Genomic DNA, 57,671 nt, shown 5'->3' with positions numbered 1-57,671 from the left:
CAGCTCTGGGGATTGCAATTCGGCCAAACCCAGATAGGCCGTCTGCGCCATTTCGACATTCAACTGCCGGGCATTCAGGCTGCCCTGCATCGGCGCTTGTAACAGCAGATCGCGCACCCTGAAGCCGGCCTGCTGCAACTGCGGCGCACGGAGTTGCAGCAGCAACTCCGTCCAGTCCAGTTGCCATTCAGGCGCCGTCTGCAGACTGGCGCGACCGGTCAGATTGAATGCCACAGGACCCGTTGCCGCAAGCTCCAGGCGAGCAGACAACTGGTTGTGCCAGTCCAGCAGGCTGCCGGAGTCAGGACTCACCAGCAGCGTCAGTTGCTGCGGCCGCAGGTCGACCGGGAGTGCCTCCGGCCAGGGTAGCTGCAAGTCGCTCAAGGCCAGATCAGCAAGACCATTGCGCAGCAGCCACTGTCCATTGTCACCTTCCAGCTCAAGATCGACACGCCCCTGTAACTGGCCCAGATCCGGCAAGCGCCAGGGCTCAGGCAGGTTCAGTGCAGCTGTCAGTTTGACCTTGCCGGACAGCCATTCCGGCAGGCTGCTCAAGGATTGCGGATTGCTCACATGCCAGTTCAGGCTGGCCTGCGCCCCCTCCGGCAGCTCCAGCAGATCACCACCCGGGAGCAATACCCACAAGCCAAGAAAGTCCTTCAGCCAGGGGGCCTGTGGCCAGTCATCAACCCGCACTTCACCTTGTGACTGGCCGCTCTCGTGCCAGTCGGCTGCAAGCACCAGAGCCGTCTGATCATCCAGTTCCAGCAGGGCACTGAGGTCCCAATCGGTGCCGAGGCGCTGCAATCTGGCGGCCAGATCGAGCTGACCCTGGTCGGATCTGAGGCTCGTGTTAAGGCTCGACAGACCTGCGGCATCGCGCTCCAGATTAAAGGCCAGATCGAGTTTGCAACGGTTGCCCTGACAGGGCATCTCCAGACTCACGTTCGGCAGCCGGATCTGTTCTGGCAACTTGGCCAGCCAGTCCGCTGGCGAGCGATCAGGCTCACTGGCCGACTCGACCGGCTCCGGTTGCACCTGTGAAAGCGCCGAGTTGGCAGCGTCCGAGTCCCAGTTCAGCAGTACCTGCCGAACCTCAACGCGCTGCAACCCATAGGCCGAGCTCAGACCAGGCTTGAGGTTCAAGCCATGGATCTGGAAATCCAGCAGGCCGGTTGCATGCTGGTATTGGCCAGAGATAGATTCCAGCTCTAAGCCGCCGCGCGTCCAGCTGACGCCTTGCACGCTCTGCAGCTTTACGCCCTGATCCAGCAGCATCAGGTTGCCTCGCTGCAACAGACTGGCGGCCAGCGCCAGCAGGGCCAACCCAAGCAGCAGAAAAAGAACGATCAGGCGAAGCGTCCTACGCATCAGACAGCCCTCGGTAAACACTGTGACGAGGGTAGCACGCTCAGCAGGCAATGGTGTTTACTGCCAGAGCCAACCTATAATCGAGCGCTAACCGGCACAGGGAGCCTCCGGCATGTCTCTAAATGCAAGTACATCTGTACACCCGCTCTCATGGGCGCTGCTGCTGGTTCTGCTGAGCTGGTTGGTGCTGTCGGTATACAGCGCCTTCAAGCCGCTGCCAGACGGACTCAACATGCATGCGCCACTACGCCCGGTGACCGAGGTAGCACTGCTGATTGATCACAGTTTTGTGGATGCTGAAGGTCAGCAACAACACCAGCAACAGATAGCCGATGCCATCCTGGCGCTGATCCGCCAGGCCAGACAACTGATCGTGGTCGACGTGTTTCTGTTCAATGATTTCGCTGGAAAAGACAGCCTGCGCAACCTGTCCGCAGAACTGACCGAGGCACTATTGGCGGCCCGTGCAGCCAATCCGGACATGCCCATCGTGCTGATTACCGATCCCTTCAACACCCTGTATGGTGGTATCCGGGCTGACCATCTGGAACGACTGGAGCAGGCCGGCATCAATCTGGTGATGACTGAGCTCGGGGCGCTACCGGCCTCCAATCCGCTCTGGACCGGCCTCTGGCAAGGCTGTTGTCGCTATCTTGGCAATCAGACCGAGGGCGGCTGGCTCCCCAACCCGGTTGCCCCAGGCAAGATTACTTTACGCAGCTATCTGCACCTGCTGAACTTCCGCGCCAATCATCGCAAGACCCTGTTTGTTGATCAGGGCGAGGACTGGACCGCGCTGGTCACCTCCGCCAATCCGCATGATGCCAGCAGTCGGCACAGCAACCAGGCCGTGGTTTTCAGCGGTGCCGCCGCCCTCGATTTGCTGCGCAGCGAAATTGCAGTGATGGGCTTCTCGGCGCCGGTGAATATCTACGGCTGGCCCAGCACTGAGGCCACGGAGCTGGCCGAAGGGCCGCAAGGCATTCAGGTCCTCACCGAGGGGGCGATTCGCGACAGCCTGCTGCAGATGATCAACAGCAGCCAGGCCGGGGACAAGCTGGATCTGGAAGTCTTCTACTTGTCACACCGCCCGTTGGTTGAAGCCTTGATCAGGGCGCAAGCGCGCGGGGTGGCGATCAGAGTACTACTGGACCCCAATCGCGATGCCTTTGGCCGGGAAAAGAACGGCGTGCCGAACCGTCAGGCTGCCTGGGACCTGCACGATGCCGGTATTGACGTGCGCTGGTGCGCCACCCAAGGCGAGCAATGCCATCGCAAATGGTTGCGTCTGGATCGCGCAGACGGACGCAGCGAGCTGCTCAGCGGCTCCGCCAACTTCACCCGACGCAACCTCGACAACCTTAACCTGGAAACCAACGTGCGCCTGGTTCTAGCCTCCGACCACAGCCTGATGCAGGCCGCCCGCAGCCAGTTTCAACGTAGCTGGAGCAATCCTGATGGCCAGCAGCACAGCCTCGATTACAGCGCCTTTGCTGATCACTCGACGTGGCGCTACGGGCTGTATCGGTTTATGGAGTTGTCCGGGATATCGACCTTTTAGGCGCCAGCGGGGCTGGCGCAGCGGCAAGCCTTAAGCGACAAGCTTCAAGCTTCAAGCTTCAAGCTTCAAGCGAAGAGTCTGACCCAGAGCCAGGTGCAGGTTTTAGCTTGTGGCTTCTGGCTTGTGGCTTGCCGCTTGAGGCTTGCCGCTGGCTGACGGGCAGCGTCCGTCAGCCCCTGAGCTCGGCAAAACACGCCGCAATAATATCCATCCCCGCCTGCACTTCCGGATCGGTAGCCGTCAATGGCACCAGAATACGGATGACGTTGCCATACTGACCGCAGGACAGCAGGATCAGGCCTTTTTCACGGGCCTTGGCGACGATTTTGGCAGTCAGATCGGCATCCGGCTTGCAGTGGTCGTCGAACAATTCGCAGGCGACCATGGCACCCAGTCCGCGGACGTCACCAATACGCTTGTCAGTCTCGGCAATCGCTCGCAGGCGCTCGCGAATCATTTCACCCAGGCGCAGGCTGCGGGTCAGCAGTTGCTCTTCCTCGAACACCTCCATGACCGCCAGGGCTGCTGCGCAGGCCAGCGGGCTACCGGCATAGGTGCCGCCCAGACCACCGGGTGCCAGAGTATCCATGATCTCGGCACGGCCACACACGCCAGCGACCGGGAAACCACCGGCAATCGACTTGGCAAAGGTGGTCAGGTCCGGCGCCACGCCCATCTGCTCCATGGCAAAGAAGGTGCCGGTACGGCCAGCGCCGGTTTGCACCTCGTCGGCCACCAGCAAAATCCCGTGCTGATCACACAGCGCGCGCAGGCGTTGCATAAAGGCCGGGCTGGCAACATAAAAGCCGCCCTCGCCTTGTACCGGCTCAATGACTATTGCGGCGATATCACTCGGCTCTGCATCATTCTTGAACACCCGCTCGATACTGGCAATGGCGTCGTCGTCACTGACCCCGTGCAAGGGGCAGGGGAACTGGGCGCGATAGACACCTCCGGGCATAAGGCCCATGCCCGCCGAGTAGGGCGCGACCTTGCCAGTCATCGCCAGGGTCATCATGGTGCGGCCGTGATAACCGCCGGTAAAGGCAATCACACCGGCACGACCGGTCGCTGCCCGGGCAATCTTCACAGCGTTTTCCAGGGCTTCGGAACCGGTCGTGACCAGCAGGGTTTTCTTGGCAAAGTCGCCGGGCACCCGAGCGTTGATTTTCTCGCACAACTCGACGTACGGCTCATAGGCTACAACCTGAAAACAGGTATGGGTATACAGATCCAACTGGCGCTTGACCGCATCAATCACCTTGGGGTGTCGATGGCCGGTATTGAGCACCGCGATACCGCCGGCAAAGTCGATAAACTGACGGCCTTCCACATCCCAGATGCTGGCATTTTCCGCACGCTGGACAAAAATCGGATGAATCTGGCTGACACCCCGGGGCACGGCATTCTGCCGGCGCTGCATCAGACTTTCATTGGTCTTGCTCATATCTGACCTCGTGAACAGGAAGACGGATAAAAAATTCGCTAACAGGGAGGTGATTACCGAGCCAAGCGGCTCAGATACCACCCAGGCACAGGTATTTGATTTCCAGATACTCGTCGATGCCGTACTTGGAGCCTTCGCGGCCCAGGCCCGACGACTTCATACCACCAAAGGGCGCGACTTCTGTGGAGATCAACCCGGTGTTGACGCCAACCATGCCGTACTCCAACGCTTCGGCGACGCGGAATACCCGACTCAGATCGCGGGCATAGAAATATGCCGCCAGACCAAATTCGGTGTCATTGGCCTGACGAACCACATCGGCCTCGTCCTTGAAGCGGAACAGCGGCGCCAGCGGGCCAAAGGTTTCCTCCCGGGCCACACGCATGCGGCTATCCACATCAGCCAGTACCGTCGGCTCGAAGAAGAAACCACCCAGGGCATGCGCCTTGCCGCCGACCAGCACCTTGGCGCCCAGGTCGGTCGCATCCTTGAGATGCTGTTGCACCTTGTCCACTGCAGCGGCATTGATCAGCGGACCGGTGGTCACACCAGCCTCACTGCCATCACCGACCTTGAGGCCCTTGACCGCCTCAACCAGCTTGGCGGCAAAGGCATCGTAAACACTGTCCTGTACATAGATCCGGTTGGCACAAACACAGGTCTGGCCGGCGTTGCGGTACTTGGAGATCATCGCCCCTTCGACTGCGGCATCCAGATCGGCATCGTCAAATACGATAAAGGGCGCATTGCCGCCCAGCTCCAGCGACAATTTCTTGAGGCTTGGCGCGCACTGCTGCATCAGCTTGATACCGACTGCAGTGGAGCCGGTAAAGGACAGCTTGCGCACCACCGGGTTGGCACACAGCTCATTGCCCACGGCAATTGACTGGTCAACATCGGCGGTGATGACACTGAACAAACCGGCCGGCAAGCCGGCCTGTTCGGCCAATGCCGCCAGCGCCAAGGCAGAGAAAGGTGTCTGTGGTGCAGGCTTGAGCACCATGGCACAACCGGCAGCCAGCGCGGGACCGACCTTGCGGGTGATCATCGCCGCAGGGAAGTTCCACGGCGTAATAGCGGCCGTGACGCCCACCGGCTCCTTCTGCACCAGAATCCGTTTGTCGGCCTGATGGCCCGGAATAACATCGCCGTAGACCCGCTTGGCCTCTTCGGCAAACCATTCGATAAAGGAGGCGGCATAGGCCACTTCGCCCCGCGCTTCAGCCAGCGGCTTGCCCTGCTCGGCAGTCATGATCCGCGCCAGATCTTCCTGGTGCTGCATCATCAACTCGAACCATTTGCGCAGTACCGCACCGCGTTCCTTAGCGGTCTTGCGACGCCAGGCCGGCTGGGCTGCCTGGGCCGCCAGAATGGCCCGGCGGGTTTCATCGGCAGCCATATTGGGCACGCTGCCCAGCGACTGCCCGCTGGCAGGATTAAGGATCGCCGTGCGACTGCCTTTATCGGCCTCGCACCAATGGCCATCTATATAAGCCTGTTGACGAAACAGATCGGGGCAGTGCAGTTCCATGGGGGTGTCCTCGCATGATTCGGGTGTAGCATCCGCGCAACAGGCGTAATGCATTTACAACATAGATGTTTGATATTTCAAACATGCTAAGCCGCAAGTCCGTATCAGGCAAGGGGGGCAAAGGAGAAAAATCTGTAACCCTGGGTAGCGCAGCACAATCAGGCCGCGCTTTCACTCTCGAACAGTTCAGCGGGACCGTGCTGATCAGCCTCGAGCAAACCGGCAACGCGCTGCAGACTGGCCAACAGCATCAATTGCTCCCAGTCCGGCAGATTACCGAAACGCTCAAGAAACTCGGCCGGCAACAAGGCTGGTTCAGCCTGAATGGCGGCCAGACCCTTGGCGCTGAGCGCCAGATGCACCTTGCGCTTGTCACTTTTGCTGCGAATACGCTGCAGCAGTTCACGGTTTTCCAGTCGGTCGATAATGGTGCTCAGGGTGGCCTGGGACACACTGACTTTCTTCGCCAGGTCGCCGAGGGTACCTTCACCCATAGCTTGAATACTGTGCATGATCAGCAACTGGATAGGCGTCAGGCCGCTGTGTCGACCCAGGCGCTTGGCATGGATTTCACTGGCGCGTTGCAGGCGCCGCAGGGCAAGGTAAAGGTCGTGCATCATGTACATCATGGTCGTCTCCCGGAAACACCTGTTGCCAAGCAGGTATTTTGCCACAAAGCCTAAATTTTACAGCAGTAATTTTAGCCAGCCGTTTAACACCACTATGACCTCAACAGATACGTCATACATGAGCCAACCAGGCTGTCAATAATGATAAATAGTAGTGCAATTTTATTTACATATCAAACTAACTACCCATGCATACTCCCTGTCATCAGCCGTAGCATTTCCAGCATCAATGGCACTTTCAGCCCGGCCTGTCAGCCTCTACACTCGGCTGCATATTCATAACAGGGTCACACCAATGACCGTACGCCTGATCCCGCTCACTGCCCTTGCCTGCCTGATCCCAGGCCTTGTGCAGGCCAGCGAAACACCCCTGAGCCTGCCTGCCCAGGTGATTCTTGGCAGCCAGTCCGAGGCCGACGACCTGCCGCTGGCCCTGAGCAAAACTCGCCTACAGGACGAACAACTGACACCACAAAGTCTGGGCGCCAACCTGTCGGAATCGCTGCAGCGGGTGCCCGGCATACTGGCCCTGAATCGTCAGAACTACGCCCAGGACCTGCAGATATCCTCCCGCGGTTTCGGCGCACGTGCGGCCTTCGGGGTACGCGGCGTTCGGCTGGTTCAGGACGGTATTCCGCTGACCATGCCTGATGGCCAGGGGCAGCCGGCACTCTTCGATCTGGACAGCCTGGAGCGCATCGAGGTGCTGCGCGGACCGCTGACCACGCTGTACGGCAATGCCTCCGGAGGTATCATCCAGGGCTTTACCGGCGAAGGTGACTTTTACCCGACGCTGGAAAACCGCACGACCTTAGGACCAGACGGGTTGCGCCGTTCGCGCCTGCGCTACGGCGGCCAATATGACGGTCTGAATATCAGCGCCAATCTTGCCCGCCTGGAGACCGACGGTTACCGCGACCATAGCCAGACCCGCCGTGATACTGCAAATCTGCGCCTGGGCTGGGATATTGACGACGCCTCCAGCCTAACCCTGCTGATCAACAGCCTGGATCAACCCGACACCCAGGACCCGCTGGGACTGACCGCCGAGCAGGTACGTCAGGATCGACGCCAGGCCATAGCCGCCAGCCAGACCTTCAACACGCGCAAGACAGTCCGGCACAATCAGGCCGGGATCAACTACACGCGACGGTTGAACAATGATGATCAGCTCACCGTCATGCTTTATGGCGGTGAGCGATATGTGCAGCAATACCTGGCCTTTCCCGGTGGCGGCGCCTTTGCCGGCGGCGGCGTGATCGAACTGGATCGAGCCTTTGGCGGCGGCGAACTGGGCTGGCAACGCAGCACGGAACTCCTGGGCCTGCCGGTTGATCTGGCCGCCGGGCTGACCTACGACTATCAGGGCGAACAACGCCAGGGTTTCGTCAACAACGCCGGACGCAAGGGCAACCAGCAACGCGACGAATTCAACGCCGTCGATAGCCAGGACCTGTATCTGATCAGCACCTGGCAACTGGATCCACGCTGGAATCTGACCGCCGGGGTGCGCCACAGCCGGGTCGAGTTTGACTCCGATGATGACTACCTGATCGACGGTCAAGACGACAGTGGCAGCGTGCGTTACAGCCAGACCAACCCGGCACTCGGGCTGAGCTACCAATGGACCCCCAACCTGCGCCTGCATGCGGCGCTTGGCCAGGGCTTTGAGACACCGACCTTTCAGGAATTGGCCTATCAGCCCGAGACCAGCGGTTTGAATTTTGACCTGAAACCCAGCCAATCGCGCAACGCCGAAATCGGCATGGCCTTTCAGCGCGAGCGCACACGGATTGACCTGGCGCTGTTCGAGAGCCGAGTAAAGGATGAGATCGTCGCCGGGCCCGCGCAGCAGTTGACCGGACGCGGCACCTTTGCCAACGCAGGGCGCTCGACCCGACGCGGGATTGAACTGACACTGGAGCAGGGCTTTGATCACGGCATCAGCGCTTACCTGGCCTACACTCTGCTGGATGCCCGTTTTGACCGCTATCAGCGCAGTGACGGCAGCGACCTCTCGGGCAGCACCTTGCCCGGCGTGCCGCGCCACAGCCTGTTTGCCGAACTCAGCTGGCAGCCGCTCGGCAGCGGCTTCAGTAGCGCGCTTGAGGCGCAGGGTCTGAGCCAGCGCTATGCCACCGATGACAACAGCGCTGCCGCCTCAGGTTATGCGGTATTCAACTGGCGGGCGGCCTATACCCATGAGTTGGGCAACTGGCAGATCGAACCCTTTGCCCGCATCGACAATTTGACAGACCGCGAGTACATCGGCTCCCTGATCGTCAACGCTGACGTAAATCGTCGCTATTACGAACCAGCCCCGGACCGCCAATGGCTGCTGGGGATCGCCGTGCAGCATCAGTGGCGCTGAACAACGCGTAAAGACTGAGCTTTATCTCGGTCAGCAGAGTCATACGCACCACGCATAGTCAGAGTGGAAATAGATAACGCCGGAACACCGCTACCTGGGAAAGGCCGAGTTCCACCTCGGCCATCGCGCTCACCGCCAACGCCCCGGTCGAGATGGAACTCGACCCTCCCAGGAAAACCTAGCCTGGCTTTTGATCTTGCGCAGGCATCTCCTCGATGGCCACGGCGGTAAAGGCGCCACGCTGCCAGGCCAGCCAGATAAACACCAGCGCACCCAGCGCCATCAACAGCGGCAGGGCATGGCTGCTCAACCACTGGCTGGCGGCACCGGTGGACAGCGGTCCGATCAGACAACCCAAACCCCAGAGCAAGGCAATATGCGCATTGGCACGCACCAGCGCGTCGTCGCGATAGCGCTGCCCAATCAGAATCAGCGACAGGGTATAGAGCCCGCCAGCACTGGCACCAAACAATACCAGCACCGGCCAGATAAACGGCGTCTGCAGCAACGGCGGAATCGCCAGACTACTGCTCAGCAAGACCACGCCACACAGACGATAGACCGTGGTGCGCGACAGCCTGTCAGCCAACCAGCCGATCGGCACCTGCAGCAGGGCATCCCCTATGACCACGGCACTGACCATCATCAGCGCCAGTTGCTGGGCAAAACCCTCACGCACCAGATACACCGGCAGCAAAGTCAGGGTCATGGCCTCGAAGGCGGCAAACAGCATCACCGCCCAGGCCACCGCCGGCAAGGTCCGGACAAAGGTCATAAAACCGCGGCCGGAGGCATTGGCGGCATCCACCACTGGCGCCCCGGACACCCGCATCAGCAAGCCAAGACCACAGAGCAGCAGGCCGGTCGCCAGCCAGAAACCCAGATCCGAGCCTGTCCCGATCAAACCGAGCAACAGCGGCCCGCACAACTGACTCAGGGCAAAGCCGGTGCCGTACAGGGCCACCAGACGACCACGCAAACGATCCTCGATCAATTGATTGATCCAGCTTTCACCCAGCACAAAGGTCACGGTCAGCGATACGCCCAGCACCAGCCGCAACAACAGCCACAGGGCATAACTTGGAAACAGCGCCAGCAGCGCGACCGACAGGGCACTGCAGAACATCACCAGACGCAGCAGTACCTCGGTACCCAGCAGCCCGGCCAACCGACCGGTGATGCGCGCACCGAGCAGCACGCCAATCGCCGGCATACCTGCCATCACACCGATGGCAAAAGCATCATAGCCCCACTCATCCAGCCGCAACGAGACCAAGGGCAGCGTCACACCCAGCGACAAGCCGACAATGACCACCGCAGCAGTAACGATGCTATACGTCTTCCAATCCATACCGACCACCCCAAACCCAGTCCCGATACCCGGCACGGCCTACTTGCCGCTTGTAGCTTGTAGCTTGTAGCTTGTAGCTTGTAGCTTGTAGCTAGATCTTGATCCAGGTGGCCTTCAGCTCGGTGTACTTGTCAAAGGCGTGCAGCGACTTGTCGCGACCATTGCCGGACTGCTTGAAGCCACCAAAGGGGGCGGTCATATCGCCACCGTCATACTGGTTGACCCAGACGCTACCGGCGCGCAGCGCTTTCGCTGCTCGATGCGCACGGGACAAATCACGGGTCCAGACAGCGGCAGCCAGGCCGTAAATACTGTCATTGGCGATGGCGATGGCCTGATCGAAATCCTCGAAGGCAATGACCGACAGCACCGGACCAAAGATCTCTTCCCGGGCGATGCGCATGTTGTTGGTCACGCCATCGAACAGGGTCGGCTCGACAAACAGCCCGCCGGACGCCTGCATAACCTGCTGACCACCGGTCACCAGAGTGGCGCCTTCGGCCTGCCCGGCTTCGATATAGCTCAACACGGTGTCGATCTGGGTCTTGTCCACCAGCGCACCCACGGTCGTGGCCGGGTCAAGTGGGTGGCCGGGCTTCCAGTGCGCCTGCAGCGCAGCGGCTACCTTGTGCACGAAGATATCCTTGATCGACGCCTCGACCAACAGCCGCGAACCGGCCGTGCAGACCTCACCCTGATTGAAGGCAATGGCTCCAGCCGCCGCCTCGGCCGCCGCATCCAGATCCGGCGCATCGGCAAAAACGATGTTCGGGCTCTTGCCACCTGCCTCGAGCCAGACCCGTTTCATATTCGACTCGCCGGCGTAGATCATCAACTGCTTGGCAATTCGGGTCGAACCGGTGAACACCAGAGTATCGACATCCATGTGCAGGGCCAGCGCCTTGCCCACGGTATGCCCATTGCCCGGCAGCACATTCAGCACCCCGGCCGGAATACCGGCATCAATCGCCAGCTGGGCCAGACGAATGGCCGTCAGCGGCGACTTCTCCGAGGGCTTGAGCACCACCGAGTTGCCGGTCGCCAGGGCCGGTCCGAGTTTCCAGCAGGCCATCAGCAGGGGGAAATTCCAGGGCACAATGGCGGCGACAACACCCACAGGTTCGCGGGTCACCAGACCGAGTTCATCATGGGCCGTAGCGGCCACCTCGTCATAGATCTTGTCGATTGCCTCGCCGCTCCAGCGGATAGCCCGCGCCGCGCCGGGAATATCCACCGCCAGCGAGTCACTGATCGGCTTGCCCATATCCAGGGTTTCCAGCAGCGCCAATTCCTCGCCATGCTGCTCGATCAACGCGGCAAAGCGGATCATCACCGCCTTGCGCTCGACCGGCGCCAGCCTTGACCAAACGCCACTGGCAAACACCGCGCGGGCATTGCTGACGGCCAGGTCAGCATCGGCCTGATCACAACTGGCGACCTGTGCCAGCACTCGACCATCAATCGGACTGATGCAGTCAAAGGTGGCAGCATCCAGCGCCGGTTGATAGGCGCCCGCAACAAAGGCCTGAGACTGAATCGACAGGGCAGCGGCGCGCTGCTCCCAGGTCTGACGACTGATGACTGCAGACATACTGATACCTCACGCATGTACCCGGGTAACCGGCGGGAAAGGGATAAAACCAACTGGACAGCGCCAACAGTAATCAGGCGACAGCCAAAATTCAATATATTTGACACCGACCAACTAATTTGCCTTGGAAATTCTGTATTACCCCCTTTTTCGTTTGTTATTTTTGACATAAACTCGATCCATTCTTTAATTAGCCCTACGTTTCGGCCACCCCAGGACGACCCACATGAACAGCATGCATCAACCTGCCGGCGCTCAGCAGGACATCAGCCTTGACGAATTCTGGATGCCCTTTACCGCCAACCGGCAGTTCAAGAGCCGTCCGCGCCTGCTGGAAAGCGCTGAAGGGATGTTCTATACCGATGTCGAAGGCCGTCAGGTGCTGGATGGCACGGCCGGACTCTGGTGCTGCAATGCCGGTCACGGTCGACGGGAAATTGCCGAGGCGGTCAGCAAGCAGATCAGCAAGATGGATTTTGCACCGACCTTCCAGATGGGCCATCCGCTGCCCTTCCAGCTCGCCGAGCGTCTGGTGGAGATCGCGCCGACAGGCCTGGACCGGGTGTTCTTTACCAACTCCGGTTCCGAATCCGTAGATACCGCACTGAAAATTGCCCTGGCCTACCAGCGCGCCCGCGGTGAAGGCACCCGCACCCGGCTGATCGGCCGCGAGCTGGGTTACCACGGTGTCGGCTTCGGCGGCATTTCCGTTGGCGGAATGGTCAACAATCGTAAGGCCTTTGGCGTGCAACTGCCCGGCGTTGACCACCTGCCGCACACCCTGGATCTCGAACGCAACGCCTTCAGTCGCGGGCTGCCCAAGCATGGCGTGGAACTGGCTGACCAGCTGGAAAAGCTGGTGACGCTGCACGGCGCGGAAAACATTGCTGCAGTGATTGTCGAGCCGATGTCCGGTTCCGCTGGCGTCATACTGCCGCCGGTGGGCTATCTCAAGCGCCTGCGCGAAATCACCGCCAAGCATGGCATTCTGCTGATCTTCGATGAGGTCATTACCGGTTACGGCCGCCTGGGCGAGCCCTTTGCCGCACAGCGCTGGGAAGTCACCCCGGACATCATGACCACTGCCAAGGGTCTGACCAACGGCGCCATTCCCATGGGCGCGGTGTTTGTCAGCAGCCAGATCCAGGATGCCTTTATGCACGGCCCGCAGGGGCTGATCGAACTGTTCCACGGCTACACCTACTCCGGTCATCCGGTGGCCGCTGCCGCTGGCCTGGCGACCCTGGATATCTATGCCCGCGACGGCCTGCTGACCCGCGCCCGCGAGCTGGAAATCTACTGGCAGGAGGCGCTGCACAGCCTCAAGGATCTGCATCATGTGATCGACATTCGCAACACCGGCCTGGTCGGTGCCGTGCATCTGGCCAGCCGCGATGGTGCGCCCGGCACCCGCGCCTATGATGTATTCGAGGCCTGTTACTGGGAGGGCCTGATGGTGCGCTGCACCGGCGATATCATCGCCATGTCGCCACCGCTGATTGTCGAGAAGAGCCATATCGATCAGATGATCAATATATTGGGCGACGTGATTCGCCGAACGCCATAAGCGCTTTATTAACAGTATTTTAAAATCAGGATCCCGCTCCCGGCTGTGTTAGGCGCGGTGGCGGACAGCCTGGCCAGGACACGCAGCAAGTACTTCCCTGTAGCTCGACGATGGCATCCCGACCGCCAAGGAAGGCGGAAGTGTCGAAAATGCAGGAGCAATTTTCGACCTGCCATCGAAGGTCCTGACCAGGCTATCCGCCACAGCGCCTGCATTGCACCGTGCGAAGCGGCAAAAAACCCATATAGAAGTTAATTTGAAACTGGTGACCCCATGACCCTGCAACTGACCCACTTTATCAACGGCAAGCGCACCGCAGCGAGCACCCGCACCCAGCCGGTCTTCGAACCCGCCACTGGCGAACAGCGCGGCCAGGTATCGCTGGCCAGCGTCAATGAAGTGGAGCAGGCCATTGCTGTGGCCAAGACCGCTCAGCCAGCCTGGGCGAAGACCACGCCGCTGAACCGCGCGCGCATCCTGTTCAAGTACAAGGCACTGGTCGAAGCCCATGCCGACGAACTGGCCGAACTGATCACCCGCGAACACGGCAAGGTCTTCGAAGATGCCAAGGGCGAACTGACCCGTGGCCTGGAAGTGGTCGAATTCGCCTGCGGCATCCCGCACCTGCTCAAGGGCGAGCATACCGAGCAGGTCGGCGGCGGCGTCGATGCCTGGTCGGTGAACCAGCCGCTGGGCGTCTGCGCCGGTATTGCACCGTTCAACTTCCCGGCCATGGTACCCATGTGGATGTTCCCGATCGCCATCGCCTGCGGCAACACCTTTATCATGAAGCCGTCCGAAAAGGACCCGAGCACACCCCTGCGCCTGGCCGAGCTGCTGACCGAAGCGGGCCTGCCCGATGGCGTGTTCAACGTGGTCAACGGCGACAAGGAAGCGGTGGACGTGCTGCTGACCCACCCGGATATTCAAGCCGTTAGCTTTGTCGGCTCCACGCCCATTGCCGAATACATCTACTCGACCGGTTGCGCCCACGGCAAGCGCGTGCAGGCGCTCGGTGGCGCCAAGAACCATATGCTGGTGATGCCCGATGCCGATATCGATCAAACCGTCAATGCCCTGATGGGCGCCGCCTACGGTAGCGCCGGTGAGCGCTGCATGGCCATCTCGGTGGCTGTTGCCGTGGGTGATGCCGTCGCCGACAAGCTGATCGCCGCCCTGACGCCGCAAGTCAAGGCGCTGAAGATTGGCAACGGCATGAACGGCGGCATGGAAATGGGCCCGCTGGTGTCGGCTGCGCACCTGGCCAAGGTCAAAGGTTATGTTGATCAGGGCGTGAAGGAAGGTGCCGAGCTGGTGGTGGACGGCCGAGAGGTCAGCGTGCCCGGACTGGAAGGCGGCTTCTTCATGGGCGGCTGTCTGTTCGACAAGGTCAGTGCCGAGATGACTATTTATCAGGAAGAGATCTTTGGCCCGGTACTGTGCATCGTCCGCGTGCCCGACTACGCCACCGGCGTGAAGCTGATCAACGCCCACGAATACGGTAACGGCACCGCCATCTTCACCCGTGACGGTGACGCGGCGCGGCAGTTCTGCAACGAGATCCAGGTTGGCATGGTCGGCGTCAATGTGCCGATTCCGGTGCCTATGGCTTTCCATAGCTTTGGTGGCTGGAAGCGCTCCCTGTTTGGCCCGCTGCACATGCACGGCCCGGATGGCGTGCGCTTCTACACCAAGCGCAAGGCCATTACCTCGCGCTGGCCGACCGGCATCCGCGCGGGTGCCGAGTTCAGCATGCCGACCATGAAATAGTTTTTTATCTTGTTCGCGGCGAGGCCGCCGCTCCCACTAGGACTCCACCGCGATCCTGGTGGAGCGGCGGCCTCTGTGGGAGCGGCGGCCTCGCCGCGAAAGCCATTCAAAGGAACTCCAGCATGCCGATCACCGACATCATCGACTTCGCCAGCGCCAGCACCCCGGCGGAACACTACCGCCCCGACCAAGCCAAGGTGCTGGCTGGCGATCCGGCGCAGAATGTGCGCAACCATTACAGCAGCCCCTGTGGCCAGTTCTGCAGCGGCGTCTGGGAGGCCGAGCCGGGTCACTGGACCATCAGCTACAGCGAACATGAATACTGCGAAATCCTTGAGGGCGAATCGATTCTGCATGATCAGCAGGGCGGCAGCCGTCGGCTGGTCAGCGGTGACCGCTTCGTGATTCCCGCCGGCTTTGTCGGCAGTTGGGAAGTCCTGCAGCGCACGCGCAAGGTTTACGTGATTTTCGAGCCTGCCGGACACTAAAGGCAGCCCCCGACAACCGCAGCAATGCGGAAATCCTATGGTCTAAACGTGACCAGACAGTTACAGTTCTCGTCAGCATAAGCATTCGAAGAACATAACCCGGTCAGCCGCGACCTGCTCGCATCCGCTGACCCGGACCCTGTCAGGAGTCATGCGTGATGTCGCGTTTGCCGTTCATCGTCGGCTTTGGTGGTTACAACGCCGCCGGTCGCAGTTCATTTCACCACGGTTTTCGTCGAACCGTCATCGAGTCACTGCCTGTGGCAGAACGGCAGGAAACCCTTGCCGGTCTGGCCGTGTTGATGAAGCTGGTCAAGGCCGAAGACGGCCGCTATCTGGACGCTGACGACCAGATACTGCAACCAGCCGAGATTGAAGCGCGCTTTGGCCAGCAGATCCTCGACGGCACCCTGGTGCGCCGCATCGAAAAGAGCCACCTGGATGTGGATGCGGCCCACTGGCAGAAAAACCTCACCGTTACCGGTGAAGCCGGCAAGCCCTTCTCCTTCATTACCCTGGCCAAGCAGTTGCCCGAACCCCTGCCCAGCGATTGGGTAGTCGAGCGCCTGAGCGACACCGAGGTCATGGTTACCGTATATGACGGCTGCGACCTGAAGGTCGACAGCTACCGCGCCCTGGCGGTCAAGTCGGCTGGCCAGTTGCCCAGTGGCTTTGAGCCCGGCGAGCACTATGCCTCGCGCTTCCATCCACGCGGACTGCAGCTGACCATGCTCGCCGCCACCGACGCCCTGCGCTCTACCGGCATTGACTGGGCCGAGATTGTCAGCCGCGTGCAGCCCGACGAAATTGCGGTATTTGCCAGCAGCGCCATGAGCCAGCTCGACGAAAACAGCTTTGCCGGCGTCATGCAGTCGCGCCTCAAGGGCAACCGGGTCAGCGCCAAGCAGCTGCCGCTGGGGCTCAACAGCATGCCGGCGGACTTTATCAACGCCTATATTCTCGGCAGCGTCGGCACCACGGGCGCCATCACCGGGGCCTGCGCCAGCTTCCTTTACAACCTGCAGAAAGCCATCGACATGATCAGCAGCGGCAAGGCCCGCGTGGTGCTGGTCGGCAATGCCGAAGCGCCGATCACCCAGGAATGCATCGAGGGTTACGGCGCCATGAGCGCGCTGGCCACCGAAGAAGGGCTGCGCAATATCGAAGGCCGTCCGGACGTGGACTTCCGCCGTGCCAGCCGGCCCTTTGGCCAGAACTGCGGCTTTACCCTCGCTGAATCAGGGCAGTTCTTCGTGCTGATGGACGATACCCTGGCCATGGAGCTGGGCGCCGATATTCACGGCGCCGCTACCGACGTCTTCATCAACGCCGACGGCTTCAAGAAATCCATTTCCGCACCGGGTCCGGGTAACTATCTGACCATGGCCAAGGCGGTGAATGCGGCGATGCAGATTGTCGGCAGCGAATCGGTACGCGCCCGCAGCTTTGTCCATGCCCACGGCTCCAGTACCCCGGCCAACCGCATTACCGAATCCGAACTGCTCGACCGGGTAGCCGGGGCCTTCGGCATTGCCGACTGGCCGGTGGCCGCCGCCAAGGGTTATGTCGGTCACTCGCTGGCCAGCGCCAGCGCCGACCAGTTGGCCTTTGCCCTGGGCAGTTTCAAGTACCAGATTCTGCCGGGCATCAAGACCATTGATGCCGTCGCCGATGACGTGCACCAACAACATCTGCGCTTCAATACCCAGGATCAGGCGCGCTCGGATGATCCTCTGGAGGTCTGTTTTATCAACTCCAAGGGCTTTGGCGGCAACAATGCCAGCGCCGTGATTCTCGCCCCCAGCGTAGTGGAACGCATGCTGCGCAAGCGCTATGGCGAACAGGCCTTTGCCGACTACAGTACCCGCCGCGAACAGGTCCGCGTCAAGGCCCAGGCCTATGACCAGCGTGCGCTGGTTGGACAACTGGATGTGATTTACCACTTTGGTGAGAACATGATCGACGATGCGCAATTGAGCATAAGCGAGCAGGGCATCAAAGTGCCGGGCTTTGCCCAGGAACTGCGGTTTGGGGTCGATGAGCGTTATAAGGACATGCTCTAGGGCGCCCTGGATAGCCATCTGGGTTGCCACAACCGGTCACGCCTGCAGACCGGTTGTGGCGATCAGTTCAGTCTGATCAGGAACGTGCCTTGGCCGCGGCAATAAAGGCGGCCATTTCGGCTTTCTTGTCCGCTTCAATCTGCTGTACGTGGGGATTCTGTGCCATCAGCTCGAACAGCGGCTTGGCGCCCGGCAGCTCCGCCATCAGATCCAGACCAAACAGCTTGCCCGCCACCGCACAGGCCAGATCGAAGCTGTACAGGAACATCAGATCGGCAATGGTCATCTCGCTGCCCGCCACATAGGGGGCAAACTGGGCGTGGCGCTTGAGCGCGGCAACACCCAGCAGCAGGTCGGCCTTGGCCTTGTCCTTGATCGCCTGATCAACCTTGCCACCGAAGAACACTTCGGCATAACAGCTGCGCGCCGGCAACTCGATGTACAGCTCGATTTCCTTGGTCAGGGCGCGAACGCGGGCACGCTCAAAGGCATCCTTGGGCAGCAGTGCCTTGCCACTTTGGGTCTCTTCAAGGTACTCCAGAATCACATTGGTTTCGCTGACAAACCCCTGCTCAGTCTCCAGGCAAGGCACCTTGCCGCGCGGACTGATCTTCAGGAAGCTCTCATCCTGACTGGGATGAACCACGACGGTCTCATAAGCCAGACCTTTCTCCAGCAGCGCGAGTTTGACCATATTGAAATAGTTACTGACAGCAAAACCATGAAGCTTGAGCATTGTGCGTCTCCGCGTGGGTGCCATTGAAAGTAACGCTAGTTGTAGCCGTCTAAGGAAAAAATCGCCAGCCTCATCAGTCGCCTGAATGCCTGCGCCTGTTGATAAATCCCTGTCCTTTTTACGGTCATTTAAGGCTAGACTGCATCTACACACCCTGAAAGGTACCGCCCATGTCGCTGACCCCGGATGAAATCACTGAAATCAACCTGCTGTGCCAGTTCAATCTGGCCAACACTCTGGAAGGCTTGAAGATTCATCAACATGAAGCCACCGCTGAGGTGGTTAGAAGTGCTGAGCGCCTGCATGCACGCGGTCTGACCTCTCAAGCCGACGGCGGGTATCTGACCAGTCTCGGGCTGGATGCGGCGGAACACGCCCAGGCCCTGCTGACCATCCTGCGCGCTGACTGAGCAACGCTATGGCCCTGCGCGGAGAAATCCACCTGCAGATAGACGAGGGCATTGATCGCAAGGCCCTCTTCATTCTGCGCAAGCGCTTCATGGCCATCAACCAGCAGCGCCTGCAACGGGTTATGCATGCGCTGCCGCTTCGCCAGCTGAATGTGCTGCAACTCATTCCGCTGCTCTTTGATGTCAACCACCCGCTGCTGCCGGGCTACGTATCCAGACAGACGCCGCACGGACTGCCCGGCTATGTACCCGACTCGCAGGTGCTGCTTGGCGCCCAGGCGCTGACGCGCAGCTTCAGTTACCGCAAACATCCGGCCGGCTTTATCCCGGACATTCAGGCCCTTTACCTGATGGGCAGTGGCGGCACCATCGCCCAGTCCGATCAGAGTGACCTGGATATCTGGGTCTGCCATGCCTCCAGTCTGCCACCCCAGGCGGTGGTCGAGCTGGCCAGCAAATGTCAGGCGATTACCGACTGGGCCGAGACCCTGGGCTGCGAAGCCCACTTCCACCTGGTCAACCCGGCCACCTTCAGCCTGGGCGATCGGGATAACGCCCTGAGCATTGAAGATTGTGGCAGCACCCAGCACTACCTGTTGCTTGATGAGTTTTATCGCACCGCTATCCTGCTCGGCGGACGTTACCCACTCTGGTGGCTGGTACCCAACAGTGAAGAATCCAACTACCGTGACTACACCCGACAGCTGATCGGCAAGCGCTTTATCCGCCAGACGGACAGCCTGGACCTCGGGCATATGGCCCGCATTCCTGCCGGCGAATATGTTGGCGCTGGCCTCTGGCAACTGTTCAAGGGCATTGAGTCTCCCTACAAGTCGGTGCTCAAGCTGCTGTTGACCGAAGTCTATGCCAGCGAGCACCCCGACGTGCGCTGCCTGAGTCTGGACTTCAAGCAAGCCGTGTATGCCAACCAACTCGAGCTGGATGAACTTGATCCCTATGTGATGCTCTACCGTCGAATTGAAGCCTACCTGCTGGCCCGCGGCGAACAGGAACGCCTGGAACTGGTTCGCCGCTGTCTGTATATCAAGGCCGATGTGCGGCTCAGTCGCCGCAGCGGCACCTTAGGCTGGAAGCGCAGCCTGATGGAGCGACTGGTCAAGGAGTGGCAATGGACGCCACAGCAGCTGCAACAGCTCGATAATCGCCAACTCTGGCGGGTGCTTGAAGTCGAGCATGAACGTCGCCTGCTGGTTGGCGAACTGACCCACAGCTACCGTCTGCTATCGCAGTTTGGCCGCAGTCACAACGTCATCAACCAGGTCAACAGTCGCGACCTGTCCTTGCTGGGTCGACGCCTGTATGCCGCCTTTGAGCGCAAGGCCGGCAAGGTCGAACTGGTCAACCCGGGCATCTCCCCGGACCTCAGTGAACCTTTGCTGAGTCTGGCACTGCGCCCCGGCGGTGACGATACCCAGGCACACTGGAGCCTGTATCGCGGCGTGCTAAACCATAATGAACTGTCCGATCACAGCTCGCTCAAGCGCACCCGCCACCTGATCGAGCTGCTGGCCTGGGCCTACCGCAATGGTTTGATTGATGCGTCCTCGCGGATTGCCGTGCACCCCGGCGACAGCGCCCTGAGTGAGTTCGAGCTGAGCAACCTGCTGACGGTCATTCAATTGCACTTCCCGCTGCCTCTGCCGTTGTTGACTGAAGCCGCCCTGTCCCGTGCCAGCCAGCCTTGCCAGACGCTACTGCTGATCAATGTCGGGCTCGACCCACTGCCGGCCAGCAGTCAGAAAAACCTGCACCTGATCAGCAGCCATACCGATGCGCTGGGATATTCCGGGTTGCGCGACAACCTGATTCTGAGCATCGACCAGATTACCCTGAACAGCTGGAACGAGATGCTGGTCACCCGCTTCGAGGGAGAGCAATCCTGCGTGCAGGCGCTCTGCGACTATCTGAACAAGGCCCATGAGTATCAGCGCCAGCCGGACCTGCAGGTCGCCTGCTATTGCCGCAACCGCTCTAGCTCGATTGCCGAACGCGTTCTTGGCCTGTTTCGCGATGCCAGTCGGCAACTGCTGGCGGATCCGCCGGCACGTTTTCTGCTGCAGGTGCAGAACGGCTTTCAGGTGCTGGAGCGCAAGGATGGCAAGATTCAGGTCACCGACATTGCCGACCGTGAACGCCTTGGTCGCTATCTGGGCAGCAGCCGGCCCAGCTACAGCCCGCTGGTCCTCGACCGTTTTGCCCTGCAGGGCCACGATCTGTCCTTGATCCTGCAGCAGGATCTGGCAGAACGCATTCAACTGTTTTATCGGTTGCTACCCAGCCGCCAGGCAGAAATCACCGTCCTCGACGAGCTGGGGTCGGTTTGGCGTACCCGTCAGGATTGCCCGGACGAACATACCCTGTTGCTACCGCTGCTGCGCTTTCTGCACAGCATTCGGCTGCGGCGGCAATTGAACCAGAGCCTGGAAAGCAGCCTGCGCCAGGAACCGATCCTGCTCTACGCGATACTCCCTGCCAGTGACGGCCTACCGGCCCGGGTCGAGCCGAGAAACCTGCCGATCGATGGGATTGAAGCGGATTACTATGCCGTACAGGCCATTGCCGAGCCGGCTGAGACCCAGCAACTACAGGTCAGCATTTTCTGTGAGCAACGGGAGTTTTCCGAGCTGGATCATGGCTCTCGTCTGTATACCGAGGTGGCCAGCCATATTCTGCAGCAACGTCATAGCCTGGAAGACTACCCCTGCTACATCACTGACCTTGATCTGACCGCGATAGACCCGAGTGGCAGCATGCAGACCGTACACTACCTGCGTTATCGCCAGCAGCTGGAAGAGGCGCTGAACAGTGCCATGCGAGCGCTGCGGCAGTAATCACTGACGATTGCGCCGCTCCACCAGGCGCCGCTGAGCCGCTACTGTAATGTCCAGCTGACGCTGGTGTGAGGCGTTGGCCCATTCGAGAATTTCCGCCATCAAGCGGCCACAGCCCAGACATTGCTCACCATCCAGGCAACATTTGCGCACACAGGGTGACGGTGGTCCGGCAATGGTCATGTCAGTCGGCCTCGAGATCCAGATCCAGCTCTTCGCCGGTCAGGTCCTCAAGCAGTTGCCCGAGCACCTCGGACAGCGGCTCTTCATCACTGTCATGCAGCCAGCCACGTTGCGGGCAGAAACCAAAGTGCAGGGTGCCACTGGGCGCCGCCAGCCATATTTCCCGGGAGGCCGGCTGCCGACCAATCACCAGCCGGGGACCCTCGGCCAGCATCAGTACCAGCGAGCCATCAACCTGTTCCATATCCAGATCCAGGCCGCTGTCATCCATGGCCTGCTCGATCCTGTCCTGCAGGACATCGGCTTGGGTGTGGAATTGATCTTCTGTCAGTTCGTGCATGCAGACATCTCTTTCATTTGATTCCGTCACCGGTTCGGGTGCGTGAAACCGGGTGGCTGGGTATACTGCCGCATATTGCCCGATTTACAACAAGGATTTCACCATGAAGCGTTCCGTCGCTGCACTCTTTGCACTGCTGATCCTCGCTGGCTGCGGCCAGAAAGGCCCGCTGTATCTGCCCGAGCAGCCAGCCGGCCAACCGGTTGACCCGGCCCGGGAAGAAATGAACCAGCAACCGACGGGCAACTAAGATCAGATCATGACAGCCTTTGAATACAAGAACGGCGAACTGCATGCCGACGCCCTGCCTTTGTCCGCGATTGCCGCAGAGTATGGCACACCCTGTTTTGTTTACTCGCGCAGCGCCATCGAGCAAGCCTGGCTGGCCTGGGATCAGGCTCTTAGCGGCACGCCGCATCTGGTCTGTTTTGCCGTCAAGGCCAACTCCAATCTGGGCGTACTGAATGTACTGGCACGTCTGGGCGCCGGGTTTGACATTGTCTCCGGTGGTGAACTGGAGCGGGTTCTGGCCGCCGGTGGCGACCCGGCACGGGTAGTGTTTTCCGGTCTGGGCAAGACCGCCGAGGAAATGCGCCGAGCGCTGCAGCTGGGCATCCACTGCTTCAACGTCGAGTCCGCTGCCGAGCTTGAGCGCTTGCAACAGGTAGCCGCTGAGCTGGGCGTCAAGGCACCGGTCTCGCTGCGCGTAAATCCGGACGTGGATGCCATGACCCACCCGTATATTTCCACCGGGCTCAAGGAAAACAAGTTCGGCATCGACATTGCCCGCGCACCCGAGGTCTATCGCCGCGCCGCCAGCTTGCCGAATATCGATGTCTGCGGCGTGGACTGCCACATTGGCTCACAGCTGACCGACGACCAGCCGTTTCTGGATGCCCTCGACCGGTTGCTGGTACTGATCGACACCCTGGCCGCCGATGGCATCCGCATTCGTCATCTGGATCTGGGTGGCGGTCTGGGCGTGACCTACCGCGATGAACAGCCGCCGGCCCCCGGCGCCTATCTGCAACGCGTGCGTGAGCGCCTGGCCGACCGCGATCTGGCACTGATGTTCGAGCCTGGTCGCTCCATCGTCGCCAATGCCGGTGTGCTGCTGACCCGCGTCAACCTGCTGAAGCCGACCGAACACAAGAACTTTGCCATTATTGATGCGGCCATGAACGACCTGATCCGCCCGGCGCTGTACAGCGCCTGGATGGGCATTGATGCGGTGTGCCCGCGCGCTGACGTTGCGGCGCAGGCCTGGGATATCGTCGGCCCGGTGTGCGAAACCGGCGACTTCCTCGGCAAGGACCGCGAGCTGGCGTTGGCCGAAGGCGATCTGCTGGCCGTGCGCTCAGCGGGTGCCTATGGTTTTGTCATGAGCTCGAATTACAACACCCGGCCGCGGGCTGCCGAGGTCATGGTCGATGGTGGCCAGGCCCATCTGGTGCGCCAACGTGAAACCCTGGCCGAACTCTTTGCCGGCGAACGCCTGCTGCCCGAGGCCTGAGATGCTACTGCGATTCACCAAGATGCATGGCCTGGGTAACGACTTCATGGTTGTCGACCTGGTTACCCAGCATGCCCAGTTCAGCGCCAAGCAAATCAGCCAGTGGAGCAACCGGCATACCGGGATTGGTTTTGATCAACTGCTGCTGGTCGAGCCGCCAAACAATCCGGACATGGATTTCCGTTACCGGATCTTCAATGCCGACGGCGGTGAAGTCGAGCAGTGCGGCAACGGTGCCCGCTGCTTTGCCCGCTTTGTGCTGGACAAGCGCCTGACCGCCAAATCGACCATCCATGTTGAAACCAGCGGTGGACCTATCGTTCTGGAGGTCCGCAAGGACGGCCAGATCACCGTGGATATGGGTGCGCCGCGCTTCAGTCCGGTCGAGATTCCGTTCCAGGCCGACAATGAAGCCCTGAGTTACCCGCTGGAGGTAGGCGCGCAACAACTTCAGGTCTCTGCACTGTCGATGGGTAATCCGCACTGCGTCACCCTGGTAGACAACCTCGAGCAGTATCCGGTGGCCGAGATCGGCCCCCTGATCGAGCGCCATGTGCGCTTCCCGCGGGCAGTCAATGCCGGCTTCATGCAACTGGTTGATCGGCACCATGCGCGCTTGCGTGTGCACGAGCGTGGCGCCGGAGAAACCCTGGCCTGCGGTACCGGTGCCTGCGCCGCCGCCGTGGCGGGGATTCGTCTGGGTCACCTTGAGTCGCCGGTCAGCATCGAGCTGCCGGGCGGTAGCCTGCAGATCGAATGGGCCGGACCCGGCCAGTCGGTCATGATGACCGGCCCCGCCACCCGCGTTTACGAGGGACAGATACGCCTATGAACAGCAAACCCGTACACCCGTCCGACGCCCTGGATCCGGCACTGGTCGCCGAGTACCTGCGGCGACATCCGGCCTTCTTTGCCGAGTATGACGACCTGATACCCGAGCTGATCATTCCGCATCAGTCCGGTCAGGCCGTATCCCTGGTCGAGCGTCAGGTCAAGCTGCTGCGCGAGCGCAACATCGATGTACGCCACCGCCTCGGGCAATTGATGGATGTGGCCCGGGAGAACGACAGGCTGTTTGAAAAGAGTCGTCGGCTGATCCTCAATCTGCTCGAATCACAGAGCCTTGAGCAGGTCATTGCCAGTATCGAAGACAGCCTGCGCGATGACTTTCAGGTGCCGCACGTCAGCCTGATCCTGTTCAGCGAGACGCCGCGCTTTGCCAATGCCCGCTGCGTTACCCATCAGGCTGCACGTGAGGCCATTGGGCATCTGCTGGACAGCGGCAAAACCCTGAGCGGCGTGCTGCGCCCGGACGAGCTTAGTTTTCTGTTTGGCGAGCGCGGCCCACTGGTTGCCTCGGTGGCCGTGGCACCCATCCAGCATCAGGGCCTGCACGGCGTATTGGCGCTCGGCAGCCACGATGCCAATCATTACCGCAATGCCACCGGCACCTTGTTTCTTGGCTACATTGCCGATGCGCTGGCTCGGGTCTTGCTGCGCCAGCGGCCTTTGGCCGACGAACCCCGAGTCTGAGCATGCCCGCCATGCCCGTGCAACAGGCACTGGACGCCTTCCTGCGGCACCTGCAGCAGGAGCGCCAGCTATCGCCGCGCACGCTGGAGGCCTACCGGCATGATCTTGAGGGGCTGCGCGACTTTCTCGACCAACGGCAGATAGCCGACTGGCAGGGACTGGACGAGGCGCAACTGCGGCTGTTCATTGCCCAGAAGCACCAGAGCGGCCTGTCCGGACGCAGCCTGCAGCGCCTGCTCAGTGCGGTGCGCAGTCTGTTTCGCTATCTGGTCCGAGAACGTCTGTGCAAGCACAATCCAGCCATGGACCTGCGCGCCCCCAAATCGCCGCGCAAGCTACCCCGGGCACTGGATGCCGACCTGACAGCTCAGTTGCTTAGCGCGCCGGCCGAGGATGACTGGCTGGGCCTGCGCGACCACGCCATGCTCGAACTCTTTTACTCATCGGGCCTGCGCCTGTCCGAGCTGGCCGGCCTGGATCAGACCGCGCTGGATTTGCAGCAGGGTGAAGTACGGGTACTCGGCAAGGGCCAGCGCACCCGCGTGGTCCCGGTTGGCCGATTGGCCTGTAGCGCATTGCAACGCTGGCTGCAGGTCAGACCCCTGGCTGGCAGCGAATCCCCGGCACTCTTTGTCGGACGCCAGGGCCGACGCCTGACGCCGCGCGCCATTCAACTGCGGGTGCGCCAGCAGGGCGTGCAGCAGATCGGTCAGCACCTGCACCCGCACATGCTACGGCACTCCTTCGCCAGCCATCTGCTGGAGTCCTCGGGCGATCTGCGCGCGGTACAGGAGCTGCTCGGGCATGCCGATATCAGTACCACGCAGGTATACACTCACCTGGACTTCCAGCACCTGGCCCAGGTCTATGACCAGGCCCATCCCCGCGCCAAACGCAAAAGCGAGCACTAGTTATGCTGCAGTTAGTGACCTTTGATCTGGATAACACCCTGTGGGAAACCGAATCCGTGGTGGCCAGCGCCGAACGTACGCTGATGGCCTGGTTCGCCGAACATGCGCCCCTGTTTGTCGAACGGCTCGACACCGAGGCACGCAAGGCGCTGAGGCATGAGGTGCTGGCCAAGGATCCGGCGCTGCGTCATCGGGTGACCGACTTTCGTCTGGCGGTGATGAAGCTCGGCCTGTTGCGCGCCGGTTATGCCGAGGAGCAAGCCAGCGAGCTGACTCGTCGCGGCTTTGAGGTCTTTCTCGAAGGCCGCCACGCGGTGACCTTTTTTCCGCATGCCGAACGGCTGCTGCAGGCGCTATCAGAAAACTACCGACTGGCCAGTATCTCCAACGGCAATGCCGATGTACGCAAGCTGGGGCTGGACAAGTATTTCAGTGTGATTGTGTCGGCGGATGAAGTCGGCTTGAGCAAGCCGGACCCCGCGCCCTTTCTCACTGCCCTACAACGCGCAGGCATCGAACCGCAGCGGGCTCTGCATATCGGCGATCATCCCGAGGATGACATCCAGGGTGCACGCGGAGTCGGCATGCACGCCCTGTGGTTCAATCGGCACGGCGCTGAATGGCCACTGAGCCTGCAGCCCGATGGCGAAGTCCGCTGCCTGGGCGATATCCCGGACTGGATAGAGCGCTTCAAGGCAAACCGCTGAGCCCGGCAAAGAGCCGCTTTAAGCGCAGGCGAGGCAACGGCTGCAACTGTTGCCTGCCATAAACCAACCTCAGATGGGCCGGCTGCCGTATTTGCTGTCAGGCTTCTTTGGCGGATCACCGACGACGTTGTCGTCCACGGCAACGACCTTGCCGCCCTTGGCCAGAAACTCGGCAATCTGCTGCTCAAGCATCTCCCGCTCACGGGCCTTGGCCTCGACCGACAGGCCTTCCAGCGGATCGCTCTCGGCCGCCGCCGACTTCTTGCGCGGCTTGCTCGCCGGCTCGTCGTCGTTTTCTACCTCATCCGGCAAATCATCGGCATCACTGCCGTCATCGACACTGTCCAGCTCGTCGTCTTCAATATCGTCGTCGCTCATGCATGCCCCTCCTACAGGAAACAGGCTATATATAGCGTAACAGGGGGATTTGGCTAGTATCTTGGCAAAGTATTTTTTCACCTGCAGCACACCCAGCCTGAACCAGATAACGAAACAGGGCGCCCGAAGGCGCCCTGTTTTGTCGTGCCGTGTTGCTCAACCAGCTTACTTCTTGCTGCTGGTGAACTCCGGATAGGCTTCCATGCCACACTCGGACAGATCCACACCACCATACTCTTCTTCTTCGGTAACCCGGATACCCATGACCGCCTTGAGGATGGTCCAGAGAATCAGGCTGGTGATGAACACCCAGAGGAAGATGGTCACGATACCCAGCAGCTGACCGCCGATGGTGGCATCGCTGTTGGTCAGCAGAACCGCCAGCACACCCCAGATACCGACTACACCGTGTACTGAGATGGCACCGACCGGATCGTCGATCTTCAGCTTGTCGAAGCCCAGGATCGAGAACACCACAATCACACCACCCACTGCACCGATCAGAGTAGCCTGGAATCCACCAGGTGACAGCGGATCAGCAGTGATGGCAACCAGACCAGCGAGGGCACCGTTCAGAGCCATGGTCAGGTCAGCCTTGCCGAACAGAATGCGGGCAGTAACCAGCGCCGCAATCAGACCACCGGCAGCGGAGGCGTTGGTGTTGACGAACACCTGGGCAACCGCATTGGCATCTTCGATGTTGGACACGATCAGCTGCGAACCACCGTTGAAGCCGAACCAGCCCAACCACAGGATGAAGGTACCCAGGGTAGCCAGCGGCAGGTTGGCGCCAGGGATAGCGTTGATCTGACCATTGGCACCGTACTTGCCTTTACGGGCACCCAGTACCAGCACACCAGCCAGAGCAGCAGAAGCGCCCGCCAGGTGGACAATACCGGAACCGGCGAAGTCGCTGAAGCCAGCCTGCGACAGGAATCCACCGCCCCAGCTCCAGTAGCCCTGGATCGGGTAGATGAAGCCAGTCATGATCACCGCGAAGGCGAGGAAGGCGAACAACTTCATACGCTCAGCCACGGCACCGGACACGATGGACATGGCAGTGGCAACGAAGACCACCTGGAAGAAGAAGTCAGCACGGCTGGAGTAGTAAGGCGCGTCGTCACCGCCGGCCAGTACGTCTTCAACAGTGTTTTCGGAACCAATCAGCAGACCCAGGCTTGGCAGAATACCGCCTTCCTCACCGGAGTACATGATGTAGTAGCCGACCACCAGATACATGACACTGGCAACTGCATACAGCGTGATGTTCTTGGTCAGGATTTCAGTGGTGTTCTTGGCGCGGACCAGACCAGCCTCGAGCATGGCAAAACCTGCTGCCATCCACATGACCAATGCACCGCAGATCAGAAAGTAGAACGTATCAAGCGCGTACTTGATTTGGACGATGTCTTCCATAATAAGCCCCCCATATAGGCTTAGTTACTGCATTCAGTGAACGAACTGACTGGTCAGACTGCGTCTGTGCCTGTCTCGCCGGTACGGATACGGACAGCCTGTTCCAGGTTGACCACGAAGATCTTGCCGTCACCGATCTTGCCGGTGTTGGCGGCCTTGGAAATAGCTTCGATTACGCGATCAAGCATGTCGTCGCCAATGGCAACATCGATCTTCACCTTAGGCAGAAAATCGACCACATACTCAGCACCACGGTACAGTTCGGTATGACCCTTCTGACGGCCAAAACCTTTGACCTCAGTGACGGTAATACCCTGAACGCCGATCTCGGACAGTGCTTCACGCACATCGTCCAGTTTGAAAGGCTTGATAACAGCCGTTACTAATTTCATGTTGTTACTCCCGATTGATGGACTGCCCTGGGGGACAGGACAAGTCTATGCCGAGTTAGAGGCTTTTAGAAACGGACAATGCACAGATGTTGTCGCAGACGTCCGACCGGCCTGAAAGCACCGAGGGCTCAACGGCTGGGTCAGCCATAGTCAACTGCTTCATCTTCTTATGCTCCTGGATGGCTTTTTGCAAAGTCATGCTGGCCTGAGATGAAATGCCCGATAAGGGTTATCCCATCCGATTCAGCTGGATTATCCTTTGCAGAAAGCCTGCCAGTTTTATTTTTTTGTTTATAATCAATGAATTGGAATAATAGCCCGGGGACAACAGGGATTCTCTTGAATTAGCAGCGCACCAATATAGTGCGTAGTGCTTCGTATCGGTGCTGCTATCGCGCACGATTTCGGTCAGTGTCGATTGGTACGAATCCGGCAGCGGGTGATAAACTGCCGGACAGATTGCCAGCGACCGTTGGCAACGTCGCCCCACTGACCAGGTCAACCAGCATGTTGCACAAAGTCTTGATTGATGCGGTAAGCAGCCAGGCCACGCGTCTGTTGATGAGCGAAAAGGGCCTGCCTACCCCAGATGTCGAAAAACATCTCAAGGCCTTGCTGCAAAGCGCCCTGGCCAAACTGGATGTAGTCAGCCGGGATGAGTTCGACACCCAGCAGGTGGTTCTGCAACGTACCCGTGAGCGCCTGGAGGCGCTGGAAAAGCGCGTCAACGAACTGGAGCAGCGCGCCCAAACCCCTTCCGCCTGAGTTAACCAGGCGGACTGATCAAGGAGTGATCATGTCCCTGGCCATAGTCCACAGCCGCGCCAAACTGGGCATTCAAGCCCCCAATGTGACCGTTGAAGTCCACCTGGCCAACGGCATGCCCAGCCTGACCCTGGTCGGCCTGCCGGAAACCGCCGTACGCGAGAGCAAGGACCGCGTGCGCAGCGCCCTGCAGAACGCCCAGCTGGAGTTTCCCAGCCTCAAGCGCATCACCATCAACCTGGCACCGGCCGACCTGCCCAAGGAAGGCGGACGCTTTGATCTGGCCATTGCCCTGGGTCTGCTGGTCGCCAGTGGACAGTTGCCAGCCGATTGCCTGAACAACTGTGAATGCCTGGGCGAACTGGCGCTCTCCGGCGAGTTGCGCCCGGTACAGGGCGCACTACCTGCTGCCCTGGCCTGCCGCGAGGCTGGCCGCAGCCTGTTGCTGCCCAGCGCCAATGCCGCCGAGGCCGCCATGGTCAAGGGCATAGAGATTATCGCCGCCGACCACCTGCTGGCGCTCTGCGAACACCTGCGCGGCGATCAGTCGATTGAGCCCTTTATCAGCGCGCCGCGCAGTCATGACCTGCAGGAGCAGCCAGATCTGGCCGATGTTCAGGGTCAGGCCCAGGCCAAACGCGCCTTGATCGTCGCCGCCAGCGGCGCCCATAACCTCTTGTTGTTTGGTCCACCGGGGACCGGAAAAACCCTGCTTGCCAGCCGATTACCGGGTATTTTGCCACCCATGACCGAAGCCGAAGCACTGGAAGTCGCCGCCGTACAATCGGTATGCGGCCATGGTCCGTTGCAAGGCTGGCCGCTGCGACCGTTTCGCGCGCCCCATCATGGTGCTTCCGCGGCGGCACTGGTCGGCGGCGGTAGTCAGCCTCGTCCGGGGGAGATCAGCCAGGCCCATCAGGGCGTGCTCTTCCTGGATGAATTGCCGGAGTTTGATCGCAAGGTACTGGAAATGCTGCGCGAACCCATGGAGTCGGGGGTCATTCATATTGCCCGGGCCAGGGAGCAACTGAGCTTTCCCGCCCGTTTTCAACTGATCGCGGCGATGAATCCCTGCCCCTGCGGTTATCAGGGCGACCCCTCCGGGCGCTGCCGCTGTTCCACCGAGCAGATTCAGCGCTACCGCAGCAAATTGTCCGGACCGCTGCTGGACCGTATCGACCTGCACCTGGGCATGCACAACGAACGCTTCAGTCTGGCCGACACAGGCCGCAGTAAACCGGATAGCGCCGAGGCCGCTGATCAGGTCAGTGCTGCCCGGCAACGCCAGTGGGCGCGCCAGGGCTGCCTGAATGCGCATCTGGGTCTGACCGCCATGCGCGATGTCTGCGTACTTGAACAGGCCGATGCCAGCTGGATGGAAGTCGCCATCGAGCGACTTGGTCTGTCACGGCGAGCCAGTCATAGAGCGCTCAAGGTCGCGCGCACACTGGCCGATCTGGAGGGGGCAGAGCGGATTGGGCGGGCGCATCTGGCCGAGGCCCTGCAGTACCGCCAACTGGATCGCAAACACTGATGAACGCAGCGGATTGCCCGCACTTGCTCAGTCGAGGTGCAAAGGCTACTTCAGTTTGGTCGCCACAGCGGGCTCGGCGTTACGGCCCATGCTGTAGGCGTCAATGAAGTAACACAGCTCTTCAAAGGGCATGGCCGGGCTGATGAAAAAGCCCTGCACCTGATCGCAGCCCATCTGCCGCAAGGCTTCAAGCTGGCGCCGATCTTCCACGCCTTCAGCCACCACCTCCAGCCCCAGGCTGTGGCCCAGATCAATCATGGCGGCTACCAGTTGGCGGTCAGAGGCAGACTCGGAAATCCCCTTGACGAAGCTGCGGTCGATTTTCAGCAGATCAATCGGCAGGCGCTGCAAATGCATGAAGGAGGAAAAGCCGGTACCAAAGTCATCGAGGGAAAAGCGCACACCCAACCCGGTCATGCCCTGCATGGTCAGCAACACCTGATCGGCGTTCTGCATGACCGCTGTCTCAGTCAGCTCGAATTCCAACCAACGCGGATCGATGCTGGTCTTGTCCAGCAGCCGGGTGATGGTCGGCAGCAACTGGCTGTCCTGAAACTGCCGGAATGACACGTTGACGGCAATATGAATGGGCGGCATGCGGCGGCGCTGCAATTGCGCCAGATCATGGCAGGCACGGGCGGCCACCCAATAGCCCATGGGAATGATCAGCCCGGTTTCCTCGGCCAACGGTATAAACTCGTTGGGGCCCAACAGGCCACGTTCCGGGTGGCGCCAGCGAATCAGCCCCTCAAGGCCGACGATATTACCGGTGCTCAGATCCACCCGCGGCTGGTAATGCAGTTCCAGCTGATTGCGGCGCAGTGCCTGACGCAGAGACGCCTCAAACTCGATCAGGTTATTGGCCTGCAGGTTGATGCGATCATCGTAGAAGTGGAAGTTGCAGCCACGCTGATTTTTCGCCTGCAACATCGCCATATTGGCGTGCAGCATCAGGCTGTCGACGGTCTGGCCCGCCTCGGGGTAGGTGGCGATGCCGATACTGCAACCCAGCAGCAAGCTCTCGTTATTGACGTTGAAGGGCTCGGCCATTTCACTGGTCAGCTTCTGGGCTATCTGCAGCAGGTTGCTGGGCTTGGAGTACTCTTCGACAATCACCGCAAACTCGTCACTGCCCATGCGTCCGACCGTGTCGGTATTACGCAGCACCCGGCGCAATCTGACGACCACTTCCTGAATGATCAGGTCGCCCGCCGTCTGACCCAGGGTGTCGTTGACGTGGCGGAAGTTGTCCAGATCGATAAAGAACACCGCCAACGGTTCGTTATTGCGCAGCGCCCGACGCATCCCCAGCTTGAGGCGGTCGTGGATCATGAAGCGGGTGCAGACGCCTGTGAGCGGATCATAGCTGGAGGCGCGATCAAGGGCATTGACCAGGGTAAAGCGCTCAATGGCATAATTCAGACAGCGGATCAGCTCGCTGGCGCTGGCCTGGTCCCATATACTGTCGGTTGCCTGCTCGGGGATACGATCAAATTCCGGCTCGTTGGCCAGATGGATCATAGGGACGGCTATGTCGGTGTTTTGTCCGAGGAACTCACTGCGCGCCAGCACCGCCTTGACTTCACCCTCGGCCAGCATGGCCGCAGCCTGTGCCCAGTTGTCCAGACGCACTAACTCATAGGGGTTGGACCTGACCGACATCAGACGACGCCCCAGCTGGAGCGAGGCACCCTGATCCGTGTCCAGCAGGACAATGCGCAGCTTCTGACGCTGAAGTGTCAAAGAATTCCCCCCAAGGATCTATATAAATTAAGCATATAGATCATATTTGTAATGTAGGTTATATCTAAAAAACCTGAAATAACCAAGACTAGCTATGAGCCATTACGGCTTTTTTTATCATTACCCGTTCCAGCCCAGCTTATTCAGGAGAGACAAACCCCGTGGCAAGGCTTAACCCCCGTCAGCAGGAGGCCGTCAATTACATCAGTGGTCCACTGCTGGTGCTGGCCGGCGCTGGAAGCGGCAAAACCAGCGTGATTACGCGCAAAATCGCCTACCTGGTGAAGGAATGCGGCATCAAGGCCCAGAACATTGTGGCGGTAACCTTTACCAATAAAGCCGCGCGCGAGATGAAAGAACGCGTAAGCCAACTGATCCGTGGCAACGAAGCCCGCGGGCTGACCGTGTCCACCTTCCATAACCTGGGCCTGAACATCATCCGCAAGGAGCACAAGCGCCTGGGCTACAAACCCGGTTTCTCGATCTTCGACCAGCAGGACGCCCAGGCACTGATCACCGACCTGATGTTCCGCGACTACGGCGCCGATGAAGACAGCGCCGGTATCCAGACCCAGATCTCCAACTGGAAGAACGACCTGATCCTGCCCGAGCAGGCGCTGGCACAAGCCAAAAGCCCGCAGGAACAAACTGCCGCCAGCGTCTACATGCATTACAACCGCACCCTCAAAGCCTATAACGCGGTGGACTTTGATGACCTGATTCTAGTCCCAGTGCGGCTGTTTCAGGATCACCCGGATGTGTTGGAGAAATGGCAGTTCCGCATTCGCTACATGCTGGTGGATGAATACCAGGACACCAATGCCAGCCAATACCTGCTGGTCAAGATGCTGGTCGGCAGCGCCGCACGCTTTACCGTGGTCGGTGACGATGACCAGTCAATCTACGCCTGGCGCGGCGCACGGCCGGAAAACCTGGTGCAACTCAAGGAGGACTTCCCGGCGCTCAAGGTGGTCATGTTGGAACAGAACTACCGCTCCACCAGCCGCATCCTCAAGGCCGCCAATACGCTGATTGCCAACAACCCGCACGTATTCGAGAAACAGCTATGGAGCGAACTGGGTTATGGCGAACCGATACGGGTGATCCGCTGCCGCAACGAAGAAACCGAATGCGAACGCGTCGCCACCGAGATCCAGACCCAGCATCTGATGCAACAACGGGCCTGGAAGGACTTTGCCATCCTCTATCGCGGTAATCACCAGTCACGCCTGCTGGAACTCAAGCTGCAACACCATCAGATCCCCTATCACCTGTCCGGCGGCACCAGCTTCTTCAGCCGCCAAGAGGTCAAGGACGTGATGGCCTACTTCCGCTTGCTGGTCAATCCGGATGACGACAACGCCCTGCTGCGGGTGATCAATGTGCCGCGCCGGGAAATCGGCCCGGCGACCCTGGAAAAGCTTGGCACCTATGCCACCGCTCGGCAAACCAGCCTGTATAACGCCTGCGGTGAGATGGGTCTGGGCGAGCAACTGGAGCCACGCTACTGCGAGCGCCTGCAACGCTTTACCAGTTGGCTTGACGGCATCCGCAAGGCCTGCAGTGAAGGTGATCCCATCGAGGCCATCCGCAAAATGGTCAACGATCTGGACTATGAAAACTGGCTGCGGCAGAACTGCTCCAGCGATGATATTGCCGCCAAGCGCATGGGCAACGTCTGGTTTCTGGTGGAAGCCCTGAAAAGTACCATCGACAAGGATGAAAGCGGTCAGACCAACATCGAAGATGCCATCGCCCGACTGGTGCTGCGCGACATGCTTGAACGCCAGGAAGAAGAGGAGGACAGCGACCGGGTGCAGCTGATGACCCTGCATGCCTCCAAGGGCCTGGAATACCCCTATGTCTTTATCGTCGGCATGGAGGAGGAAATTCTCCCGCACCGCTCCAGTATCGAAGCCGACAGCGTCGAGGAAGAACGACGGCTGGCCTACGTCGGCATTACCCGCGCGCAACGGACCCTGACCTTTACCTTCGCCGCCAAACGCCGCCAGTTCGGCGAGGTCATTGACTGCCTGCCCAGCCGCTTCCTTGATGAACTGCCTTCAGACGACCTGGAATGGGAAGGCACCGAAGACACGCCACCCGAGCAAAAGCAGGCGCGCGGCAACAGTGCACTCTCGGGCATCCGCAACCTGCTCGGTAACAAGCCGGACTGACAGACAGCAAAAAGCCACCCGCAGGTGGCTTTTTCAGGCAACGCCGAGCTTACAGACCAGACATGTGCTTGATTGAAGCGAGGATTTCCTCGTCGGAGCAATCGGCACAGGTACCACGGGCCGGCATCGCACGAACACCGTTGATGGCCGAGGTAGTCAGCGCCTCAATGCTGCCGGCAGCGGCCAGACGTTCCTGCCATGCCGCATCATCACCGGTCTTCGGCGCGCCCAGAACGCCGATACTGTGGCAAGCGGTACAGAACTGGTTATACACCGCTTCACCCGAACGCGGGCCAGAGGCAACGGCCGCTGCAGCTACACCGGACTCGGAGGCACAGGGATCGCCAGCCATGCAGACGGAACCCACCGGCTTGATACGCTCGGCAATGGCATCATTCACAGGCGACGCAAAGGCGCTGCCGGCAACCACAACAAGCATGGCAGCCGTGGCAGCCAGAAGTTTTTTCACAGTCATCAGCTTTAACATCCTCATCATGGCAAACAGGTCGTGTCCAGATGCATTGCCCGGACAATGTGGGCGAGTATACCGATAAACCCGGCGTCAACAAAACAGGATCTGTAACCTGCGACATCAGCGACACCTCAACTACTCGGCTACAGGGCATGGACTAAGCGCCCTTCAATGCGTATCATTGCGCCGCTCATGCACCCGTAGCTCAGCTGGATAGAGTACCGCCCTCCGAAGGCAGAACTCATCAGCCTGTGACCGGATTAGGCTAGATGTCAAAGTGTGTTTGTTTTACCTCTCAGCACCCGTAGCTCAGCTGGATAGAGTACTGCCCTCCGAAGGCAGGGGTCACAGGTTCGAATCCTGTCGGGTGCGCCATTTTTCCAGTAAATTCATTATCTTACCTAAGCCTAGCGACCTATTTCAGGCCTGCTGCTTCGTCTTTCTGTACCTTCGCTTGCTTTTATCCATGATTCTCACCTCTTGCTGGAATGACATCTGCCCTCAGCCGCTGAAAACAGGCCAATTTGGCCGTGTGCCCATTCTGTGCCCACATTGTGCCCATACAATTTTTCACACATCAAACGGATATCAGAGTTTGAGTACCGCCCTATGTGTCCAGTTTCTGGGGAGTAACCGGCCATAACCTCAAGGTAAGTACAAACGCGTTGCGACCGAAATGCCCATGTTCGACGCCCCTTTTTTGGGTAACCTCGATAAACTGAAATATCTTTGCACACTATAGTTGGCAACTTCTGTCTGGGGATGACTTGTTGATTACCGTTTTTTCATCTAACCGGAGCGCAGCGAGGTAACAGAAGGCCGCCCTAGATTACAAAGTTGTAATAGAAGGGCAATTTTCCTGACAGGCGTTACAGGGTAATGTTGATACTGCCACGCCATGCCAGAATCCCTGTCAGGAGAGAAAATATGAAATGCGATATTAAAACGATGTTGAAGACCGGTATTTGGCTAGCAGCGCTTGTTGCTGGTGCTTATTTGGTTTTTCCTAGCGCCCGCGGATGGCTTTTAGGAATGAGTCCTTTTCTATTCTTGCTGCTTTGTCCGTTGATGATGATTTTCATGATGAAAAGCATGCAATCGTGCCATGCGGACAAACATAACAAGGATGACGTTACATTTTCTTTTGATCCTATTAAGGATGAACAGCGAAGCGTTAACGATGATAAAACATTTTGATGGGTAACGTGCCAACTCAACTCCAGAGCTGACTTAACGCCGCTCGTCACGCTATCAGGTTTTTATTGTCGAGTTTGTGAAGTGAAACTTACACGCATTATTTTATCACTCATGGCACTGATGCTGGTGTCCATACCCAGCATCAGTTCAGCGCAAGAACGCAACTCCCCGTTTACCTTTTCTGACACTACATCGTCATCTCCTATTTCAGGTAACAGCGGCTTTTTTGGTTCGATTCAAGGCTGGCTTGGCGGCGCTGAGGCTGCCCCTGCGCTGCTGCCACCAGACGAGGCCTTTAAGGTATCTTTGACTGCAAGCAGTCCTGACTCGTTGATAGCCACATTAGTCGCAGCAGACGGCTACTATCTGTATCGTGAGAAGTTGGCGTTCAATGTTCAGTCTGCCGATGCTGTCATTGATCATGTCGAGCTTCCACCGAGCGAGCTGATAGATGACCCTCTTTTTGGTCGTGTGCCGGTTTACTTTGGTGCCACACAGGTGCCCATCACGCTCGACATTCCTCCTGGGTCGAGTTCCGATATGCTGACCCTGGATATCGCCTACCAGGGATGCAACGATCCGGTAGGCGTGTGCTATCCGCCCGAGCAAAAATCCTTGTCCGTTTCACTCGATGTGCCAACTCAAGCACATCTTGAAACCGGCAGGAGTAACAGTACGACAAAATCCACAAGCCTTGGGACATCAGAAAGCTCGCTTGTCCGTGAGCTGTTCAGTCAAGGTAACACCTGGGCATTGATCGCTGCGTTTTTCGGGTTTGGCTTAATTCTAGCGTTTACACCCTGCATGCTTCCGATGATTCCGATACTTTCAGGGCTGATAGGAGGGCACAGCCCTGCGTTAAGTCGTAGGCATGCCTTTGGTTTGTCGCTGGTTTATGTTCTGGCGATGGCATTGACGTACGCTCTGGCCGGGGTCGCTGCTGGTCTGGCCGGAACGATGCTGACGGCGTACCTGCAGAATCCATGGGTGCTGGGTAGTTTTGCAGGTATTTTTGTACTTCTTGCTTTGTCCATGTTCGGCTTTTACCAACTCCAGATGCCATCTTTCATTCAGGGCAAGCTCTTCGGGTTGGCGAACCGTACAAGAGGCGGCAAGACGATCAGCGTGGGCCTGATGGGAGCATTATCAGCGATCATTGTGGGCCCCTGCGTCGCTGCCCCGCTGGCTGGTGCCTTGTTGTATATAGGCCAGACAGGCGATGTGGCTCTGGGCGGGGTGGCGCTTTTCTCCATGGCCATAGGCATGGGGGTCCCCTTGTTGGTCTTTGGTACTACAGCTGGAACGTTGCTGCCAAAAGCCGGCCCATGGATGTCATCAGTCCAGCGTTTTTTTGGCGTAACTCTGCTCGCCGTTGCTATTTATATGATCTCCCCGATCATACCTTCGGTGATTCACATGGGACTATGGGCTGCTCTGCTCATTGTCTCCGCAATGTATTTAAAAGCACTGGACCCCCTTCCTGACAACGCCTCTGGTTTTAGGCGCTTCGGTAAGGGGTTTGGCGTCATAGCCTTGGTTTACGGCCTGGCCTTGTTAATTGGTGTTCTCTCAGGTGGTCGTGACGTCCTGCAACCGCTGGATGGCTTTGGAAGCAAATACCCCTCCGAGGCGAGTGCCTCAAACGAGCTGCAATTTGAAAAAGTGGCCAGTCTCGCTGAGCTTGACTCGCAAATCAAAAGCGCTGAGGGGCGTTACGTCATGCTCGATTTCTGGGCAGACTGGTGTGTCTCCTGCCATGAAATGGAGCGATTTACTTTCGCCGATGAGCGGGTCAAAACACGTCTCAAGGATGTGGTGCTACTGAAAGCTGATGTGACCGCCAATAATTTAGATGATAAAGCCTTGCTTCGACGTTTTGGGCTTTTTGGGCCGCCGGGCATCATCTTTTTTGATCAGGAAGGCTTAGAAATCGACTTTCAGGTAGTTGGGTTCCAATCGGCTAAAAAATTCATTAGCTCTCTCGACAGCGCCATTCCTCTCTGAGTGCGACGTGTACTCCTGACGCTTGGATTACAAAAAAGTAATGCAGGCGTCACTCGCGTGACAGCTCGATTTGACTAGAGTCAAGTAACCGCTGCCGATGGTCCAGTCCCAGCGTATCTCATTGAGTCATCGAACTACCTGATAAAGGATTCTCATTGCGTGAAACACTTAACTGAACTCCCCATTCTTAACCCAGGTTTGTCTCGCCGCCGTTTTGTTCAAGGCCTGGCAGCCGGTGGTGTATTGATGAGTCTGTCTCCATTGGCGCGCGCTACAGGCTTGCTATCAGCTGCGGGCACGAAAACGGGTACGGCAAATATTCTGAGCGGTACCCAGTTCGATCTAGAGATAGGTGAGTCCGCTGTCAACTTTACGGGCAACCCCCGCATAGCCACGACTATTAACGGCTCACTGCCAGCCCCAACATTACGCTGGCGTGAAGGCGATACCATCACCATTCGAGTGACGAACCGGCTGAAGGAAGCCACATCTATTCATTGGCACGGCATCATCCTGCCATTTGAAATGGATGGCGTACCAGGCATCAGCTTTCGGGGGATCCAGCCTGGCGAAACCTTCACCTACCAGTTCAAAGTGCAGCAAAGCGGTACGTACTGGTACCACTCGCATTCTGGAATGCAGGAGGCGACCGGGGTCTACGGCGCGATCATTATCGATCCCGCTCAAGACGACCCTATTCGTGCAGACCGCGATTATGTAGTGCAGTTGTCTGACTGGACTGATGAAGACCCGATGCGCGTACTGGCGAAGCTCAAAATGCAGGGTGATTACTACAACTACAACCAGCCTACCGCAGTGGATTTCTTTCAGGACGCCTCACGCATTGGACTGAAAGCAGCCATTGATAAGCGCAAGATGTGGAATGAAATGCGGATGAGCCCCACGGACCTGGCCGACTTGTCAGCGGACGTACTCACCTATTTAATGAACGGCACTACTCCCGCAGGCAACTGGACGGGGCTGTTTCGGCCCGGTGAGCGCATCCGCTTGCGCTTCATCAACGGTGCCGCCAATACCTTTTACGATGTCCGCATACCGGGTCTTGAGCTAACCGTTGTTCAGGCCGATGGCGTAAATGTTGAGCCAGTAACCGTAGATGAGTTCCGGTTTGGCCCCGGGGAAACTTACGACGTTCTGGTGCAACCAAAGGATGACGCTTACACCATCTATGCCCAAGCCATGGATCGCACAGGTTACGCGCGCGGTACGCTGGCCACGCATGCCGGTCTCGAGGCGCCAGTTCCTGCGCTTGACCCAGTCGAATGGCTCACCATGGGAGACATGATGGGTGCCATGGGTAGTGGCATGGCGGGTATGAGTCATGGCGCCGGCATGGACCATGGCGCCATGGCCGGCATGAGCCACGGTGATATGTCAGGAATGGATCACGGCAGCATGCAGGGCATGAATCACGCCGGCATGGATCATGGCGCAATGGCAGCGGCTGGTGCCAGTACCGAAGTACGCCACGCCAGGACCGAATACGGGGCCAGTATTGATATGCGAGTCGATATGCCGCGTACCAACCTGGACGACCCTGGTATTGGTTTGCGCAATAACGGGCGGCGCGTGCTCACGCTCGCCGACTTGCGCACCGTCGGTGGACCGATGGATCCGCGCGGTGCAGAGCGTGAGATCGAGCTCCATCTGACTGGAAATATGGAGCGCTATACCTGGTCGTTCGACGGTGTGGAGTATGGTAAATCGACGCCGGTGCGCTTTCATTACGGCGAGCGGGTCAGGGTCATATTGCACAACGACACCATGATGACGCACCCCATGCATTTGCACGGCATGTGGAGTGAACTTGAATCGCCTGACGGACAATTTCTGGCACGACGCCACACAATTCCTGTGCAACCTGCTCAACGCATCAGCTTCCTCGTGACGGCTGATGCTCTGGGGCGATGGGCATGGCACTGCCACCTGATGCTACATATGGACGCAGGAATGTTTCGTGAAGTGGTGGTGGCATGAGAACAACACTTAACAGCTCAGGCATCCGGATCATGAACAATCCCTTGAAAAAGAAACTCCTTGCCGCAGCGATGGCTACAGGAGCTGTGTTGCCCGTGTTTGCCTATGGGCAAACCCAACATGCAGGACATGCAGGACATGCAGACCACATGCCTGCCGCGCCGGAGTCCAGCGTACCGGTGGAGGCCTCTGGCATGAATCATGGGGCCATGGACATGTCAGGTATGGATCATGGGGCCATGGATATGTCGGGTATGGATCACGGCAGTGGCGAAATGGATCACGGCGATATGCAGATGCAAGGCGGTTCGGCTCCGGCAGATGCCCGCGACCCCGATGTCTACTCCGATGGCTATGTGCGCAATGCGGGTCAATATGCGCTACCCCCATCAGATGCACTCATCATGTCGGATATGCACAACTTCGGTTCCGTTTACTTCGACCGGTTGGAGTACGTCAAGGCGCGAGGCGAGGAATGGGCGGCATATGAGGGCGAGGCCTGGTATGGCAGCACCTATAACCGCGCTGTGATCAAGGCAGAAGGTGACGTGGCTGGCGGTAAGCTACAGGAGTCCGAGACGCAACTGCTATGGCGTCATGCGGTTTCAACATTCTGGGATACGGAGCTTGGCTTTCGATTCGACCATGCTAACGGCGCGCCGAACCGGGAGTGGCTGGCATTTGGCTTCAAGGGATTGGCGCCGTACTGGTTTGAAGTGGATGCAACCGCCTATGTTGGCCCCAGCGGACGTACGGCCTTGGCACTGGAAGCGGAATACGACATACGGCTTACCCAGAAGCTCTACCTCCAGCCAAGCGTGGAATTGAATTTCCATGGCAAAGACGATGAACGCTGGGGAGTCGGCAACGGACTGACGGACGGCACTGCAGGTTTGCGTGTCAAATATGAGATCACCCGCCAGTTCGTTCCTTATGTCGGCGTGGAATGGTCCAGCAAATTCAGTAAAACAGCGGATTACGCCAGGGCGGCGGGTGAGTCCAGACAGGAAACCCGTTTTGTCACCGGCCTGAGCTTCCGCTTCTGACAGTGGCTTTTAATGGGGTAGCTCAATCAGCTCCCCCGCCATTTAACTCTAGGAGAGTATTCAATATGAAAAAGACTTTTACCATTCTCGCATTCAGCCTCCTGCCAGCCTTTGCTATCGCAGCTGTTGATCACTCAGGGCACGGCATGCAGGGTCATGATATGTCATCCATGCCGCAGACTGCCTCTGCGGTGGGTCAACCTGGCGATCCAGCAAACGTCTCCCGGACGATTGAAATCACCATGGACGACAACATGCGCTTCACACCCAGCAATATACAAGTGGAAGCTGGCGAAACAGTTCGATTTTTCATCAAGAACGTAGGGCAAGTGCCGCACGAAATGGTGATCGGCTCAATAGAAGAACTGAAAGCACATGCCACTGAAATGCTGGCAATGCCGGGTATGGAACACGAAGAGCCCAACATGATCACATTGCAACCAGGCAAGGTAGGTGGTCTGGTATGGCAGTTTGATCAGCCAGGCATGGTTGATTTTGCCTGCCTTATTCCAGGCCATACCGAGGCTGGGATGGTAGGCAAGGTTGAAGTCATCTGAGCCACATAAATGTCTGGAAGAAATAAAATATTAGGAGCGATCGGCGTTGCGATAATTGGCGTCGTCGCCTTCCTTTATACGGCCACACGTGAGTCTGGCCCAGAATTCATAGATCCTGCCGATCAGAATCTGGTCATGCTTGGTCAGTCCATCTACGTAACGCATTGCGCGGTCTGTCATGGGGAGTCGCTGCAGGGGCAGGAAAACTGGCGCCAGCGTCTCCCCAATGGGAGATTACCCGCGCCGCCCCATGACCCAACCGGACATACGTGGCACCACTCGGACGCCATGCTGGTGGATATGGTAAGAAATGGCCTGGTTCCCGGCAGAACTGCGCCGCCCGGCTACGAAAGCGATATGCCTGCATACCGGAATATTCTGGTTGATGAGGATATTGTTGCAGTGCTGGCTTACATTAAAAGTACCTGGCCACCTGAGGTTCTACACGCGCAGAAACAAACCACCCTGCGTCAGCAATGACGCAGGGTGTGCGATACGGGGTACTTTCTTATAGCTAGAAAACCGAAGAAAAATGGCGAGTAGAGACTCGCCATTTTCCGCTACCCCCTCGACGTATCCAGCTTAAACAGAACCACGAAGCCGCAGCGAGTTGAATACAACGGACGCTGAACTCAGACTCATCGCCAGGGCTGCAAACATCGGTGACAGAAGCAGCCCGGCAAACGGGTACAGAACGCCAGCGGCCAGCGGAACGCCTAGCGCATTATAAATAAACGCAAAACCCAGGTTCTGCTTCATATTAAGAACAGTCTTGTTTGACAGATCCCGGGCAATCGAGATACCCCGCAGGTCTCCTTTTACCAAGGTGACTTGCGCACTGTTCATCGCTACGTCCGTCCCGGTTCCCATAGCAATACCGACATTCGCCTTGGCCAGTGCCGGAGCATCATTGATGCCGTCGCCCGCCATCGCAACGATGCAGCCTTCGGACTGCAGCTTGTCCACCAGCTCCAGTTTATCGGCCGGCTTCACTTCACCATGTATTTCATCAATGCCTAACTGGGCGGCGACCGCTTTGGCCGTTGAGATACCGTCACCGGTGGCCATGATGACCCTGATTCCTGCTGCTTTGAGCGCCTGTACCGCTTCTGGGGTGCTCTGTTTGATGGGGTCGGAAACGGCGAGTAGGCCGACCAGTGTGCCGTCAACCGCCAGGTACATCACACTCGCACCCTTTGTCCTCAATCCCTCAGCGGTGGCAGCCAGGCCATCAACATTGACGTTATCCTGCTGCATGAACGCAGTGTTGCCCAACAGCAGTGTTTTGCCTTCAACCTTGCCCCGTACGCCTATGCCGCTACCCGAGTCAAAGTCGTCCACTGGGCTGAGCACCAAATTACGTTCGCGCGCAGCGCTGACAATAGCGTCAGCCAAAGGATGCTCGCTGCCTTGATCGAGGCTGGCAGCCAGGCGCAAGATTTCATCGGCGTCCAACTCGCCAGCGGAAACAGCCTGATCGAATGCGGGTCGGCCTTCTGTCAAGGTGCCGGTCTTGTCTACGATGAGCGTATCGACTTTGCGCAGATTTTCTATTGCTGCTGCATCACGAAACAGAACACCCTGGGTTGCGCCTCGTCCGGTAGCAACCATGACTGACATGGGCGTTGCGAGCCCCAGCGCACAAGGGCAAGCGATGATCAGAACAGCGACCGCATTGATCAGGCCATAGACCCAGCTTGGCTGCGGGCCGAACATGCCCCACACGACCAAGGTGAGGATGGCGATGGCTACCACCGCCATGACAAAGTAACCCGCCACCAAATCAGCCATCCGTTGCATCGGCGCCCGAGAGCGTTGGGCCTGAGCCACCAACTGGACAATTTGTGACAACACAGTGGCCGAGCCGACTTTCTCCGCCCGGATCACAAGTGCACCAGAGGTGTTCATCGTTGCCCCTATGACCCTATCGCCGGGACGCTTGCTGATGGGTAACGATTCACCCGTCAACATGGACTCATCGAGAGAACTTGCACCCTCCTCAACAATGCCATCGACCGGAACTTTTTCACCGGGCCGTACGCGCAGACGGTCACCTTCATGCACATGCGTCAGGGGTACATCTTCCTCGGTCCCGTCTGCATTGATGCGGCGAGCAGTCTTGGGCGCGAGACCAAGCAATGATCGGATCGCAGCGGATGTCTGGGAGCGTGCGCGAAGCTCCAGAACCTGGCCGAATAACGTAAGGGATATGATCACCACGGCAGCTTCAAAGTAAACCGCCACACGCCCCATGGACATGAAGGTTTCCGGAAATATTCCCGGAGCGACCGTTGCCAGCGTGCTGTAGACGAAAGCAGCACCAGTACCCAAACCGATGAGCGTCCACATGTTGGGACTGCGGTTGACCACGGACTGCCAGCCCCGGACGAAGAATGGCTGTCCGGCCCAGAGCACAACCGGAAGTGACAGTATCAGCTCTATCCACGTTTGCGTCGCCATCTCGAACCAGCCAAGCTGTGGTCCAAACATAGCGAGCACAGTGACAATGACGGAAAACGGTAATGTCCACCAGAATCGTCTCGAAAAATCGTCCAGCTCAGGATTGTCGTCTTCCAAACTGGGCATCAGGGGCTCAAGAGCCATGCCGCATTTTGGGCAGATGCCGGCATGATCCTGCCGTATTTCCGGATGCATCGGGCAGGTATAGATTGTGCCTTTGGCCGCTTCCGGAGGTGGCTCTGAGGCTGGCGATAGAAACTTCTCAGGATCATGCTCGAATCTATCCATGCACTTGGTGCTGCAGAAATAGTGAGTTTTACCCGCATGCTCAACATGGTGGGTAGAGTCTGCCGTTACACGCATGCCGCAGACCGGGTCTGTAAGCCCTGAGCCCGTGTTGGAGGGAGCATGATGATGACAATGAGAATCAGAATTATCGTGCGCCATGGATAAGCACCTTTTCAAATAAGCAGGCAGTTTGCACCGCGTATTAAGCGGTTTCTTAAAGGAGGAGATTACATGAATCATGATGCCATAAGCTTATTAGTTAAAGATGACCAGGCTGCTCCCGCAAGCATTACATTTTAGTCATGTTATGCGAACAACGCTTTTCTCACCGATATAACCTAGCTTCCGGCCACCAACATTACATATTTGTCATTTTCTGGTCATGTTGTGGGCAGATTTCAGACTATAAAATTGATATTGACGACAATGAAATGGACTGGCTTCCTTGGCCTGAACTGTAGAGCGGAGTGGAACGATGAAGATTCTCATCGTAGAAGATGAAGTAAAAACTGGGGATTATATCCAGCAGGGCCTCATGGAATCCGGCTTTGTGGTAGATCTCGCCCGGACCGGGCTCGATGGTCACCACCTGGCGCTTACCGGCTCGTATGACTTGATTGTCCTTGATGTAATGCTGCCTGATGTGGATGGCTGGCGAATTATGCAGTCATTGAGAGAGGCCAGATCCACCACGCCTGTGTTATTTCTCACCGCAAGGGACAGTGTAGAAGACCGGGTCAAGGGTCTGGAATTGGGAGCGGACGACTATCTGGTCAAGCCTTTTGCTTTTTCGGAGCTGCTGGCACGAGTACGTACATTGTTACGGCGCGGTGCTGCGCCGGTTTTTCAGGATCAACTCCAGGTGGCTGACCTGATGCTGGATATACCTCGCCGTCGCGCACAGCGACATGGCGTGAGGATCAACTTGACCAACAAGGAGTTCACCCTACTTGAACTCCTTGTGCGGCGCCAAGGGGAAGTGTTACCACGCTCATTGATCGCTTCCCAGGTGTGGGACATGAATTTTGACAGTGACACCAATGTCATCGATGTTGCTATCCGGCGGCTGCGCGCGAAGATCGATGATGATTTTGAACCAAAGCTGATTCATACCGTACGCGGCATGGGTTATATGCTTGACGTGACACAGCCAGGCTAGCCCATGAAAAGACGCCCGCTATCTCTGGTCGTTAGACTCACCGTCTCCATTGGCGCTGTGATAACCGCTGTTCTCCTCACCTTTGGCTGGATGATGGAGCGCTCTATCAATAATCATTTCGTCCAGCAGGATGTGGATGAGCTCAATTCAGTAGTTCAGGCGTTGCAATACCTCCTCGCGACCGTACCGGCCGATATACCCGCCGACGAGCTGCATCAGCGTCTCGCTAGCGTGGTAACAGGCCATCGTAACGCCCAATACCGAATCAGTACCGATAGCGGGTCATTGATCTACTCAACACCGGGTTTCAATCTGGACACGTTCGCCCGCACTGCCCGACCTGTAGAAGAAATCACTATCGATACGGTTGAGAACTGGAATGATCATCAGGAAGCCTTTCGTGGTGCGGTCTTGTGGATTGAATCAGACAGGCTTGAAGGCACAGCCAAGTTCAGACTCGCGGTCGCCACAGGTATCGACTTTCATCTGCATTACCTGGACGGCTTTCGGAACCACCTTCGGATTGTCACCCTTGCCGCGTGCTTGATAGCTCTTCTGGCAACCTGGTTCGCGGTTTACCAGGGACACGCTCCTATTCGACGTATCAGCCGAGAGATGAGACGCATCAGGTCTGATCAGATGGATTTTCGCCTTGAACCGCGATCCGTCCCCGCCGAGTTGGTAGAGCTGACGATTTCCTTCAATGAAATGATTGGCAGGCTTGAAGATGTATTCCGACGCCTATCGGATTTTTCCGGTGACATCGCGCACGAACTGCGCACACCCATTACCAATTTGAGAACCCATACTGAGGTAGCGCTAACCCAGGCGCGCAGCGTGGAGCAGTACCGGGAAGTGCTGTATTCAAACCTCGAAGAATATGATCGCATGGCCAAGATGGTCGGTGACATGCTTTTCCTGGCTCAGGCTGATAATCAGCTGCTGAAACCGGAACTGGTCGATATCGATCTTCAGTCAGAGCTGAGAAACCTGTTCGATTATTTCAGCGCCTGGGCAGAAGAGCGGGAGGTGCTGTTAGAAAATACCGGAGAGCAAGTTCATGTCCTTGGCGACCGACTAATGATCCGTCGCGCCTTGAGTAACTTGCTGTCCAATGCAGTCCGGCATACGCCAGAGGGGCAGAGCGTAACCACAACCCTTCAAGTGAACTCCGGTAACGTAAGAATCCGCATACAGAACCCAGGGCCACCTATACCTGAAGAGCATTTGAATCATATTTTTGAACGATTCTACAGGCTCGACGCATCCCGCCAACGTAGCAGCGAAGGTGCCGGGCTGGGCTTGGCCATCACGAAATCGATTATCGAAGCCCACGGCGGGAAGATCAGAGCGTTCTCCACAACGGAGGCAACCACGTTTGAGGTTCAATTACCTCTAAAAATGGAGTAGATGACGACATTGCTGCCCTGGAGCTCGGCAACCACAGGGCAGCGGCCAGGAATTACGCTGCCATCCGCTCGCATTCCTCTGCACATTTCTTGCAAGCTTCCGCGCATTCTTGACAGTGATCCATCTGATGTTTCCCGCATTCCTCTGCACAGGCCCGGCACACCTTCGCACACAGCGCACAAAACTCCTTGGCCAGCTCACTATCACGGCTCATTAATACGGCCGCCAGCGAACAAATATCTGCGCAGTCCCGATCAAGCTCAATGCAACGAGCCATCGCTTTCACGTCTTCCTCACGCAGACACGCGGAAGCGCACATTTCGCATGCCTGAGCACATGTCCAACATGCCTGGATACAGGACTGATACATGGAATTAGTCATTGCGTTCTCCGGAATCGTTGTTCCATCGTTAAACATAGTTGCTTGAGAGCTCCTTCAAGAGTCGCCCACATGAAATACGACCGACATGAACTGACCCCGTTCAGGCGATCTTCATTACAATTCTGTAAGGAACATAACCCTTCGCTTTTATTTCAGAAGTATCTCGGTGCGTTTTGTAGTGACGGATGGCCCAACCCCGATCTCTGACATAAATGTCATTTTCAGGTCAGGCTCAAGTCAGGTTATTTTCCATATACTCTGTGTAAATACGGCAAGAACCATAGGAAGGTTACATCGTGGTTTAGCTGCTTATGGATTAGCTATGAAGGCGATTATGCGACTCTTGCTCCTGCTATTAGCGCTTACGTTTCCCATTAATGGGATCGCGCAACTGTATATGTCAACATGGCCGTCAATGCATCACGCCACGCTTGATGGTGAATCTGAATGTCATGGCGCGCAGGCGCAGCAGGACAAGCCCCCCGTCTGCAAAGCAGAACACCAATGCAACCTAGCTAGCCTTCTTCAAGTCCTTGCGGGAAAAGCACAGGCGATCCCCTTGGCAAAGCCCATACCTATTCCATACGTCCGCTCACTCCTCGTTCGAAGCCCAGACAGCGTCTGGCATCCACCCCGTACACAACAGTCTCCGCCTGGATTTAATACCCCGGGCTGGTTACTGCGCGCCTTTGACTCGCATGGATGATCAGGAATTTAACATGAGATCTAATAAACCTAGGGCTCCGCTCTGCGCGGTAGCCTTGATCGCGGGTGTGCTGTTATACCCAACATTCGCGGCGGCATTAACGCTGGAACAAGCTTTGCAGTTAGCTGAACAGACGGCTCCTTCGCTGGAGGCCAGGGCAGCAGATGTGCAAGCTGCGCAAAGCTCGGCGGTCTTTGCTGGCGAACTCCCCGACCCGAAACTGACGCTCGGGTTGCAAAGTGTGCCTATCGAAGGCGAGTCACGCTGGCGGGCAGACAGGGACGCCATGACCATGCAGATGATCGGAGTGATGCAAGAGGTTCCAAACCGTGCCAAAAGACGGGCGCGAACTGAAGCAGCACAAGCCGGCATTGAGGCCCGTGGTGTCCAGCAGTTTGCGGAGCTTTTAAATGTCCGCCAGCAAACTGCCGAAGCATGGCTTGCCGCCTTCGCAATCGAGCAAAAGCTGACTCTTTTCAATGGTTTTTACCATGAGAATCAGCTTTTCTCGCAAGCTATCAAAGCGCGTATTGCCGGAGGGGCAGGCCAGACAGCAGATAGCGTCCTGCCCCAGCAAGAGGCCGCCTTGCTCGCCGAAAAAGAGGATGAGCTGTTAACCATGCGGACAATTGCGCGAGCCGAGCTCCGTCGTTGGATAGGTGATGCTGCAAGCCAGAGTCTTACCGGCGACTGGCCCGAATGGCGAGCTGATCCGGCGTCGTATCAGCAGAACCTGCAACGCCGCCCTGCCTTACTTGCCTACGAACCTATGACACGCGAAGCAGAGGCCAAGGTGCGCCAGGCTATCGCCGAGAAAACGCCGGATTGGAGCTGGGGCGTCGATTATCTTCGCCGCGGCAATGAGTTCAGCGACATGGTGAATCTCAGCGTCAGCTTTGACCTGCCTATTTTCACCGGCTCCCGTCAGACCCCCAAAATTGCGGCCGAGCGCGCAAAACTCAGCCAGTTAGAGGCGGAACGTGAAGTAGCCCTCCGTATACACACCCAGCAACTTGCCGCCGATCTGGCTGAGTACCAGCGCCTCGACCGCGCTCTGGCGCGCCTTGATCAGACGTTATTACCTTTGGCCGAGGAGAAGGTTCGCCTTTCTCTGGCTGACTACAGCGCCGGTACCGGTGAGCTTACCTCGGTGATCGATGCACGACGCCAACTGGTCGACACACGTCTGCGCCGCGTGGATACAGCGCGCGACAGATCGCTCAGCAACGCTCGTCTGCACTTCGCCTCTGGAGATACCCAACCATGACCACCCCATTTAAGCGCATTGCTTTCAGTCTCAGCTCTTCCCTGATCATCCTGGTCGCAACTATGGCCGGCCTGCCTGCAGCAGGCTTTGCTTCTGAAATGGCAGACAAGGAGGTGCTGTACTGGTACGACCCGATGATGCCGCAACACAAGTTCGATAAGCCCGGCAAATCCCCTTTTATGGACATGGATCTCGTGCCTCGATATGCAGACGAAGCCGGTAATGGTGCAACCATGAGCATTGATCCAGGTATCACGCAGAACCTCGGTATGCGACTGGCCACTGTACAGCGTGAGTCGATGAACCAGTCATTCAGGGCAGCAGCCACATTGGCGTTCAATGACAGGGATGTGGCGATAGTGCAGGCACGCAGCAGTGGCTTTGTCGAGCGCGTTTACGACCTTGCCCCAGAGGATGTCATCGCCAAAGGCGCCCCCCTGGTGGATATCTTCGTGCCTGCCTGGGCAGCGGCTCAGGAAGAGTACCTGGCTATCAGTAAGGTAGGCGATGCACAGCTGCTCGCAGCCGCGAAACAAAGGTTACGGCTTACGGGTATGCCGACAGAAGCAATCGGCCAACTGGAAAGAAGTCATAAAGCACACCCGGTCTGGACAGTAACAAGCCCAATAGGCGGGACAGTGAAGACACTGGATGTGCGCCAGGGTATGACAGTACAAGCGGGTGACTCTTTGGCCAGCGTCAATGGGCTGGACACCGTCTGGCTGGAAATTGCGGTACCCGAGGCGCAGGTTACAAACCTGGCTCCGGGACAAAGCATCACCGTGCACCTGCCCGCCTTTGCAGGCGAACCGCTTGAAGCAACCATTCAGGCGCTGTTGTCGCAGGCCAATCTGGACAGCAGAACGGTGCGCGTTCGTGCTGAGCTGCCCAATCCCGAGCAACGACTTCGCCCGGGCATGACCGCCGAAGTGACACTGAACCGGAACATAGAGCATGCGCTGGTCGTTCCTGCGGAAGCGGTTATTCGCACCGGTCGGCGTGCCTTGGTCATGCTGGCGGAAGCAGAGGGACGTTACCGCCCCATCGAGGTGCGTACCGGGCGCGAGTTCGGCGACAAGACCGAGATACTCGACGGCCTGGAGGCTGGCCAGACAATCGTCGCCTCTGGCCAGTTTCTGCTGGACTCCGAGGCAAGCCTGCGCGGTTTGACAGCGCAAACTCTGGAAGATGTTGATCATGCTCATGGGCCAGTCCTGCATGAGGCCGAAGGCACAATCGTCGGCCTGGAAGATGGCATGGTGGGCCTGTCGCATGGGCCGTTCAAAACACTGCATATGCCCGGGATGACTATGGCTTTTCCGGTCGCGGACCCATCCCTGCTTGCAGGCGTGCAAGTGGGCAGTCGGGTTCGTGTTGCCGTACGCGAGAGCGACGAGGGACTGATCATTGAACACATCGAAACACTGGAGGCCCCAGAATGATTGCTGTCATTATCCGGTGGTCGGTAGCCAACCGTTTCTTGATTCTGCTGGCCACCTTGTTTGCAGTGGCCTGGGGCGTGTGGTCGGTCAAGAATACTGCAATGGATGCGCTGCCTGATCTGTCCGATGTTCAGGTCATCATCCGCACCCCCTTCCCTGGGCAGGCGCCTCAGATTGTCGAGAACCAGGTGACCTACCCGCTGACGACAACCATGCTGTCCGTGCCCGGGGCCAAGACCGTTCGCGGTTACTCCTTCTTCGGCGATAGCTTCGTCTACGTCCTGTTCGAGGACGGCACTGATCTCTATTGGGCTCGCTCACGTGTACTGGAGTATCTGAGCCAGGTTCAAAGCCGCCTTCCGGCTACTGCCAAGCCGGCCCTGGGGCCCGACGCTACAGGGGTGGGCTGGATTTACCAATATGCGCTGGTAGACCGCACGGGAAATCATGACCTCGCCCAATTGCGCTCGTTGCAAGACTGGTTCCTGCGCTACGAGCTCAAGACTCTGCCCAATGTTGCGGAAGTAGCCCCCATAGGTGGAATGGTTAAACAGTACCAGGTTGTCCTAGATCCGGTGCGTATGGCTAGCAGAGGGATAACTCAGCAACAGATCGCCCAGGCTATCGACGAAGCCAACCGGGAGACAGGCGGTAGTGTCCTGGAGCTCGCGGAAACGGAATTCATGGTGCGTGCGACGGGATATCTGCAAACCTTGAACGACTTTCGCGCCATCCCCCTGCGTCTCGACAGCGGAGTTCCCGTGACCCTGGGGGACGTAGCACATATCCAACTCGGCCCAGAGATGCGTCGCGGGATAGCCGAGCTTGATGGCGAAGGTGAGGTGGTGGGAGGAGTTGTTATCTTGCGTAGCGGCAAGAACGCACGGGAAACCATCGCCGCAGTCCAGAGCAAACTTGATGAGCTTAAGGCCAGCCTCCCTGAGGGGGTCGAAATCGTCACGACCTATGACCGCAGTAAGCTGATTGATAGTGCGGTCAAAAACCTCAGCTCCAAACTCATTCTAGAATTCATCATCGTGGCACTGGTATGTGCGCTTTTCTTGTGGCATTTGCGATCATCCCTGGTGGCGATTGTTTCCTTGCCCATCGGCATCCTGATTGCTTTTATCATCATGCAGCGCCAGGGCATCAACGCCAACATCATGTCCTTGGGCGGCATCGCCATTGCGATTGGGGCGATGGTGGATGCGGCCATCGTCATGGTTGAAAACGCGCACAAACATATCGAAAGCTGGCACCGAGAGCATCCTGACTCCACCTTGAAAGGCGAGGCGCACTGGAAGGTGATCACCGATGCGGCCGTCGAGGTTGGGCCTGCGCTGTTTTTCTGCCTGTTGATCATTACCCTTTCATTCATCCCGGTGTTCACTCTCGAAGCTCAGGAAGGCCGGTTGTTTGGCCCGCTGGCTTTCACCAAAACCTATGCCATGGCAGCGGCCGCTGGCTTATCTGTCACCTTGGTGCCGGTGCTGATGGGGTATTGGATTCGAGGAAAAATTCCAAACGAACACCGCAACCCGCTTAATCGAGGCCTCATCAAAATGTATGAGCCCGTTCTCGACGCAGTCCTACGTTGGCCAAAAACAACCTTGATGGTGGCAGTTCTGGTTTTTCTAACCGGCTTATGGCCTGCATCTCAGCTGGGTGGTGAATTCCTGCCACCCATGGACGAGGGAGACCTGCTGTACATGCCTACAGCGCTCCCCGGGTTATCCGCAAACAAAGCATCGGAGTTATTGCAGCAGACGAATCGGCTTATCAAAACAGTTCCGGAAGTTGCGCATGTATTCGGCAAAGCGGGCCGCGCCGACACTGCCACCGACCCGGCGCCGTTGGAGATGTTTGAAACAACTATCCAGTTCAAGCCCAAGGAAGAGTGGCGGCCAGGCATGACAGCTGAAAAGCTGGTGGAGGAGCTGGACCAGACAGTACAAGTACCCGGCTTGGCTAACCTCTGGATACCACCGATACGTAACCGCATCGATATGCTCGCAACGGGTATCAAAAGCCCGATAGGCGTAAGGGTTTATGGCACCGACCTTGCGCAGATTGAAAAAACCACCAAAGCAATTGAGGACATAGCAAAAACGATACCAGGCGTCACCATGTCGTTGGCGGAAAGACTGACCGGCGGGCGCTACATTGACGTGGATATTGATCGGCAGACGGCAGCACGTTACGGCCTGAATATCGCTGATGTGCAGGCCATAGTAGCAGGCGCTATCGGTGGCCAGACCATTGGTGAAACCGTCGAGGGGCTCGCTAGATACCCCATCAACCTGCGTTATGGACGCGAATGGCGCGACTCATTGGGGACGTTGCGTGAACTTCCGATATTTACGCCGCAAGGCGCGCAGATTACCTTGGGTACCGTTGCTAAAATCCAGGTGGTTGATGGGCCACCGATGCTCAATAGTGAAAACGCCAGATTATCAGGCGTGGTTTATATTGACGCGCGCGGCCGGGACATGGCTGCGGTTGTTAACGACCTGAAAGAAAGGGTCAGCGAGAGCGTTGAGATCGGAGCGGGTATGAGTATCAACTATTCGGGCCAGTTCGAATTCATGGAGCGCGCTAATGCCAAGCTGAAGCTTGTCGTACCTGCCACGATGCTGATCATCTTTGTACTGCTCTACCTGATATTTTCACGTATTGGCGAAGCAATGCTGATCATGGTGACCTTGCCTTTTGCGCTCACGGGTGGCGTCTGGTTCTTGTACCTGTTGGGCTATCACTTCTCTATCCCTACTGGCGTCGGCTTTATTGCGTTGGCAGGCGTCTCGGCAGAATTCGGAGTGATCATGCTCTTGTATTTGAAAAACGCCTGGGTTGAAAGGCTGGAAAAAGGCGCTCAGGGCGAAGGCGATCTACTTGATGCTATTCATGAAGGGGCCGTACAACGGGTACGCCCGAAGGCTATGACAGTTGCGGTTATTATCGCTGGGTTATTGCCCATACTCCTGGGAAGCGGCACTGGCAGCGAAATCATGAGCCGTATTGCCGCACCCATGGTGGGTGGAATGATCACCGCCCCTCTACTATCCCTGTTTGTATTGCCAGCAGCTTATTTGCTTATGCACCGCAGGCGCTCAAGGCTTTTAACAACACCACCGACCAGTAAATTTGGAGAAGATTGATGAGACACATATCTGTAAGTATAGCGATGCTATTGTTAACGCCTATTGCTGCCACAGCGGCGGAGCAACCAGGAAAAAACGGGTATACGGATTTAATGGTTGATGGGGCACCTTCACCCCATCAATCTGATACCACCCTCAGATGGTTGATAGATCGACTCCGTAGTTGAGTTCCTCTGCGAAGTCCGGCAGTCCGTAACCGATGGTTTTCTTGTAGAAAGGAGAGACCTTCGCAGTCGGTGCCTTCTTCTTGTGCTTCGTGGTGTAGAGCATTCGTGCCCGCATCACCTCGAAGGAGTAACCGCGCCCTTCACGGTTCTTGTCCTTGGCCAGTCGGTTGATGGACTCCGTGTAAGCGTTGGTGACGGGCATGTCCGTCTCGAAGTAGGTCATGGTCTCTTCGCGCCAGTTTCCCACTGCCCTGACCAGATCGCTCCAGACTTCCTTTTGGCCCTTCGGGATGGTGGCTATCCACTCGTCCAGGGCGGCTTCTGCCTGGAGCCGTGTGGTGGCGTCCCAGATGCCGTAGAAGCGCTCCTTGTGCTCGTAGGCGGCCAGCAGTTGCGGGAACGCGCCTGTCCAGGTCTCCATGATGAGGCGCTCCCGGTCTGAGACTTCGTGAGCGCGTTTCAGCAGGATTTTCCGGTCTCCCTTGAGAGTCCGGCTCTGGGACGGTTTCAGCTCCTTTCTGAGGCCCTTGCGCACTCTCTCTAGGGCATCGTTGGCCATGCGCACCACATGGAACTTATCGACCACGATACGGGCCTGGGGCAGCACAGCCTTGACCGCTGCCCGGTAGGGGTTCCACATGTCCATGCTGACGATCTCGACCTTCTGCCGGTCTTTCAGCTTCATCAGGTAGTTGGTCACCACGTCCTGGCGGCGGGTGGCCAGCAGGTCGAGCAGGGTTCGCTCCTCAATGTTGGTCAGAATGCAGCGGTAGCGCTTGTTCAGGTATAGCTCGTCAATGCCCAGGATGCGGGGCGTCTCGAAGCGGTGCCAGCGCCCCAGGAACTCGGCGCGGGCGTTGAAGATGTCGCGCACCGTCTTCTCGTCCAGGCCGGTCTGTGCCGCCACAAAGGTGTAGGGGTGGTTGAAGGATTCCTTCTCCACGTACTCATGCAGCCGCAGTGTCATACGGAATCCGTCCACCATCTCCGGTAGCTGGGGCCTGAATGTTGTCTTGCAGGCCCGGCAGGTGTATCGGCGGCGGACCACCCAGAGAGTGACCCGCTTGCCGTGGATGGGCAGATCACGATAGGGAACGTCACGCTTGCCGAACCGTACGAACTCACCCTGCACGCCGCATTCCTCGCAGGCGATGGGATCGGGCACGTCCACCTGGAAGTGCATTTCGTCGTCGGTTGATTTGCAGCCCAGTACTTGGTATTGCGGCAGGTGAAGGATGTTGTCGGGAAGTTCGGTCATGGTGTTGTATAGGCGTAGGTGTCAGTCAGATCCATCCGACTCGGCATTGGTGTTTGCTTTTTTACCCAACAAGCTGCTGGAAACGAAAAGTAAGGCACCGAGGACAATTGCAATATCAGCCAGGTTGAAGGCCGGCCAATGCCAGTCTCGCCAATAGAAATCAAAGGAATCCACAACATAGCCGCGAAAGACCCGGTCAATCAGGTTGCCCATGGCGCCACCGAGGATAAGACTGTAAGCGATGGCTTCTCCTTTATGACGATTTTCAAGGATCAGCTTGATCAGAAAAATCGAGACCACTACCGCGATTCCGATAAAAAAGTAGCGCTGCCAGCCTCCACCATTCTCAAAAAGACTGAATGCGGCACCGGTGTTCCATAGGTGCACCCAGTTAAAGAACGGGGTCACCGAAACATACTCGCCATAGGCCATTGATTGCTGCACCAGCCACTTTACAGCCTGATCAGACGCTGCCAGCAGGCCAGATATGGACAATAGGGCATACGGCGAGAGCTTTTTGCCAATAATGAGCATTATTTAACCCTTCAACGCCAAAATGCGTCTGGCACCGTTAAGTACAATGCCCCCCGCGATGGTGCCGATAATCAGATCCGGATAATTGGAACCGGTCCACGCGACCAGGGCGCCGGCGGTGATGACCCCCAGGTTGATCACCACGTCGTTGGCCGAGAATATCCAGCTTGCCTTCATGTGCGCCCCGCCTTCCCGATGTTTGGATATGAGCAGCAGACAACTGGTATTGGCAATCAATGCGACGAATGCGATAGCCATCATCACCAGCGATTCAGGCTCACTACCGAATACAAAGCGTCTCACCACCTCTACGAGCACGCCCACAGCCAAGATCAGTTGCAGTACACCAGCAAGATGCGCGGCACGTACCTGCATTTTCACGCTATGTCCAACCGCATAAAGGGCAAGCCCGTACACCGCCGCATCGGCAAAATTGTCCAGGGATTCTCCAATCAGGCCGGTGGACCGGGCGATCAGACCGGCAGTCATTTCCACCACGAACAGAAGTGCATTGATGCCGAGCAACCAGCGCAGGGTCCCGGATTCTTGCTTAGCAGAAGCTGCCGAAAACTCGGCGGCCTTGATGGTCTCCGGATTTGCAGCGACGGTTTCCTGAAGCGAGGCGCCTAGCCCCAAGGTCTTCAGTTTCGAGGTGACGGGCTCGACCTCGCCGTCATGCACGACCTTCAGCCGGCGGTTCGACAAGTCGAAGGACAGCGCCCGAATCTCCTCAAAGCCGTTCAGGGCTAGGCGAATCATTCGTTCTTCTGATGGACAGTCCATTTTCGGCACGGCATAAACACTGACCCATCTCCCTGGCGCCTCGGAGGAGG

Annotated in this window: 47 protein-coding genes and 1 tRNA gene (1 of these 48 running past the window's edge); 29 read left to right on the top strand and 19 right to left on the bottom strand. The window is 58.1% G+C overall.

What is annotated here, in order from left to right:
* Positions 1–1,371, bottom strand: partial view of an intermembrane phospholipid transport YdbH family protein gene (locus tag AC27HQ_RS06710; RefSeq protein ID WP_487155373.1) — the 5' portion only. 1,209 nt of this gene lie to the left of the window's left edge; 1,371 of the gene's 2,580 nt are visible here — the first part of the coding sequence; the start codon lies at positions 1,369–1,371; its stop codon lies beyond the left edge, outside the window.
* Positions 1,372–1,483: 112 nt separating this feature from the next.
* Between AC27HQ_RS06710 and AC27HQ_RS06705 the strand changes: the two genes are divergently transcribed.
* Positions 1,484–2,932 (top strand): phospholipase D-like domain-containing protein, encoded by a 1,449-nt coding sequence (locus AC27HQ_RS06705; RefSeq protein WP_487155372.1) that lies wholly within the window; start codon positions 1,484–1,486, stop codon positions 2,930–2,932.
* A 169-nt stretch (positions 2,933–3,101) separates the two neighbouring features.
* Here AC27HQ_RS06705 and gabT read toward each other — a convergent pair whose 3' ends face one another.
* From gabT to AC27HQ_RS06690, 3 genes are all read right to left on the bottom strand, one after another.
* Entirely contained in the window at positions 3,102–4,379 is a 1,278-nt protein-coding gene (gene gabT / locus AC27HQ_RS06700; protein ID WP_487155371.1) for a 4-aminobutyrate--2-oxoglutarate transaminase, read from the bottom strand.
* Between the two features lie 70 nt (positions 4,380–4,449).
* Entirely contained in the window at positions 4,450–5,910 is a 1,461-nt protein-coding gene (gene gabD / locus AC27HQ_RS06695) for an NADP-dependent succinate-semialdehyde dehydrogenase (protein WP_487155370.1), read from the bottom strand.
* Between the two features lie 158 nt (positions 5,911–6,068).
* A complete protein-coding gene (locus AC27HQ_RS06690) occupies positions 6,069–6,539 on the bottom strand; it encodes a MarR family winged helix-turn-helix transcriptional regulator (RefSeq protein ID WP_487155369.1) in 471 nt (156 codons plus the stop codon).
* 295 nt (positions 6,540–6,834) lie between these two features.
* On the opposite strand from AC27HQ_RS06690, the gene AC27HQ_RS06685 reads away from it, so the two are divergent.
* Positions 6,835–8,910, top strand: a complete 2,076-nt coding sequence (locus tag AC27HQ_RS06685) for a TonB-dependent receptor family protein (protein ID WP_487155368.1) — start codon at positions 6,835–6,837, stop codon at positions 8,908–8,910.
* A 178-nt stretch (positions 8,911–9,088) separates the two neighbouring features.
* Here AC27HQ_RS06685 and AC27HQ_RS06680 read toward each other — a convergent pair whose 3' ends face one another.
* Together AC27HQ_RS06680 and AC27HQ_RS06675 are read right to left on the bottom strand one after the other, a co-directional pair.
* Positions 9,089–10,261: an MFS transporter gene (locus AC27HQ_RS06680; protein ID WP_487155367.1), complete on the bottom strand. Its 1,173-nt coding sequence runs from the start codon at positions 10,259–10,261 to the stop codon at positions 9,089–9,091.
* 91 nt (positions 10,262–10,352) lie between these two features.
* The gene (locus AC27HQ_RS06675; RefSeq protein ID WP_487155366.1) at positions 10,353–11,852 is read right to left on the bottom strand and encodes an aldehyde dehydrogenase; all 1,500 of its coding nucleotides are present in this window, start codon (positions 11,850–11,852) and stop codon (positions 10,353–10,355) included.
* Positions 11,853–12,087: 235 nt separating this feature from the next.
* Between AC27HQ_RS06675 and aptA the strand changes: the two genes are divergently transcribed.
* From aptA to AC27HQ_RS06655, 4 genes are all read left to right on the top strand, one after another.
* Positions 12,088–13,419, top strand: a complete 1,332-nt coding sequence (gene aptA, locus AC27HQ_RS06670) for an omega-aminotransferase AptA (protein ID WP_487155517.1) — start codon at positions 12,088–12,090, stop codon at positions 13,417–13,419.
* Positions 13,420–13,692: 273 nt separating this feature from the next.
* Positions 13,693–15,189 (top strand): CoA-acylating methylmalonate-semialdehyde dehydrogenase, encoded by a 1,497-nt coding sequence (locus tag AC27HQ_RS06665; protein ID WP_487155365.1) that lies wholly within the window; start codon positions 13,693–13,695, stop codon positions 15,187–15,189.
* A gap of 122 nt (positions 15,190–15,311) precedes the next feature.
* Positions 15,312–15,677, top strand: a complete 366-nt coding sequence (locus AC27HQ_RS06660; protein ID WP_487155364.1) for a cupin domain-containing protein — start codon at positions 15,312–15,314, stop codon at positions 15,675–15,677.
* A gap of 158 nt (positions 15,678–15,835) precedes the next feature.
* The gene (locus AC27HQ_RS06655; protein ID WP_487155516.1) at positions 15,836–17,740 is read left to right on the top strand and encodes a beta-ketoacyl synthase; all 1,905 of its coding nucleotides are present in this window, start codon (positions 15,836–15,838) and stop codon (positions 17,738–17,740) included.
* Between the two features lie 76 nt (positions 17,741–17,816).
* Here AC27HQ_RS06655 and AC27HQ_RS06650 read toward each other — a convergent pair whose 3' ends face one another.
* Positions 17,817–18,476 (bottom strand): glutathione S-transferase family protein, encoded by a 660-nt coding sequence (locus tag AC27HQ_RS06650; protein WP_487155363.1) that lies wholly within the window; start codon positions 18,474–18,476, stop codon positions 17,817–17,819.
* Positions 18,477–18,646: 170 nt separating this feature from the next.
* On the opposite strand from AC27HQ_RS06650, the gene AC27HQ_RS06645 reads away from it, so the two are divergent.
* Together AC27HQ_RS06645 and AC27HQ_RS06640 are read left to right on the top strand one after the other, a co-directional pair.
* Positions 18,647–18,886 carry a TIGR02647 family protein gene (locus tag AC27HQ_RS06645; protein WP_487155362.1) on the top strand — a complete coding sequence of 80 codons (240 nt, stop codon included), beginning with the start codon at positions 18,647–18,649 and terminating at the stop codon, positions 18,884–18,886.
* 8 nt (positions 18,887–18,894) lie between these two features.
* A complete protein-coding gene (locus AC27HQ_RS06640) occupies positions 18,895–21,738 on the top strand; it encodes a class I adenylate cyclase domain-containing protein (RefSeq protein WP_487155361.1) in 2,844 nt (947 codons plus the stop codon).
* On the opposite strand, the gene AC27HQ_RS06635 is transcribed toward AC27HQ_RS06640, so the two are convergent.
* Both AC27HQ_RS06635 and cyaY read right to left on the bottom strand, forming a co-directional pair.
* Positions 21,739–21,921 carry a DUF1289 domain-containing protein gene (locus AC27HQ_RS06635; RefSeq protein WP_487155360.1) on the bottom strand — a complete coding sequence of 61 codons (183 nt, stop codon included), beginning with the start codon at positions 21,919–21,921 and terminating at the stop codon, positions 21,739–21,741.
* Between the two features lies 1 nt (position 21,922).
* Positions 21,923–22,261, bottom strand: a complete 339-nt coding sequence (gene cyaY / locus AC27HQ_RS06630; RefSeq protein WP_487155359.1) for an iron donor protein CyaY — start codon at positions 22,259–22,261, stop codon at positions 21,923–21,925.
* A 103-nt stretch (positions 22,262–22,364) separates the two neighbouring features.
* Between cyaY and lptM the strand changes: the two genes are divergently transcribed.
* From lptM to AC27HQ_RS06600, 6 genes are read left to right on the top strand one after another with little or no spacing between them, the layout of a single operon-like run.
* Positions 22,365–22,511 carry an LPS translocon maturation chaperone LptM gene (gene lptM / locus AC27HQ_RS06625; RefSeq protein WP_487155358.1) on the top strand — a complete coding sequence of 49 codons (147 nt, stop codon included), beginning with the start codon at positions 22,365–22,367 and terminating at the stop codon, positions 22,509–22,511.
* Between the two features lie 9 nt (positions 22,512–22,520).
* Entirely contained in the window at positions 22,521–23,774 is a 1,254-nt protein-coding gene (gene lysA / locus AC27HQ_RS06620; RefSeq protein WP_487155357.1) for a diaminopimelate decarboxylase, read from the top strand.
* A gap of 1 nt (position 23,775) precedes the next feature.
* The gene (gene dapF / locus AC27HQ_RS06615; RefSeq protein WP_487155356.1) at positions 23,776–24,606 is read left to right on the top strand and encodes a diaminopimelate epimerase; all 831 of its coding nucleotides are present in this window, start codon (positions 23,776–23,778) and stop codon (positions 24,604–24,606) included.
* Positions 24,603–25,307, top strand: a complete 705-nt coding sequence (locus AC27HQ_RS06610) for a DUF484 family protein (protein ID WP_487155355.1) — start codon at positions 24,603–24,605, stop codon at positions 25,305–25,307. The genes dapF and AC27HQ_RS06610 overlap by 4 nt, the downstream gene beginning before the upstream one ends.
* A gap of 17 nt (positions 25,308–25,324) precedes the next feature.
* Positions 25,325–26,218, top strand: a complete 894-nt coding sequence (xerC, locus tag AC27HQ_RS06605) for a tyrosine recombinase XerC (RefSeq protein WP_487155515.1) — start codon at positions 25,325–25,327, stop codon at positions 26,216–26,218.
* A gap of 2 nt (positions 26,219–26,220) precedes the next feature.
* Positions 26,221–26,925, top strand: a complete 705-nt coding sequence (locus AC27HQ_RS06600) for an HAD family hydrolase (RefSeq protein WP_487155354.1) — start codon at positions 26,221–26,223, stop codon at positions 26,923–26,925.
* Between the two features lie 69 nt (positions 26,926–26,994).
* On the opposite strand, the gene AC27HQ_RS06595 is transcribed toward AC27HQ_RS06600, so the two are convergent.
* The 3 genes from AC27HQ_RS06595 to glnK form a co-directional block, all read right to left on the bottom strand.
* Positions 26,995–27,303 (bottom strand): transcriptional regulator SutA, encoded by a 309-nt coding sequence (locus tag AC27HQ_RS06595; protein WP_487155353.1) that lies wholly within the window; start codon positions 27,301–27,303, stop codon positions 26,995–26,997.
* A gap of 165 nt (positions 27,304–27,468) precedes the next feature.
* Positions 27,469–28,719, bottom strand: coding sequence for an ammonium transporter (locus tag AC27HQ_RS06590; protein WP_487155352.1), 1,251 nt, complete (start codon positions 28,717–28,719; stop codon positions 27,469–27,471).
* Positions 28,720–28,772: 53 nt separating this feature from the next.
* Positions 28,773–29,111, bottom strand: a complete 339-nt coding sequence (glnK, locus tag AC27HQ_RS06585) for a P-II family nitrogen regulator (protein ID WP_487155351.1) — start codon at positions 29,109–29,111, stop codon at positions 28,773–28,775.
* Positions 29,112–29,618: 507 nt separating this feature from the next.
* On the opposite strand from glnK, the gene AC27HQ_RS06580 reads away from it, so the two are divergent.
* Entirely contained in the window at positions 29,619–29,876 is a 258-nt protein-coding gene (locus tag AC27HQ_RS06580) for an accessory factor UbiK family protein (RefSeq protein WP_487155350.1), read from the top strand.
* Between the two features lie 31 nt (positions 29,877–29,907).
* Entirely contained in the window at positions 29,908–31,410 is a 1,503-nt protein-coding gene (locus AC27HQ_RS06575; RefSeq protein WP_487155349.1) for a YifB family Mg chelatase-like AAA ATPase, read from the top strand.
* A gap of 45 nt (positions 31,411–31,455) precedes the next feature.
* On the opposite strand, the gene AC27HQ_RS06570 is transcribed toward AC27HQ_RS06575, so the two are convergent.
* Positions 31,456–33,153, bottom strand: coding sequence for a putative bifunctional diguanylate cyclase/phosphodiesterase (locus AC27HQ_RS06570; RefSeq protein WP_487155348.1), 1,698 nt, complete (start codon positions 33,151–33,153; stop codon positions 31,456–31,458).
* Between the two features lie 161 nt (positions 33,154–33,314).
* On the opposite strand from AC27HQ_RS06570, the gene rep reads away from it, so the two are divergent.
* Positions 33,315–35,330 (top strand): DNA helicase Rep, encoded by a 2,016-nt coding sequence (gene rep / locus AC27HQ_RS06565; protein ID WP_487155347.1) that lies wholly within the window; start codon positions 33,315–33,317, stop codon positions 35,328–35,330.
* Positions 35,331–35,379: 49 nt separating this feature from the next.
* Here rep and AC27HQ_RS06560 read toward each other — a convergent pair whose 3' ends face one another.
* Positions 35,380–35,808: a c-type cytochrome gene (locus AC27HQ_RS06560; protein WP_487155514.1), complete on the bottom strand. Its 429-nt coding sequence runs from the start codon at positions 35,806–35,808 to the stop codon at positions 35,380–35,382.
* 292 nt (positions 35,809–36,100) lie between these two features.
* On the opposite strand from AC27HQ_RS06560, the gene AC27HQ_RS06555 reads away from it, so the two are divergent.
* The 7 genes from AC27HQ_RS06555 to AC27HQ_RS06525 all read left to right on the top strand — a co-directional run bounded on the left by AC27HQ_RS06555 (position 36,101) and on the right by AC27HQ_RS06525 (position 43,084).
* A tRNA-Arg gene (locus tag AC27HQ_RS06555) sits at positions 36,101–36,177 on the top strand.
* Positions 36,178–36,729: 552 nt separating this feature from the next.
* A complete protein-coding gene (locus tag AC27HQ_RS06550; protein WP_235833916.1) occupies positions 36,730–36,999 on the top strand; it encodes a DUF2933 domain-containing protein in 270 nt (89 codons plus the stop codon).
* An 81-nt stretch (positions 37,000–37,080) separates the two neighbouring features.
* Complete coding sequence (gene dsbD / locus AC27HQ_RS06545) at positions 37,081–39,003, top strand: protein-disulfide reductase DsbD (protein ID WP_487155346.1); 1,923 nt, start codon at positions 37,081–37,083, stop codon at positions 39,001–39,003.
* 159 nt (positions 39,004–39,162) lie between these two features.
* On the top strand, positions 39,163–41,001 hold the full coding sequence (locus AC27HQ_RS06540) for a copper resistance system multicopper oxidase (RefSeq protein WP_339649571.1): 1,839 nt from the start codon (positions 39,163–39,165) through the stop codon (positions 40,999–41,001).
* 149 nt (positions 41,002–41,150) lie between these two features.
* Positions 41,151–42,047, top strand: coding sequence for a copper resistance protein B (locus AC27HQ_RS06535; protein ID WP_487155345.1), 897 nt, complete (start codon positions 41,151–41,153; stop codon positions 42,045–42,047).
* Between the two features lie 65 nt (positions 42,048–42,112).
* Positions 42,113–42,604, top strand: a complete 492-nt coding sequence (locus tag AC27HQ_RS06530) for a cupredoxin domain-containing protein (RefSeq protein WP_090275483.1) — start codon at positions 42,113–42,115, stop codon at positions 42,602–42,604.
* Positions 42,605–42,613: 9 nt separating this feature from the next.
* On the top strand, positions 42,614–43,084 hold the full coding sequence (locus tag AC27HQ_RS06525; protein ID WP_487155344.1) for a c-type cytochrome: 471 nt from the start codon (positions 42,614–42,616) through the stop codon (positions 43,082–43,084).
* A gap of 102 nt (positions 43,085–43,186) precedes the next feature.
* Here AC27HQ_RS06525 and AC27HQ_RS06520 read toward each other — a convergent pair whose 3' ends face one another.
* Complete coding sequence (locus tag AC27HQ_RS06520) at positions 43,187–45,511, bottom strand: heavy metal translocating P-type ATPase (protein ID WP_487155343.1); 2,325 nt, start codon at positions 45,509–45,511, stop codon at positions 43,187–43,189.
* A 316-nt stretch (positions 45,512–45,827) separates the two neighbouring features.
* Between AC27HQ_RS06520 and AC27HQ_RS06515 the strand changes: the two genes are divergently transcribed.
* Entirely contained in the window at positions 45,828–46,511 is a 684-nt protein-coding gene (locus AC27HQ_RS06515) for a heavy metal response regulator transcription factor (RefSeq protein WP_487155342.1), read from the top strand.
* Positions 46,512–46,514: 3 nt separating this feature from the next.
* Positions 46,515–47,921: an Imm58 family immunity protein gene (locus tag AC27HQ_RS06510; protein WP_487155341.1), complete on the top strand. Its 1,407-nt coding sequence runs from the start codon at positions 46,515–46,517 to the stop codon at positions 47,919–47,921.
* A gap of 52 nt (positions 47,922–47,973) precedes the next feature.
* Here AC27HQ_RS06510 and AC27HQ_RS06505 read toward each other — a convergent pair whose 3' ends face one another.
* Complete coding sequence (locus AC27HQ_RS06505; RefSeq protein ID WP_320331920.1) at positions 47,974–48,303, bottom strand: four-helix bundle copper-binding protein; 330 nt, start codon at positions 48,301–48,303, stop codon at positions 47,974–47,976.
* A 719-nt stretch (positions 48,304–49,022) separates the two neighbouring features.
* Between AC27HQ_RS06505 and AC27HQ_RS06500 the strand changes: the two genes are divergently transcribed.
* From AC27HQ_RS06500 to AC27HQ_RS06490, 3 genes are read left to right on the top strand one after another with little or no spacing between them, the layout of a single operon-like run.
* On the top strand, positions 49,023–50,276 hold the full coding sequence (locus AC27HQ_RS06500; RefSeq protein WP_487155340.1) for a TolC family protein: 1,254 nt from the start codon (positions 49,023–49,025) through the stop codon (positions 50,274–50,276).
* Positions 50,273–51,718: an efflux RND transporter periplasmic adaptor subunit gene (locus AC27HQ_RS06495; protein WP_487155339.1), complete on the top strand. Its 1,446-nt coding sequence runs from the start codon at positions 50,273–50,275 to the stop codon at positions 51,716–51,718. Before AC27HQ_RS06500 ends, AC27HQ_RS06495 begins: the two co-directional genes overlap by 4 nt.
* Positions 51,715–54,876 (top strand): efflux RND transporter permease subunit, encoded by a 3,162-nt coding sequence (locus AC27HQ_RS06490; protein WP_487155338.1) that lies wholly within the window; start codon positions 51,715–51,717, stop codon positions 54,874–54,876. The genes AC27HQ_RS06495 and AC27HQ_RS06490 overlap by 4 nt, the downstream gene beginning before the upstream one ends.
* 138 nt (positions 54,877–55,014) lie before the next feature.
* On the opposite strand, the gene AC27HQ_RS06485 is transcribed toward AC27HQ_RS06490, so the two are convergent.
* The 3 genes from AC27HQ_RS06485 to AC27HQ_RS06475 form a co-directional block, all read right to left on the bottom strand.
* A complete protein-coding gene (locus AC27HQ_RS06485) occupies positions 55,015–56,304 on the bottom strand; it encodes an ISL3-like element ISPpu12 family transposase (protein ID WP_004574636.1) in 1,290 nt (429 codons plus the stop codon).
* Between the two features lie 21 nt (positions 56,305–56,325).
* On the bottom strand, positions 56,326–56,838 hold the full coding sequence (gene lspA / locus AC27HQ_RS06480) for a signal peptidase II (protein WP_487155337.1): 513 nt from the start codon (positions 56,836–56,838) through the stop codon (positions 56,326–56,328).
* A 3-nt stretch (positions 56,839–56,841) separates the two neighbouring features.
* The coding region (locus AC27HQ_RS06475) for a cation efflux transmembrane domain-containing protein (protein ID WP_487155336.1) at positions 56,842–57,671 on the bottom strand (830 nt) is incomplete at its 5' end.

The organism is Halopseudomonas sp. 4NH20-0008, assembly GCF_057548395.1.
The sequence above is the reverse complement of the archived record's forward strand: the minus strand, read 5'-3'. Positions and strand labels throughout refer to the sequence as shown.

What these genes read in the sequence shown, in the direction of transcription:
- AC27HQ_RS06685 (WP_487155368.1), top strand. Translation starts at nt 6,835, where the DNA reads ATGACCGTACGCCTGATCCCGCTCACTGCCCTTGCCTGCCTGATCCCA.
- AC27HQ_RS06645 (WP_487155362.1), top strand. Translation starts at nt 18,647, where the DNA reads ATGTCGCTGACCCCGGATGAAATCACTGAAATCAACCTGCTGTGCCAG.
- AC27HQ_RS06550 (WP_235833916.1), top strand. Translation starts at nt 36,730, where the DNA reads ATGAAATGCGATATTAAAACGATGTTGAAGACCGGTATTTGGCTAGCA.
- glnK (WP_487155351.1), bottom strand. Translation starts at nt 29,111, where the DNA reads ATGAAATTAGTAACGGCTGTTATCAAGCCTTTCAAACTGGACGATGTG.
- AC27HQ_RS06655 (WP_487155516.1), top strand. Translation starts at nt 15,836, where the DNA reads ATGTCGCGTTTGCCGTTCATCGTCGGCTTTGGTGGTTACAACGCCGCC.
- gabD (WP_487155370.1), bottom strand. Translation starts at nt 5,910, where the DNA reads ATGGAACTGCACTGCCCCGATCTGTTTCGTCAACAGGCTTATATAGAT.
- AC27HQ_RS06495 (WP_487155339.1), top strand. Translation starts at nt 50,273, where the DNA reads ATGACCACCCCATTTAAGCGCATTGCTTTCAGTCTCAGCTCTTCCCTG.
- AC27HQ_RS06600 (WP_487155354.1), top strand. Translation starts at nt 26,221, where the DNA reads ATGCTGCAGTTAGTGACCTTTGATCTGGATAACACCCTGTGGGAAACC.
- AC27HQ_RS06525 (WP_487155344.1), top strand. Translation starts at nt 42,614, where the DNA reads ATGTCTGGAAGAAATAAAATATTAGGAGCGATCGGCGTTGCGATAATT.
- AC27HQ_RS06490 (WP_487155338.1), top strand. Translation starts at nt 51,715, where the DNA reads ATGATTGCTGTCATTATCCGGTGGTCGGTAGCCAACCGTTTCTTGATT.
- AC27HQ_RS06590 (WP_487155352.1), bottom strand. Translation starts at nt 28,719, where the DNA reads ATGGAAGACATCGTCCAAATCAAGTACGCGCTTGATACGTTCTACTTT.
- lspA (WP_487155337.1), bottom strand. Translation starts at nt 56,838, where the DNA reads ATGCTCATTATTGGCAAAAAGCTCTCGCCGTATGCCCTATTGTCCATA.
- gabT (WP_487155371.1), bottom strand. Translation starts at nt 4,379, where the DNA reads ATGAGCAAGACCAATGAAAGTCTGATGCAGCGCCGGCAGAATGCCGTG.
- AC27HQ_RS06665 (WP_487155365.1), top strand. Translation starts at nt 13,693, where the DNA reads ATGACCCTGCAACTGACCCACTTTATCAACGGCAAGCGCACCGCAGCG.
- AC27HQ_RS06680 (WP_487155367.1), bottom strand. Translation starts at nt 10,261, where the DNA reads ATGGATTGGAAGACGTATAGCATCGTTACTGCTGCGGTGGTCATTGTC.
- AC27HQ_RS06595 (WP_487155353.1), bottom strand. Translation starts at nt 27,303, where the DNA reads ATGAGCGACGACGATATTGAAGACGACGAGCTGGACAGTGTCGATGAC.
- aptA (WP_487155517.1), top strand. Translation starts at nt 12,088, where the DNA reads ATGCATCAACCTGCCGGCGCTCAGCAGGACATCAGCCTTGACGAATTC.
- AC27HQ_RS06690 (WP_487155369.1), bottom strand. Translation starts at nt 6,539, where the DNA reads ATGATGTACATGATGCACGACCTTTACCTTGCCCTGCGGCGCCTGCAA.
- AC27HQ_RS06675 (WP_487155366.1), bottom strand. Translation starts at nt 11,852, where the DNA reads ATGTCTGCAGTCATCAGTCGTCAGACCTGGGAGCAGCGCGCCGCTGCC.
- AC27HQ_RS06515 (WP_487155342.1), top strand. Translation starts at nt 45,828, where the DNA reads ATGAAGATTCTCATCGTAGAAGATGAAGTAAAAACTGGGGATTATATC.
- AC27HQ_RS06660 (WP_487155364.1), top strand. Translation starts at nt 15,312, where the DNA reads ATGCCGATCACCGACATCATCGACTTCGCCAGCGCCAGCACCCCGGCG.
- AC27HQ_RS06640 (WP_487155361.1), top strand. Translation starts at nt 18,895, where the DNA reads ATGGCCCTGCGCGGAGAAATCCACCTGCAGATAGACGAGGGCATTGAT.
- AC27HQ_RS06485 (WP_004574636.1), bottom strand. Translation starts at nt 56,304, where the DNA reads ATGACCGAACTTCCCGACAACATCCTTCACCTGCCGCAATACCAAGTA.
- lysA (WP_487155357.1), top strand. Translation starts at nt 22,521, where the DNA reads ATGACAGCCTTTGAATACAAGAACGGCGAACTGCATGCCGACGCCCTG.
- AC27HQ_RS06650 (WP_487155363.1), bottom strand. Translation starts at nt 18,476, where the DNA reads ATGCTCAAGCTTCATGGTTTTGCTGTCAGTAACTATTTCAATATGGTC.
- AC27HQ_RS06510 (WP_487155341.1), top strand. Translation starts at nt 46,515, where the DNA reads ATGAAAAGACGCCCGCTATCTCTGGTCGTTAGACTCACCGTCTCCATT.
- AC27HQ_RS06580 (WP_487155350.1), top strand. Translation starts at nt 29,619, where the DNA reads ATGTTGCACAAAGTCTTGATTGATGCGGTAAGCAGCCAGGCCACGCGT.
- AC27HQ_RS06610 (WP_487155355.1), top strand. Translation starts at nt 24,603, where the DNA reads ATGAACAGCAAACCCGTACACCCGTCCGACGCCCTGGATCCGGCACTG.
- AC27HQ_RS06520 (WP_487155343.1), bottom strand. Translation starts at nt 45,511, where the DNA reads ATGGCGCACGATAATTCTGATTCTCATTGTCATCATCATGCTCCCTCC.
- AC27HQ_RS06705 (WP_487155372.1), top strand. Translation starts at nt 1,484, where the DNA reads ATGTCTCTAAATGCAAGTACATCTGTACACCCGCTCTCATGGGCGCTG.
- lptM (WP_487155358.1), top strand. Translation starts at nt 22,365, where the DNA reads ATGAAGCGTTCCGTCGCTGCACTCTTTGCACTGCTGATCCTCGCTGGC.
- dapF (WP_487155356.1), top strand. Translation starts at nt 23,776, where the DNA reads ATGCTACTGCGATTCACCAAGATGCATGGCCTGGGTAACGACTTCATG.
- AC27HQ_RS06505 (WP_320331920.1), bottom strand. Translation starts at nt 48,303, where the DNA reads ATGACTAATTCCATGTATCAGTCCTGTATCCAGGCATGTTGGACATGT.
- cyaY (WP_487155359.1), bottom strand. Translation starts at nt 22,261, where the DNA reads ATGCACGAACTGACAGAAGATCAATTCCACACCCAAGCCGATGTCCTG.
- AC27HQ_RS06535 (WP_487155345.1), top strand. Translation starts at nt 41,151, where the DNA reads ATGCCTGCCGCGCCGGAGTCCAGCGTACCGGTGGAGGCCTCTGGCATG.
- AC27HQ_RS06530 (WP_090275483.1), top strand. Translation starts at nt 42,113, where the DNA reads ATGAAAAAGACTTTTACCATTCTCGCATTCAGCCTCCTGCCAGCCTTT.
- AC27HQ_RS06635 (WP_487155360.1), bottom strand. Translation starts at nt 21,921, where the DNA reads ATGACCATTGCCGGACCACCGTCACCCTGTGTGCGCAAATGTTGCCTG.
- AC27HQ_RS06575 (WP_487155349.1), top strand. Translation starts at nt 29,908, where the DNA reads ATGTCCCTGGCCATAGTCCACAGCCGCGCCAAACTGGGCATTCAAGCC.
- AC27HQ_RS06500 (WP_487155340.1), top strand. Translation starts at nt 49,023, where the DNA reads ATGAGATCTAATAAACCTAGGGCTCCGCTCTGCGCGGTAGCCTTGATC.